The organism is Saccharopolyspora sp. NPDC050642 (assembly GCF_040654735.1).
GTDB classification, from domain to species: domain Bacteria; phylum Actinomycetota; class Actinomycetes; order Mycobacteriales; family Pseudonocardiaceae; genus Saccharopolyspora; species Saccharopolyspora elongata.
Genome location: NZ_JBFAIN010000001.1, coordinates 1 through 56,697 on the forward strand (window position 1 = coordinate 1; position 56,697 = coordinate 56,697).

Annotated in this window: 53 protein-coding genes (1 of these 53 only partly in view); 21 read left to right on the plus strand and 32 right to left on the minus strand. The window is 71.6% G+C overall.

The window, feature by feature from the left end:
- Window positions 1–352 precede the first annotated feature (352 nt).
- The 4 genes from AB0H93_RS00005 to AB0H93_RS00020 all read right to left on the minus strand — a co-directional run bounded on the left by AB0H93_RS00005 (window position 353) and on the right by AB0H93_RS00020 (window position 5,163).
- Complete coding sequence (locus AB0H93_RS00005; RefSeq protein ID WP_358564859.1) at window positions 353–1,567, minus strand: ROK family protein; 1,215 nt, start codon at window positions 1,565–1,567, stop codon at window positions 353–355.
- Window positions 1,568–1,621: 54 nt separating this feature from the next.
- Window positions 1,622–3,052, minus strand: a complete 1,431-nt coding sequence (locus AB0H93_RS00010) for an ABC transporter permease (protein WP_358564862.1) — start codon at window positions 3,050–3,052, stop codon at window positions 1,622–1,624.
- 10 nt (window positions 3,053–3,062) lie between these two features.
- Window positions 3,063–3,830 carry an ATP-binding cassette domain-containing protein gene (locus tag AB0H93_RS00015; RefSeq protein ID WP_358564865.1) on the minus strand — a complete coding sequence of 256 codons (768 nt, stop codon included), beginning with the start codon at window positions 3,828–3,830 and terminating at the stop codon, window positions 3,063–3,065.
- 217 nt (window positions 3,831–4,047) lie between these two features.
- The gene (locus tag AB0H93_RS00020; RefSeq protein ID WP_358564867.1) at window positions 4,048–5,163 is read right to left on the minus strand and encodes a substrate-binding domain-containing protein; all 1,116 of its coding nucleotides are present in this window, start codon (window positions 5,161–5,163) and stop codon (window positions 4,048–4,050) included.
- Window positions 5,164–5,452: 289 nt separating this feature from the next.
- Here AB0H93_RS00020 and AB0H93_RS00025 point away from each other — a divergent pair, with 289 nt between their 5' ends.
- Window positions 5,453–7,288: a glycoside hydrolase family 3 protein gene (locus tag AB0H93_RS00025; RefSeq protein ID WP_358564870.1), complete on the plus strand. Its 1,836-nt coding sequence runs from the start codon at window positions 5,453–5,455 to the stop codon at window positions 7,286–7,288.
- A gap of 123 nt (window positions 7,289–7,411) precedes the next feature.
- Here AB0H93_RS00025 and fahA read toward each other — a convergent pair whose 3' ends face one another.
- The 4 genes from fahA to AB0H93_RS00045 form a co-directional block, all read right to left on the minus strand.
- Window positions 7,412–8,587 (minus strand): fumarylacetoacetase, encoded by a 1,176-nt coding sequence (gene fahA, locus AB0H93_RS00030; RefSeq protein WP_358564873.1) that lies wholly within the window; start codon window positions 8,585–8,587, stop codon window positions 7,412–7,414.
- Window positions 8,584–9,450 (minus strand): hypothetical protein, encoded by an 867-nt coding sequence (locus AB0H93_RS00035; RefSeq protein WP_358564876.1) that lies wholly within the window; start codon window positions 9,448–9,450, stop codon window positions 8,584–8,586. Before AB0H93_RS00035 ends, fahA begins: the two co-directional genes overlap by 4 nt.
- Window positions 9,447–10,646, minus strand: coding sequence for a cupin domain-containing protein (locus AB0H93_RS00040; protein ID WP_358564878.1), 1,200 nt, complete (start codon window positions 10,644–10,646; stop codon window positions 9,447–9,449). Before AB0H93_RS00040 ends, AB0H93_RS00035 begins: the two co-directional genes overlap by 4 nt.
- Window positions 10,647–10,743: 97 nt before the next feature.
- On the minus strand, window positions 10,744–11,268 hold the full coding sequence (locus AB0H93_RS00045) for a MarR family transcriptional regulator (protein ID WP_358564881.1): 525 nt from the start codon (window positions 11,266–11,268) through the stop codon (window positions 10,744–10,746).
- Between the two features lie 158 nt (window positions 11,269–11,426).
- On the opposite strand from AB0H93_RS00045, the gene AB0H93_RS00050 reads away from it, so the two are divergent.
- The 3 genes from AB0H93_RS00050 to AB0H93_RS00060 are packed head-to-tail and all read left to right on the plus strand — an operon-like array spanning window position 11,427 to window position 14,289.
- The gene (locus AB0H93_RS00050; protein WP_358564884.1) at window positions 11,427–12,476 is read left to right on the plus strand and encodes an outer membrane lipoprotein carrier protein LolA; all 1,050 of its coding nucleotides are present in this window, start codon (window positions 11,427–11,429) and stop codon (window positions 12,474–12,476) included.
- A complete protein-coding gene (locus AB0H93_RS00055; RefSeq protein WP_358564886.1) occupies window positions 12,476–13,441 on the plus strand; it encodes an ABC transporter ATP-binding protein in 966 nt (321 codons plus the stop codon). The genes AB0H93_RS00050 and AB0H93_RS00055 overlap by 1 nt, the downstream gene beginning before the upstream one ends.
- A complete protein-coding gene (locus AB0H93_RS00060; protein WP_358564889.1) occupies window positions 13,438–14,289 on the plus strand; it encodes an ABC transporter permease subunit in 852 nt (283 codons plus the stop codon). The genes AB0H93_RS00055 and AB0H93_RS00060 overlap by 4 nt, the downstream gene beginning before the upstream one ends.
- 35 nt (window positions 14,290–14,324) lie before the next feature.
- On the opposite strand, the gene AB0H93_RS00065 is transcribed toward AB0H93_RS00060, so the two are convergent.
- Complete coding sequence (locus AB0H93_RS00065) at window positions 14,325–14,453, minus strand: hypothetical protein (RefSeq protein ID WP_358564892.1); 129 nt, start codon at window positions 14,451–14,453, stop codon at window positions 14,325–14,327.
- A gap of 235 nt (window positions 14,454–14,688) precedes the next feature.
- Here AB0H93_RS00065 and AB0H93_RS00070 point away from each other — a divergent pair, with 235 nt between their 5' ends.
- Complete coding sequence (locus AB0H93_RS00070) at window positions 14,689–15,693, plus strand: aldo/keto reductase family protein (protein ID WP_358564895.1); 1,005 nt, start codon at window positions 14,689–14,691, stop codon at window positions 15,691–15,693.
- 1 nt (window position 15,694) lies between these two features.
- Here the strand turns inward: AB0H93_RS00070 and AB0H93_RS00075 are convergent, their stop codons facing one another.
- Window positions 15,695–16,120: a hypothetical protein gene (locus AB0H93_RS00075; protein WP_358564898.1), complete on the minus strand. Its 426-nt coding sequence runs from the start codon at window positions 16,118–16,120 to the stop codon at window positions 15,695–15,697.
- Between the two features lie 216 nt (window positions 16,121–16,336).
- Between AB0H93_RS00075 and AB0H93_RS00080 the strand changes: the two genes are divergently transcribed.
- The gene (locus AB0H93_RS00080) at window positions 16,337–17,938 is read left to right on the plus strand and encodes an NAD(P)/FAD-dependent oxidoreductase (protein ID WP_358564901.1); all 1,602 of its coding nucleotides are present in this window, start codon (window positions 16,337–16,339) and stop codon (window positions 17,936–17,938) included.
- Window positions 17,939–17,942: 4 nt separating this feature from the next.
- Here AB0H93_RS00080 and AB0H93_RS00085 read toward each other — a convergent pair whose 3' ends face one another.
- On the minus strand, window positions 17,943–18,509 hold the full coding sequence (locus AB0H93_RS00085) for a helix-turn-helix domain-containing protein (RefSeq protein ID WP_132493742.1): 567 nt from the start codon (window positions 18,507–18,509) through the stop codon (window positions 17,943–17,945).
- A gap of 137 nt (window positions 18,510–18,646) precedes the next feature.
- Between AB0H93_RS00085 and AB0H93_RS00090 the strand changes: the two genes are divergently transcribed.
- Window positions 18,647–19,363 (plus strand): flavodoxin family protein, encoded by a 717-nt coding sequence (locus AB0H93_RS00090; protein ID WP_358564904.1) that lies wholly within the window; start codon window positions 18,647–18,649, stop codon window positions 19,361–19,363.
- A 75-nt stretch (window positions 19,364–19,438) separates the two neighbouring features.
- Window positions 19,439–20,173 carry a methyltransferase domain-containing protein gene (locus tag AB0H93_RS00095; RefSeq protein ID WP_358564907.1) on the plus strand — a complete coding sequence of 245 codons (735 nt, stop codon included), beginning with the start codon at window positions 19,439–19,441 and terminating at the stop codon, window positions 20,171–20,173.
- Window positions 20,174–20,186: 13 nt separating this feature from the next.
- On the opposite strand, the gene AB0H93_RS00100 is transcribed toward AB0H93_RS00095, so the two are convergent.
- Window positions 20,187–20,558 carry a MerR family transcriptional regulator gene (locus AB0H93_RS00100; protein WP_358564910.1) on the minus strand — a complete coding sequence of 124 codons (372 nt, stop codon included), beginning with the start codon at window positions 20,556–20,558 and terminating at the stop codon, window positions 20,187–20,189.
- A gap of 88 nt (window positions 20,559–20,646) precedes the next feature.
- Here AB0H93_RS00100 and AB0H93_RS00105 point away from each other — a divergent pair, with 88 nt between their 5' ends.
- Complete coding sequence (locus AB0H93_RS00105; protein WP_358564913.1) at window positions 20,647–21,843, plus strand: MFS transporter; 1,197 nt, start codon at window positions 20,647–20,649, stop codon at window positions 21,841–21,843.
- Here AB0H93_RS00105 and AB0H93_RS00110 read toward each other — a convergent pair.
- The 3 genes from AB0H93_RS00110 to AB0H93_RS00120 are packed head-to-tail and all read right to left on the minus strand — an operon-like array spanning window position 21,809 to window position 23,426.
- On the minus strand, window positions 21,809–22,657 hold the full coding sequence (locus AB0H93_RS00110; RefSeq protein ID WP_358564916.1) for a helix-turn-helix transcriptional regulator: 849 nt from the start codon (window positions 22,655–22,657) through the stop codon (window positions 21,809–21,811). The genes AB0H93_RS00105 and AB0H93_RS00110 overlap by 35 nt on opposite strands.
- On the minus strand, window positions 22,654–23,193 hold the full coding sequence (locus tag AB0H93_RS00115; RefSeq protein ID WP_358564919.1) for a DUF6879 family protein: 540 nt from the start codon (window positions 23,191–23,193) through the stop codon (window positions 22,654–22,656). Before AB0H93_RS00115 ends, AB0H93_RS00110 begins: the two co-directional genes overlap by 4 nt.
- The gene (locus AB0H93_RS00120; protein WP_093269954.1) at window positions 23,190–23,426 is read right to left on the minus strand and encodes a hypothetical protein; all 237 of its coding nucleotides are present in this window, start codon (window positions 23,424–23,426) and stop codon (window positions 23,190–23,192) included. The genes AB0H93_RS00115 and AB0H93_RS00120 overlap by 4 nt, the downstream gene beginning before the upstream one ends.
- Before the next feature lie 460 nt (window positions 23,427–23,886).
- On the opposite strand from AB0H93_RS00120, the gene AB0H93_RS00125 reads away from it, so the two are divergent.
- A complete protein-coding gene (locus tag AB0H93_RS00125) occupies window positions 23,887–25,011 on the plus strand; it encodes a glutamate--cysteine ligase (RefSeq protein WP_358564922.1) in 1,125 nt (374 codons plus the stop codon).
- Window positions 25,012–25,142: 131 nt separating this feature from the next.
- Complete coding sequence (locus AB0H93_RS00130) at window positions 25,143–25,880, plus strand: haloacid dehalogenase type II (protein ID WP_358564925.1); 738 nt, start codon at window positions 25,143–25,145, stop codon at window positions 25,878–25,880.
- A gap of 1 nt (window position 25,881) precedes the next feature.
- Here the strand turns inward: AB0H93_RS00130 and AB0H93_RS00135 are convergent, their stop codons facing one another.
- From AB0H93_RS00135 to AB0H93_RS00185, 11 genes are all read right to left on the minus strand, one after another.
- Complete coding sequence (locus tag AB0H93_RS00135) at window positions 25,882–26,538, minus strand: TetR/AcrR family transcriptional regulator (protein ID WP_358564928.1); 657 nt, start codon at window positions 26,536–26,538, stop codon at window positions 25,882–25,884.
- Entirely contained in the window at window positions 26,535–28,136 is a 1,602-nt protein-coding gene (locus tag AB0H93_RS00140; RefSeq protein ID WP_358566844.1) for an ABC transporter ATP-binding protein, read from the minus strand. The genes AB0H93_RS00135 and AB0H93_RS00140 overlap by 4 nt, the downstream gene beginning before the upstream one ends.
- A gap of 5 nt (window positions 28,137–28,141) precedes the next feature.
- A complete protein-coding gene (locus AB0H93_RS00145; protein ID WP_358564930.1) occupies window positions 28,142–28,936 on the minus strand; it encodes an ABC transporter permease subunit in 795 nt (264 codons plus the stop codon).
- Complete coding sequence (locus AB0H93_RS00150) at window positions 28,933–29,874, minus strand: ABC transporter permease (protein ID WP_358564933.1); 942 nt, start codon at window positions 29,872–29,874, stop codon at window positions 28,933–28,935. Before AB0H93_RS00150 ends, AB0H93_RS00145 begins: the two co-directional genes overlap by 4 nt.
- The gene (locus tag AB0H93_RS00155; protein WP_358564936.1) at window positions 29,871–31,430 is read right to left on the minus strand and encodes an ABC transporter substrate-binding protein; all 1,560 of its coding nucleotides are present in this window, start codon (window positions 31,428–31,430) and stop codon (window positions 29,871–29,873) included. The genes AB0H93_RS00150 and AB0H93_RS00155 overlap by 4 nt, the downstream gene beginning before the upstream one ends.
- A gap of 88 nt (window positions 31,431–31,518) precedes the next feature.
- On the minus strand, window positions 31,519–32,316 hold the full coding sequence (locus tag AB0H93_RS00160; RefSeq protein WP_358564939.1) for a class I SAM-dependent methyltransferase: 798 nt from the start codon (window positions 32,314–32,316) through the stop codon (window positions 31,519–31,521).
- The gene (locus AB0H93_RS00165) at window positions 32,283–33,572 is read right to left on the minus strand and encodes an MFS transporter (RefSeq protein WP_358564942.1); all 1,290 of its coding nucleotides are present in this window, start codon (window positions 33,570–33,572) and stop codon (window positions 32,283–32,285) included. The genes AB0H93_RS00160 and AB0H93_RS00165 overlap by 34 nt, the downstream gene beginning before the upstream one ends.
- Window positions 33,569–34,588, minus strand: coding sequence for a dipeptide epimerase (locus AB0H93_RS00170; protein ID WP_358564945.1), 1,020 nt, complete (start codon window positions 34,586–34,588; stop codon window positions 33,569–33,571). Before AB0H93_RS00170 ends, AB0H93_RS00165 begins: the two co-directional genes overlap by 4 nt.
- Window positions 34,585–35,640 (minus strand): PLP-dependent cysteine synthase family protein, encoded by a 1,056-nt coding sequence (locus tag AB0H93_RS00175; protein ID WP_358564948.1) that lies wholly within the window; start codon window positions 35,638–35,640, stop codon window positions 34,585–34,587. The genes AB0H93_RS00170 and AB0H93_RS00175 overlap by 4 nt, the downstream gene beginning before the upstream one ends.
- The gene (locus AB0H93_RS00180; protein WP_358564951.1) at window positions 35,640–36,434 is read right to left on the minus strand and encodes a DUF364 domain-containing protein; all 795 of its coding nucleotides are present in this window, start codon (window positions 36,432–36,434) and stop codon (window positions 35,640–35,642) included. Before AB0H93_RS00180 ends, AB0H93_RS00175 begins: the two co-directional genes overlap by 1 nt.
- On the minus strand, window positions 36,431–37,693 hold the full coding sequence (locus AB0H93_RS00185) for an ATP-grasp domain-containing protein (RefSeq protein ID WP_358564954.1): 1,263 nt from the start codon (window positions 37,691–37,693) through the stop codon (window positions 36,431–36,433). Before AB0H93_RS00185 ends, AB0H93_RS00180 begins: the two co-directional genes overlap by 4 nt.
- 620 nt (window positions 37,694–38,313) lie before the next feature.
- On the opposite strand from AB0H93_RS00185, the gene AB0H93_RS00190 reads away from it, so the two are divergent.
- Together AB0H93_RS00190 and AB0H93_RS00195 are read left to right on the plus strand one after the other, a co-directional pair.
- Window positions 38,314–39,663, plus strand: coding sequence for a DUF222 domain-containing protein (locus tag AB0H93_RS00190; protein WP_358564957.1), 1,350 nt, complete (start codon window positions 38,314–38,316; stop codon window positions 39,661–39,663).
- Between the two features lie 337 nt (window positions 39,664–40,000).
- Window positions 40,001–40,681 carry a class I SAM-dependent methyltransferase gene (locus AB0H93_RS00195; protein WP_358564960.1) on the plus strand — a complete coding sequence of 227 codons (681 nt, stop codon included), beginning with the start codon at window positions 40,001–40,003 and terminating at the stop codon, window positions 40,679–40,681.
- Window positions 40,682–40,689: 8 nt separating this feature from the next.
- On the opposite strand, the gene AB0H93_RS00200 is transcribed toward AB0H93_RS00195, so the two are convergent.
- Window positions 40,690–41,463, minus strand: coding sequence for a phosphotransferase (locus tag AB0H93_RS00200; RefSeq protein ID WP_358564963.1), 774 nt, complete (start codon window positions 41,461–41,463; stop codon window positions 40,690–40,692).
- 176 nt (window positions 41,464–41,639) lie between these two features.
- On the opposite strand from AB0H93_RS00200, the gene AB0H93_RS00205 reads away from it, so the two are divergent.
- Window positions 41,640–43,133 carry an MFS transporter gene (locus AB0H93_RS00205; protein WP_358564966.1) on the plus strand — a complete coding sequence of 498 codons (1,494 nt, stop codon included), beginning with the start codon at window positions 41,640–41,642 and terminating at the stop codon, window positions 43,131–43,133.
- Window positions 43,134–43,140: 7 nt separating this feature from the next.
- Here the strand turns inward: AB0H93_RS00205 and AB0H93_RS00210 are convergent, their stop codons facing one another.
- Together AB0H93_RS00210 and AB0H93_RS00215 are read right to left on the minus strand one after the other, a co-directional pair.
- A complete protein-coding gene (locus AB0H93_RS00210; RefSeq protein WP_358564969.1) occupies window positions 43,141–43,896 on the minus strand; it encodes a lipoate--protein ligase family protein in 756 nt (251 codons plus the stop codon).
- Between the two features lie 35 nt (window positions 43,897–43,931).
- Window positions 43,932–45,044, minus strand: a complete 1,113-nt coding sequence (locus AB0H93_RS00215; RefSeq protein WP_358564972.1) for an FAD-dependent oxidoreductase — start codon at window positions 45,042–45,044, stop codon at window positions 43,932–43,934.
- Window positions 45,045–45,429: 385 nt separating this feature from the next.
- Between AB0H93_RS00215 and pqqC the strand changes: the two genes are divergently transcribed.
- From pqqC to AB0H93_RS00235, 4 genes are read left to right on the plus strand one after another with little or no spacing between them, the layout of a single operon-like run.
- Complete coding sequence (gene pqqC / locus AB0H93_RS00220; protein ID WP_358564975.1) at window positions 45,430–46,125, plus strand: pyrroloquinoline-quinone synthase PqqC; 696 nt, start codon at window positions 45,430–45,432, stop codon at window positions 46,123–46,125.
- Window positions 46,116–47,480, plus strand: coding sequence for a pyrroloquinoline quinone biosynthesis protein PqqE (gene pqqE, locus AB0H93_RS00225; protein WP_358564978.1), 1,365 nt, complete (start codon window positions 46,116–46,118; stop codon window positions 47,478–47,480). The genes pqqC and pqqE overlap by 10 nt, the downstream gene beginning before the upstream one ends.
- Complete coding sequence (gene pqqB / locus AB0H93_RS00230) at window positions 47,480–48,349, plus strand: pyrroloquinoline quinone biosynthesis protein PqqB (protein WP_358564981.1); 870 nt, start codon at window positions 47,480–47,482, stop codon at window positions 48,347–48,349. The genes pqqE and pqqB overlap by 1 nt, the downstream gene beginning before the upstream one ends.
- A 46-nt stretch (window positions 48,350–48,395) precedes the next feature.
- Window positions 48,396–49,985, plus strand: a complete 1,590-nt coding sequence (locus AB0H93_RS00235; protein WP_358564984.1) for a DNA polymerase ligase N-terminal domain-containing protein — start codon at window positions 48,396–48,398, stop codon at window positions 49,983–49,985.
- Here the strand turns inward: AB0H93_RS00235 and AB0H93_RS00240 are convergent.
- Window positions 49,982–51,196 (minus strand): MFS transporter, encoded by a 1,215-nt coding sequence (locus AB0H93_RS00240; protein WP_358564987.1) that lies wholly within the window; start codon window positions 51,194–51,196, stop codon window positions 49,982–49,984. The genes AB0H93_RS00235 and AB0H93_RS00240 overlap by 4 nt on opposite strands.
- A 3-nt stretch (window positions 51,197–51,199) precedes the next feature.
- Between AB0H93_RS00240 and AB0H93_RS00245 the strand changes: the two genes are divergently transcribed.
- Entirely contained in the window at window positions 51,200–51,943 is a 744-nt protein-coding gene (locus tag AB0H93_RS00245) for a helix-turn-helix transcriptional regulator (protein ID WP_358564990.1), read from the plus strand.
- A gap of 1 nt (window position 51,944) precedes the next feature.
- Here AB0H93_RS00245 and AB0H93_RS00250 read toward each other — a convergent pair whose 3' ends face one another.
- Both AB0H93_RS00250 and AB0H93_RS00255 read right to left on the minus strand, forming a co-directional pair.
- Window positions 51,945–53,189 (minus strand): FAD-dependent oxidoreductase, encoded by a 1,245-nt coding sequence (locus AB0H93_RS00250; RefSeq protein WP_358564993.1) that lies wholly within the window; start codon window positions 53,187–53,189, stop codon window positions 51,945–51,947.
- A gap of 19 nt (window positions 53,190–53,208) precedes the next feature.
- On the minus strand, window positions 53,209–54,456 hold the full coding sequence (locus AB0H93_RS00255) for an MFS transporter (protein ID WP_358564996.1): 1,248 nt from the start codon (window positions 54,454–54,456) through the stop codon (window positions 53,209–53,211).
- A gap of 213 nt (window positions 54,457–54,669) precedes the next feature.
- Between AB0H93_RS00255 and AB0H93_RS00260 the strand changes: the two genes are divergently transcribed.
- Both AB0H93_RS00260 and AB0H93_RS00265 read left to right on the plus strand, forming a co-directional pair.
- Window positions 54,670–55,554: a LysR family transcriptional regulator gene (locus tag AB0H93_RS00260; RefSeq protein ID WP_358564999.1), complete on the plus strand. Its 885-nt coding sequence runs from the start codon at window positions 54,670–54,672 to the stop codon at window positions 55,552–55,554.
- 42 nt (window positions 55,555–55,596) lie between these two features.
- Window positions 55,597–56,697 carry the 5' portion of an esterase-like activity of phytase family protein gene (locus AB0H93_RS00265; protein WP_358565002.1) on the plus strand. It continues 84 nt past the right edge of the window, so only the first 1,101 of its 1,185 coding nucleotides appear in the window; its start codon is at window positions 55,597–55,599; its stop codon lies beyond the right edge, outside the window.

The following is a 56,697-nucleotide window of genomic DNA, read 5'->3' on the forward strand; positions in this document are numbered from 1 at the left end:
TCCAAACTGGTGGAAACCGCACGCCGCGCCAGATACCCGATACCCAGCACGAAAACGAAGTACAACGCCAGCAACGCGAAATCCACCGCGTTGGCATCCAGCAGCTGACCCTGGGCCAGCACCTGGGTGCCGGCCCATCTCCCAGTGAACAAAGTGGTCCCTCTTTTCGCAGGAGCGTCGGCGTGGTACGCCGAGAACGCAGGACGCGAAGGTGTCCCCGGCCGGCTCGAGGTCGATCCGGTCAATATGTTGTCCGCTGCAACTTATCACCGGGAGATGTCGGTACCGCCGGGCGTAACCGCATCGCAATCTGCGCGTTTCCCAACCGGGGCAACGGTTTCCGCCGATCGGCTCAGCGGCTGGCCAGCACCTGCTCGAAGGCCAGCTCGGCGGCGCCGAGCAGCTTGCCGTCCGCGCCGAGCGAGGACGTGACCAGCTTGGTGCCGCCCATCGCGCGGCTGACCAGGCTGCGCTCGGTGACCAGCTTGCCGACGTGGTCGATCAGCGTGCGCGGCAGCGAGGTGAACAGATCCCCGAGCACCACCAGCTGCGGGCACAGCAGGTTGACCACATTGCACAGTCCGATGGCCAGCCACTCGCCGAACTCGCCGAGCCGCTGCAACACCTCGTCCGGTTGCTGCGCCAAGGCGTGCAGCTCGGCGACGACCACGCCGCGCGGCGAGTCCTCCGGCAGGCCCAGCGCCCGGCTCAGGGCCCGCTCCCCCACCTCGGTCTCCCAGCATCCCCTGCTGCCGCAATAGCATTCGTGCCCGTCCGGCCGCACCACCATGTGCCCGAGTTCGCCGACGTAGCCGCCGCTGCCGCGCAACGGCATCCCGCCGGAGATGACCCCGCCGCCGACGCCGACATCCGCCCCGACGAAGACCGCGTCGGTCGCGCCGCGCGCCGCCCCGCGGAGGTGTTCGGCGAGCGCGCTGAGCTCCGCGTCGTTGCCGACCTCCACCCGCCGGCCGTCCAGCGCCTGGGAAAGCCAGTCGCCGAGCGGCACTTCGGTCCAGTGCAGGTTCGGCGCCTCGCGCACCATCCCGTCCGCGCGGCGCACCACGCCGGGCGCCGAGGCGCCGACCGCCACGACGTCGACACCGGCCTCCTCGATGAGCACCGCGCTGTTGTCGACGATCTTGGTGAAGACCTCGCGCGGATTCCGGGTGGTCGGGCGCAGGCTCCAGCTGCACCGGTTGAGGATCTCGCCGCCGAGCCCGATCAGCGCCATCGCCACCTGCTCGACCCGGATGTCCACCGCCAGCGTCACCGCCGCGTGCGGCTGCGGCAGCACCAGCAGCGACGGCCGGCCCGCGCCGCTGCGCTGGGCGGGCACCCGCTCCACCACGAGCCCGTCCCCGACCAGCTCGTCGACCAGCGCCTTGATGGTGCTGCGGTTGAGCCCCATCTCGGTCGCCAGCGCGGCCCTGGTGCAGGGCCCACCGGTGTGCAGCCGACGCAGCAGCACCGCCCGATTGTGCTGGCGCACCTCGTCGGGCCGCGCTCCCGCGGTTGGTGTCGTGGTCAACTCGGCCGCTTCCTCCGCCTGCTTCGGGCTTCCCATCCGGGACAAGCTGTAGCACAGCGGACGCTTGCGCTGCGCACCATGCTCCCCGGCTCAGCCTTCATGCTGCGCCGTCGAACGCCGCCGGGACAACGCGTCCACGCCGGCGGCGGCCACCAGGACCAGGCCGGTGATGATGTTCACCGGCGCGGCGGCGAAGCCCAGCAGGTTCAGGCCGTTCTGGACGGTCGCGAGCACCGCGCCGCCGAGGACCGCGTCCTGCAGCCGGCCCTTCCCGCCGAACAGCGACGTACCGCCGATGACGGCCGCGCCGACCGCGAACAGCACCAGGTTGCCGTTGCCCGCGCTGCCGTCGACCGAGCCGACCTTCGAGGTGTAGACGATGGCGCCCAGCGCCGCGACCGAGGAGCAGATGATGAACGCGCTCATCCGGATCTTGGCGACGTTCACCCCGGCCCGGTGCGCGGCGTCCCGGTTGTTGCCGACGGCGCGCAGGTGCCGGCCGAAGCGGGTGCGGTCCAGCACGTACGTGCCCGCGATCAGCAGCACCAGGATGATCGGCACCACGTAGGGCACGCCGCGGATCGACGCCAGCTCCGGGTGCGGCGAGCGGTTGAGCGTCAGCAGGTACGTCGCGACGCCGCCGCAGCCGAGCACGGCGCCGACCTTGGCCACCACCAGCACGGTCGGCTGCGCGACGAGCCCGTGCCGGAGCCTGGTCAGGTGCCGGCGGGCCACCACGGCGGCGTATCCGGCGCCGGTCACCAGGAACAGCAGCCAGCTGCCCGCCACGCCGAGGCTGCCGTTGGCGACGGCGAACAGCTCCGGGCTCTGCCGGACCGAGATCGTGCCGCCCGGCCCGACCAGCTGGAGCACGACGCCGGACCAGGTGATGAACAGCCCCAGCGTCACGACGAACGACGGGATGCGGACCTTCGAGACCGCGAACCCGGTGACGCACCCGATCGCCGCGCCGACGCACACCGCCAGCAGCATCTCCAGCCACGGGTTCGCGCCGACCCCGGCGACCACGAGCGCCAGCGCCAGCGCGGAAAGCCCGGCACCGAGCCAGATCCGCAGCAGCAGCGCCAGCAGCGCCGCGGCCGCGAGCCCCAGCACGAAGGCGTAGAACACCGAGCCGCCCATCGCCCCGAGCAGGTTCCCGTCGTGCTGGAAGTGCAGTGCGAGCAACGACGCCGCCACACCGGAGGCCGTTCCGGCGGACAGGTCGATCTCGCCGATCAGCAGCACGTAGACGATGCCCATCGCGATGATCGCCTGCCCTGCGCCCTGGTGCAGCAGGTTGGCCAGGTTGTTGAGGGTCAGGAAGTCCTCGGACAGGGCGGCGAACAGCACCAGCAGCACGGCCAGCATCACCAGTGCGGGCAGCGCGCCGAGATCACCGCGGCGGATCTTGCCGACGTAGTCGCGCAGGGCCTCGCCGGTGGCGCGAGAGGTCGTGTCGATGCCGAAGTCGGCGATGCGCAGCGCCGGTTCGGCCGCGCCGGTCGGGCTGTTCGTCATTGGCGGCCTTTCACACTGCTGTCGGGCGGGCGATGCCGAGATCGCCGGAGCGGCCGGCGGTCATCAGCTCGACGACCTGGCCGTGGGTCAGGTCCCTGGCGGGCAGTTCGGCGGCCATGCGTCCCAGGTAGAGGGTGGCGATCCGGTCGGCGACCTCGAACACGTCGGACATGTTGTGGCTGATCAGCACCACGCCGAGGCCCTGGTCGGCCAGGCGGCGGATGAGGTCGAGGACCTGCCGGGTCTGCGCGACGCCGAGCGCCGCGGTGGGTTCGTCGAGGATCACCACCTTGCTGTTCCACAGCACGGCCTTGGCGATGGCGACGGTCTGCCGCTGACCGCCGGAGAGCGAGCCGACCCTCGCGCGCACGGAACCGACGGTGCGCACCGACAGGGAGCGGAGGGTGCGCCTCGCGGCCAGCTCCATCTCGGTGTCGTCGAGCAGCATCGCCGGGCCCCGCTCGCGGCCGAGGAACATGTTCTGCACGACATCGAGGTCGTCGCACAGCGCGAGGTCCTGGTAGACCACCTCGATACCCAGCGCGGCGGCGTCGCCGGGCCGCTGGATCGGCACGGGGCGGCCTTCGAAGAGCACCTCGCCGCCGTCGATGCGGTGCATGCCCGCGATGCATTTGACCAATGTGGACTTACCGGCGCCGTTGTCGCCGATCAGCGCGGTGACCTCGCCGGCGCGCACGGTGAAGTCCACCTCCCGCAGCGCGCGGACCGGGCCGAAGCTCTTGTTGACCCGGCGCAGCGCCAGGATCGGCTCGTGCACTCGCCCTCCCTCGAACTGGTTTCCTTCAAATGCGGCGTCAGCCGCATGCGGTGAGGGCCTCAGCTCGCACCGCCGCGGGTTCTCAGACGTCGTCTGGCGAGGACAGCCCCGACGCCGCGTATTGGTCATACATAAGTCGGGGCTCCCACAGTCCAGGCGGCGTCTGAGGTTCCGCCACCCGCACCGCCACGCAAGCCCATTGAAGAAGTCACCTCCATCAGGCGATGCCGAGCTGGCGGCAGGATTCCGCCAGCTCGCCGCCGCAGATCTCCTCGGCCCGGACGCCCGCCGGGCCGAGCACCGACTTGATGTTGTCGCGCGTGATCAGCTGCGGCGGCAGCAGGACCGACTTCACCTCGCGCCCGCCGACCGGATCGGGCGTTCGCTGGTGGGCCAGCGCGTCGGCGGCCGCGGTGTCGCCGCGGGCGAGCGCGGCCGCCAGCTCCGCCGTCACCGACGCCTCGTCGCGGATCGGTTTGAACACCGTGGACGACTGGTAGCCCTGCAGGATCGCGCGCAGGCCGTCGACGGTCATGTCCTGCCCGGTGACCGGGACCGCGCCCGCCAGGCCGTACTTCTGCAGCACGGTGATCACCGCCGAGGCCAGCCCGTCGTTGGCCGCGAGGACGCCGTCCACCCGCCCACCGTTGGCGGTCAGCAGCTGTTCGAAGACCCGGCCGCCGGCCTGGTTGTCCCAGCCGTCGACGAACCGGCTGCTCGCCAGCCTCAGCTCGCCCGCCGCGTAGCGGGGGCCGAGTTCCGCGGACTGGCCGTGGTGCACCAGCGTCGCGTTGTGGTCGGTCGTGGCGCCGCCGATCTCGATGACCTGGCCGCCGGGCTTGTCGCGCATCGCCGTCGCGAGCGCCCGGGCCTGCAGTTCGCCGACCTCCTCGTGGTCGAAGCTGACGTAGTAGTCGGCGCTGCCGCCGACGTTGAGCCGGTCGTAGTCGATCACCGGCACGCCGAGCCGTTCGGCCTTCTGCTCGACGGTGGCCCCGGCGTCGCCGCTGGGCGCGGCGATGATCAGCACCTGCACCCGCTGGCTGAGCATGCCGTCGGCGATCTGGGCGAACTTCTGCGCGTCGCCCTGCGCGTTCTGCACGATCGGCGTGAGGCCTTCCCGGCGCAGCGCCGCCTGCAGCATCGGCTGGTCGAAGTGCGCCCAACGCGCGGAGGTCGCGGTGTCCGGGAGGATCACGCCGACCCGCGGACCGCCGGTGCCCGGCGCGGCCGCGTCGGCGTCCGGCTCGGGCAGCCTGTTGTTCCCGCACGCCACCAGCAACAGCCCGATGCTGCAGGCCATCGCGATCAGCGCCGCGGGCGTTCTCGCCATCGAGAAGCCTTCCCCACTCCCGAACGGAATCGTGCAGAACCAAACGTTGCGACAAACAACTTATGACACAACACCACGAGCGGAGAAGTTGACCTGATCGATGCAGTACCGAGACTTGATCGATGGAGTACGCATTCCCGAGGCGGCATCCGATGGTATGTTGCCGCCTGCAACATATTCCTCGCGGCCCTTCACCGCCCAACGGGAGAGCGCACCCGCGCCCCGCGCAGGCCGCCGGCTTCGCAGTTCCACCCCGCACGGATGACCTCCGAACGCAGAGGAGAACGGCATGACCCGTTGGTTAGGCACGACCCGCTCGCGGCTCGCGCTGGCGCTCACCGCGGTGGCCTGCACCGCCGCGGTCACCCCCGCCGTGGCCGCGGCACCGCCCGCCTACCGCGACGCGACGCGCCCGGTCGCCGACCGGGTGGACGACCTGATGGCGCGAATGTCGTTGCAGGACAAGATAGGCCAGATGACGCAGGCCGAGCGGCTGGCCGCCGACCCGGGCGCCGCGGCGGCCGCCGGGATCGGCTCGATCCTCAGCGGCGGCGGATCCGCGCCGACGCCGAACACCGCGGAAGCCTGGGCGGACATGTACGACGCCTACCAGCGGGCGGCGATCGCCACCCCGCTGGGCATTCCGATCATCTACGGCGTCGACGCGGTGCACGGGCACAACAACGTGCACGGCGCGACGATCTTCCCGCACAACATCGGGCTCGGCGCCACCAACGACCCGGACCTGGTCGAGCGCATCGGCCGGGCGACCGCCGAGGAGGTCGCCGGCACCGGCATCGACTGGGACTTCGCGCCGTGCCTGTGCGTGGCGCGCAACGACCGCTGGGGACGCACCTACGAGTCATTCGGCGAGACCCCGGAGCGGCCCGCGGCGATGGCCTCCGCCGTGACCGGCCTGCAGGGGTCCACTCTGGACGGTCCGGCGTCCGTGCTGGCCACGGCGAAGCACTACGTCGGCGACGGCGGCACGACCGGCGGCGACGACCAGGGCAACACCGAGATCGACGAGGCCGAGCTGCGTGCGGTGCACCTGCCGCCGTTCCAGGCCGCGATCGAGCGCGGCGTCGGCTCGGTGATGATCTCCTACAGCAGCTGGAACGGCGTCAAGATGCACACCGGCGACTACCTGATCAACGACGTGCTCAAGGGCGAGCTGGGCTTCACCGGTTTCGTCGTGTCGGACTGGCAGGCCATCGACAAGATCGACGGCCAGGAGGGCTTCACCGCCGACGAGGTGCGCGATTCGGTCAACGCCGGACTGGACATGATCATGGTGCCGAACGAGTACCAGAAGTTCATGGACCTGCTGCGCGCCGAGGTCGAGGCCGGCCGGGTGCCGATGGAGCGCATCGACGACGCCAACCGCCGCATCCTGACCAAGAAGTTCGAGCTCGGCCTGTTCGAGCGGCCGTTCACCGACCGCAGCCTCACCGGAACCGTCGGCAGCGCGGAGCACCGGGAACTCGCCCGCGAGGCGGTCCGTGAATCGCAGGTGCTGCTGAAGAACGACGGGAACGTGCTGCCGCTGGCCAAGGACGGCGGCAAGATCTTCGTCGCGGGCAAGAACGCCGACGACATCGGCAACCAGAGCGGCGGCTGGACGATCAGCTGGCAGGGCGGCAGTGGCCCGATCACGCCGGGGACCACGATCCTGCAGGGAATCCGGCAGGCCGTCTCCTCCGGCACCGAGGTGGCCTACGACCGTGACGGCAACGGCATCGACGGCAGCTACCGGGCGGCGATCGCGGTGGTCGGCGAAACCCCCTACGCCGAAGGCGAAGGCGATCGCCCGGAGGGCATGGGCCTGGACGAGGAGGACCGGGCGACGCTGGCCCGGCTCCAGGAATCCGGGGTGCCGGTGATCGTGGTGACCGTGTCGGGCCGCCCGCTGGACGTCGCGGCGGACCTGCCGAACTGGGACGCGCTCCTGGCGGCCTGGCTGCCCGGCACCGAAGGCGCCGGCGTGGCCGACGTCCTCTTCGGCGACCACGCCCCGACCGGAACCCTGCCGATGACCTGGATGGCCGGCGCGGACCAGCAGCCGATCAACGACGGGGACGGCCAGCATCCCCTGTTCCCCTACGGCTACGGCCTGACCTACTGAGATGAAGCGGGCGCTTTCGGCTCTGTTGAGCCGAAAGCGCCCGTTCGTCGTGAGATCTCAGGCGGTCAGCCCGGATTGCGCGCCTAGGACACCCCCGGATACCCGTACAACGTATATTCCGGATCACCCGCTCGCGGGCAGGATCCGGCCCGCCACCTCGCCGAAGCCGATCCGGGAGCCGTTCGGGCCCGGGGCCGTCGCCGTGATGGTGACCTCGTCCCCGTCCTGGAGGAACGTGCGTTCCTCCGCGCCGACCTTGACGGGTTCCTTGCCGCCCCAGGTGAGTTCGATGAACGCGCCGCGCTGGTCCTTCTCCGGGCCCGAGATCGTGCCGGACGCGTACAGGTCGCCGGTGCGGCTGGTCGCCCCGTTGACCGTCAGGTGCGCCAGCATCTGGGCCGGGGACCAGTACATCTCCCTGTACGGCGGGCGGGAGACCTCGTGCCCGTTCCAGGACACCGCGAGGTCGATGTCCAGGCCCCACGGCTCGGTTTCCCGCAGGTACGGCAGGGGTTTCGGCTCCTGGTCCGGTACCGGGACGCGCGCGGCCTCCAGCGCGAGCAGCGGAACCACCCACGCCGAGATCGACGTGGCGAAGCTCTTGCCGAGGAACGGGCCCAGCGGCACGTACTCCCACGCCTGGATGTCGCGGGCCGACCAGTCGTTGACCAGCACGACGCCGAACACGCGGGTGGCGAAGTCTCCCGCGGGCACGGTGCTGCCCAGATCGGAGCCGGTGCCGACGATGAAGCCGAGCTCCGCCTCGATGTCCAGGCGGCGGCACGGGCCGAACGTCGGGGCGTCCTCGTCCGGCGCCTTGCGCTGGCCGCTGGGGCGGACGATGTCGGTGCCCGACACCACGACCGTTCCACTACGCCCGTGGTAGCCGACCGGCAGGTGCTTCCAGTTCGGCATCAGCGGTTCGGCGTTCGGCCGGAACAGCCGGCCGAGGTTGGCCGCGTGGTGCTCGGAGGCGTAGAAGTCGACGTAGTCGGCGACCTCGATCGGCAGGTGCGTGGTGACGTCGGCGACCGGGTGCACGGCCGCATCCGGCACGTCCCCCGACACCAGCTCGGTGATCTGCCGCCGCACCTGCACCCACCGCTCGTGGCCCTGCGCCATGAACGCGTTCAGGCTCGGCCGCGCGAAGACCTCGTCGCCCAGTGCCACCGCGAGGTCCACAACGGACTCCCCGACGCGGACGCCGACCCGCGGCTCGGTGCCGGCGGTGGAGAACACGCCGTAGGGCAGGTTGTCGAGCCCGAACGGCGAACCGGCGGGGATGTCGATCACGGTCACGAGGCGACTCCTTCTGCGCTGAGCACCGCCGCGGGCACCAGGCCCAGGTCCACCAGCTCGGTCAAGGGCTCGATGATGCTGCACGTGCCGAAGGACAGGAACCGCTCGCGGGCGGCCCCGACCCGCGCGTCGTCCAGGTTCGCGACGCGCTCGGCGACCTTGCGCGCATCGCGTTCGGCGAGGATCTCGGCGATCTCGGACTCATCGGCGAAGTCCACCGCCGCGTCGGTCGCCAGCAGCAGGTTCAGGTAGCCGTGCTGCTCGAAACCGGTTTCGGGATCGGTGTTGCGGATCGCGTGGTGCAACCCGGCGGTGGCCTTGAACGGCACCCGCGCGTCGACGACCGCCCGGATCGCGGCGGCCAGTTCCGCCTCGTCCGGGTACAGCTCGGCCTTCACCCCGCCGGTGCGGAACTTGGCCTGGTACCGGGCGGCGGCGCAGGCGGCGATGACCTCAGGGCGCCGCTGGTCGCGGGGCACCTCGACGAAGACGGCCACGTCCTCGGCCGCCACGCAGGCCCGGTCGAGCTCGGTGAAGAACTCTGCGGGAGCCTGCCCGGCGGGCACCGCGACCTCCAGGGCGCGCAACCGGACCGGCAACGATCCGGTTGCGTCGAACACGGCCCGGAGCTGCCCCGGCCCCGCGGGCGCGGTGACCGAGAGGTCGAGCCGGTCGCCGGATTCGAGCAGGTCGGCGAGCTCCGCCAGCGCCGGTGCCGCGAGCACCAGCGGCCCGACGAGCTCGGCGTACGGCGCGTCGGTGTGCCGGGCGTGCGCGGCGACGGCGTCCGGCAGCGGCGCCAGTCCGGGCGGGAACACCGCGGCGTCATCGCACAGCGATTTCGCGAAATCCGGGATGGTCACTGCTTCGGCCCCCGTCCCGCCCAGGTCCAGGCGTAGCCGGGATCTTCGGCCGCGCGGCCGCCCTCGCCGAGCTCCAGCGGGCGGAACGTGTCGACCATGACCGCGAGCTCGTCGAAGAACTCCACCCCGATGCTGCGCTCGTAGGCCCCCGGCTGCGGGCCGTGCGAGTGCCCGCCCGGGTGCAGGGAGATCGAGCCCTGCCCGATCCCGGAGCCCTTGCGCGCCTCGTAGTCCCCGCCGCAGTAGAACATCACCTCGTCGGAGTCCACATTGGAGTGGTAGTACGGCACCGGGATGGACAGCGGGTGGTAGTCCACCTTGCGCGGCACGAAGTTGCACACCACGAAGTTGTCGCCCTCGAAGACCTGGTGCACCGGCGGCGGCTGGTGCACGCGGCCGGTGATCGGCTCGAAGTCGGACACGTTGAAGGTGTACGGGTACAGGCAGCCGTCCCAGCCGACCACGTCGAACGGGTGCTCCGGGTAGACGAACCGGGTGCCGACGATGCCGGTGCTGCCGCGGTGCTTGACCAGCACCTCGACGTCGGTGCCGTCGGCCAGGACCGGCTCGGTGGGGCCGTGCAGGTCGCGTTCGCAGTACGGCGAGTGCTCCAGCAGCTGGCCGAACTTCGACAGGTACCGGCGCGGCGGCGTGATGTGCGAGTTGGCCTCGATGCAGTACGCGCGCACCGGCTCGTCGCCCTGCGGCAGCCAGCGGTGCGTGGTCGCCCGCGGCAGGATCACGTAGTCGCCCGGCCGGAACGGCAGCGCGCCGAACACCGTCTCGACGACGCCCTCGCCGGACTCGATGTACACGCATTCGTCGCCGATCCCGTTGCGGTACAGCGGAGAAGCCTCGCCCGCGACGACGTAGGAGATGCGCACGTCGGCGTTGCCCAGGACCAGCCGGCGGCCGGTCACCACGTCGTGGCGCTTCCACTCCTGGCCGCCGAAGAGCTCGTGCAGCTTCAGGTGCCGCGGCCGCAGCGGGTGGTTCGGCTCGGTGCCCAGGTCGGGCAGTTCCCACACCGTCGAATCGACCAGCGCGGACGGGAGGTTGCGGTGGTAGAGCAGCGACGAGTCGCTGGAGAAGCCCTCCTCCCCCATCAGCTCCTCGTAGTACAGGCCGCCGTCGGGCCTGCGGTGCTGGGTGTGCCGCTTCGGCGGCACCTCACCGACCTGCCGGTAGTACGCCATCGCCCTCGCCTCCTTGCAACGGCCCAGGAACCCTTCGGCCCCGGCGCATTTAATCAATGTATTTACTACTTGCCGCGCGGCGCAACAGCCGAAGGGATCAGTTCCGGCCGCGGATGTCGAACTGGTCGCGGTTGGTGATGAGCTTGTCCAGCAGCATGATCAGGACGCGCTGCTCGGCCTCGGTGAGCACGCTCGCCCACTCGTGTTCCCGCTCGTTCTGCGCCCGGAACACCTCGACCATCTCCCGCTGCCCGTCCTCGGTCAGCGACAGCAGCACGGAGCGGCCGTCGCGCTCGCCCGGCGCCCGGTCCAGCAGCCCGTCCGCGACCAGCGTCTTCGTCAGGTTCGACACCGCGGCCCGGCTCATCCCGGTCAGCTCGGCGGCCTTCTTGGCCTCCAGCGGCCCGGCCAGCCAGGTGACGAACAGCAGCCGGAAGCCCGACCAGGACCGGCCGCGCGGCCGGTGCACCGCCGCCTCCAGGTCGTAGGTGACGATGTTGGACGCCCGGTTGAGCGTCAGCAGCACCTCGGTGGCCAGCTGGTGCCGGAATCCGTACTCGGTGGCCAGCCGGTGGTTCGCCAGCTCGACGAAGGACCAGAAATCCAGCTCGCCCGCGGCCATCGCATCCTCCGTCGCCAAACTGATCAATGCATGAACTATCTCAGCTCGGCCCGCGAACCACCACCCGGCTGAGCCGGTTCTCAGCCTGCGGGCCGCTCTCAGCGTTATCTCAGCGACCTTCAGCCACGCTTGCCCCAGGACCCGACAGGAGGAGTCTCATGAAACGGAAGAACGTGGCTTATGCGGCGACCGCCGGTGCCGCGGTGGGCGTGCTCGGCCTGACCGCGCTCGCGCTGCCCGCCGGCGCCGGCGCCGCCCCGGCGTTACCCCCGGTGGCGCCGGAGCAGCTGGTGGAGTCGGTGATGCGGGCGAACCCGCCGGCGCTGACCGGCACCGTCGAGGTGGACAACGCGCTCGGCCTGCCCGCGATCCCGGGCGCGGGCCAGGCCTCCGAGCTCCTTTCCGACGGCACCAGCAAGTTCCAGGTGTGGGCCGACGGCCAGGGCCGCCACCGCGTCTCGGTGCCCTCGCACAACGGTGAGATGACCGTCGTCGACGACGGCTCGACGGTGTGGAAGTGGGATTCGGCCGAGCAGAAGGTGGTCCGCTCGGCGGGACACGCGCCGGAATCCGCCGAGCACCAGGGCCCGGCCGATCCCGCCGCGGCGGCCCGCCAGATCATCGACAAGCTCCGGCAGACCAGCGACGTGAAGGTGGACGGCACGGCCAGCGTCGCCGGCCGCGACGCCTACGAGCTGGTGCTCACGCCGAAGCCAACCGAGCGCACCCTGCTGCGCGAGGTGCGGGTCGCGGTGGACGCGGAGAAGCGCATCCCGCTGGAGCTCTCGGTGCTCACCAACGGTTCGAACGACCCGGCGTTCCAGGTCGGCTTCAGCGACATCGACCTCAGCGCCCCGGACCCGGCCCTGTTCCGGTTCACCCCGCCCGCCGGCGCGGAGGTGACGGACGGCAAGGCCGAACACGCGCCGCAGCAGCGCCCGGAGCACCCGCAGGGCGAGCACGAGGTCGTCGGCGACGGCTGGGACCTGGTCGTGGTGGCCCAGCTGCCGCAGCAGCAGGAGAAGCAGCAGGGCGGCCAGGACCTGCGCCAGGTCGCCGAGCAGGTCGGCAAGCCGGTCAGCGGGCCGTGGGGCAACGGCTGGATCATCGGCACGGCGGCGGGCAACGCCCTGCTCACCTCCGACGGCCGCGTCGCGGCCGGTGCGGTGCCGGAGCAGGTGCTCACCGCCGCACTCGGCGGGGCGTGATGGCGAACGCAGTCGAAGCGGTGGGGGCGGCGACGGCCGCCCCCACCGCGGGCGATCTCGCGGCGCGCACCGCCGGCCTGCGCAAGACCTACGGCCGGACCGTCGCGGTGGCGGGCGTCGACCTCGCGGTCCCGCGCGGCGGGGTGGTCGGCGTGCTCGGCCCCAACGGTTCGGGCAAGACCACCACGATCCGGATGCTGCTGGGCCTCACCGCCCCCACCTCCGGCACGGTCGAGCTGCTGGGCAACCGGTTGCCGGAGCACAGCGGCCGGGTGCTGCCGCGGGTCGGCGCGCTGGTCGAAGGCCCGGGCTTCCACCCGTTCCTGTCCGGCCGGGAGAACCTGCTGCGCTGCGCGGCGATGGAACCGGCGCTGCGCGGCCCGGAGATCCGCGGAGTGGTCGAGCAGGCGCTGGAACGCGTCGGCTTGGGCGCGGCCGCGGGCCGCCGGTACCGGGGCTACTCGCTGGGCATGAAGCAGCGGCTGGGCCTGGCGGCGGCGTTGCTGGTGCCGCGCGAGCTGGTCGTGCTCGACGAGCCGACCAACGGCCTGGACCCAGCGGGCACCCGCGAGATCCGCCGGATCATCGCGGAGCTGCACGCGGCGGGCACGACGGTGCTGGTGTCCTCGCACCTGCTCGCCGAGATCGAGGCGACCTGCACGCACGTCGCGGTGCTGCACCGCGGTTCGCTGGTCGCGCAGGGCGAACTCGCCGCCATGCTGGAGGCCGGCGCGCCGCACCTCGTGGTGTCCACATCGGACGCTTCCGGTGCGGTGGCGACGCTGACCGGCAAGGGCGTGCAGGCCCGGGAGGAGGCCGGGGCGGTCCGCGCCGATCTGTCCGATGTGGACTCCGCGGAGGCCGTCGCGATGCTCGTCCACGCCGGTGTTCCGGTGCACGAAGCGCGGCTGGCCCGGACCGGCCTGGAGGACCTTTTCGCCCGGCTGACCGAGGAGGAGCTGTGACAGCGATCGACGCAACCGCGACGGCGGGGCGGACGTCCGCGCCGTTGGGGCGCGTCCTGCTGGCCGAGCTGCGGTGGGTGCTGCGCAGGCCGCGCAACCTGCTCGCGCTCGTCCTGCTGGCGGGCCTCCCGGTGCTCCTCGGCACCGCGATCGCCGTCACCGGCGGTCCGGGCGGCCGCGGCGGCGGTTCCCTCCTGGCCGCAGTGGCCGGAAACGGGTTGGTGCTGCCGGTCGCGGCCCTGGTGCTCGCGCAGACACTGCTGCTGCCGCTGGTCGTGGCGATGGTCGCGGCCGACGCGCTGGCCGGCGAGTCGGCGCACGGCACGCTGCGCGGTCTGCTGCTCGCGCCCGTGGGGCGGGTGCGGCTGGTCGGCGTCAAGGCCGCCGGCGTGCTGGTGATGGCGGTGCTCGCGGTGGCCGTCATCGCCGTCAGCGGCGTCCTCACCGGGCTGGTCATCGTCGGCGGCGACGGCATGGTCACCCTGTCCGGGACCACGTTGCCGATCGGCTCGGCGCTGGGCCGGGTGGCGCTGGCCGCCGGGTGGTCCGCGGTGCAGATGGCCGCGGTCGGAGCAGTCGCGCTGGCGATCTCGTCGCTCACCGAGCACCCGCTGGTGGTCATGGCCGCCACCATGGGCGGCCTGATCGTGTTCGGCGTGCTCGGCACGATCCCGGCCCTGGACTGGCTGCAACCGCTGCTGATCACCACCGACTGGTCGGCGGTGATGGACGTGCTGCGCGACCCGATCAGCGGCGACACGCTGGTCACCGGCCTGCTCCGCGCGGGTTGCTACCTGCTCATCGGCCTTTCGGCGGCCATCGCGCGCGTGGTCACCAAGGACGCCTGACGGTGCGGGGGCGGCGACGCCTCCGCACCCCGGCATCAGCGCAGCAGCATCGCGTACAGCTCCAGCCACGCGGCCCGCAGCAGCAGGCGCGTCGTTCCGCCTCGGTCCCAGCCGATCGTCGTCCGGTCGCTTCGAACTGATCTCTGCTGCCGGTGGTGGCGCAATTCGAACCCTTCGATCCCGCCGGACCGGCCGCCCGCGGCGCCCGCTCCGAATCCCCGACGCCTGGCAAGACTCCGTTGTCCCGCCAGGCCGCACCTCGTCCGGGGCGCTGCCCCGTCCAGAACGTGCGTCGGACACATTGCTCGTTACTCGCCAGTTGCGCAAGGAAAATTTCACCGCGCGCCGCCGGGGCGGGCCGGTAGGTTCGAGTCCGTCGTCCGCCTCCGGAGGGGTGCCATGGAGTTCCGCCATCTCGGCCGCAGCGGCCTGGTCATCAGCGAGATCGCCTACGGCAACTGGATCACCCACGGGTCCCAGGTCGCCGAGGACGCCGCGACGGCGTGCATCCGCGCCGCGCTGGACGCAGGCATCACCACCTTCGACACCGCCGACGTCTACGCCGAGGGCCGCGCCGAGGCCGTCCTGGGCCGCGCGCTGCGGGGCGAGCGGCGCGAGGGGCTGGAGATCTTCACCAAGGTCTACTTCCCCACCGGGCCGGGCCGCAACGACCGGGGGCTCAGCCGCAAGCACATCATGGAGTCCATCGACGCCTCGCTGCGCCGCCTGCAGACCGACCACGTCGACCTCTACCAGGCGCACCGCTACGACCCGGAAACCCCGCTGGAGGAGACCATCGAGGCCCTCGCCGACGTGGTCCTGGCCGGCAAGGCGCACTACATCGGCGTTTCGGAATGGACCGCCGAGCAGATCCGCGCCGGTCACGCGCTGGCCCGCGAGCTGCACGTGCCGCTGGTGTCCAACCAGCCGCAGTACTCGGCGCTGTGGCGGGTGATCGAGGACGAGGTGGTGCCGGCCTCGGCGGAGCTGGGCATCGGCCAGATCGTCTGGTCGCCCATCGCGCAGGGCGTGCTCACCGGCAAGTACCTGCCCGGGTCCGCGCCGCCGGCGGGTTCCCGCGCCACCGACTCCAACGGCGGCGCGAACTTCGTCGCCCGCTTCCTCCGGGACGACGTGCTGGAGCGCGTGCAGAAGCTCGAGCCGCTGGCCGCCGAGGCGGGCCTGTCGCCGGCGCAGCTGGCGGTGGCCTGGGTGCTGCAGAACCCGAACGTCTCGGCGGCCATCATCGGCGCCTCCCGGCCCGAGCAGATCGCCGAGAACGTCGCGGCGTCCGGCGTCCGGCTCGAAGCCAGGCTGCTGCGGCGAATGGAGGAAATCCTCGCCCCGGTCGCGGAGCGCAACCCGGCGAAGACCGCCGAGAACGCCCCGAAGGCCCGGAAGTGAGCTAGTGGCTGAGCTTCTCCCACAGCGGCGATGAACCTTGGCGCGGCGCCGGCACGAACGGCGCGTCCGCCAGCGTCGCGTGGCGGCGCCTCGCCCGGGAGACCGCGCCCGCGACCAGCCCGACCGCGCAGGCGCAGACGAGCACGCCGAGCCCGACCGCGGCCGCCTGGTCGAAGGTCAGGTCGCCGCGCACTCCGATGGCGAACGTGTCGTAGAAACCCCAGCACACAGCCGTTGTCGCGGCGGCGGCCGGCACGGTGGTGACCGCCGATACGACCGCGACCAGGATCGCCAACCCGATCGCCGCGGCCGCGGGACGCGCCGCATCCCCGACGGGGATGCACGCCGCGGTCACGACGAACCCGCTGGCGAACCCGAGCGGATATCCGAAACCCCCTGGCAAGACCTGCGAATGCGGATGCCTCATGCCCCCATTAGACACCCCGGGGCTCGCGGCACCCCGACGTCGCGGCCGGATTGACATCCCGCGTACGCCATTCTGACGAATCCCGGACGACGGCACCCGGCCGAATCCGGCCTTGCCTTCGCCGGGTTCGGCGTTGCAAGCTCGACTGAGCGATCGATCAGTTGCCGAGCGGCCACCCGCCCAGCCAGCCCCCGCGAAGAGGGAGTGTGCAGCCGGATGAACGAGCACGACCCGCGGTACGACGCGATCATCATCGGCGCCGGTTTCGCCGGCATGTACATGCTCAAGACGTTGCGCGACAAGGGATTCCGCGCGCACGTCTACGAGCGCGGCACGGACGTCGGCGGAACCTGGTACTGGAACCGGTATCCGGGCGCCCGCTGCGACATCGAAAGCCTCTACTACTGCTACTCCTTCTCCGAGGAGCTGCAGCAGGAATGGCAGTGGACCGAGCGATACCCGTCGCAGCCGGAGATCCTGCGCTACGCCCGGCACGTGGCCGACCGCTTCGACCTGCGGCGCGACATCTCCTTCGAGACCAACGTCCGGGCCGCCGCCTTCGACGAGCAGACCGGCCGGTGGACCGTGCGAACCGACGACGCCGAGATCACCGCGCGGTTCCTGATCACCGCGGTCGGCTGCCTGTCGGCCACCCAGACCCCCGACTTCCCCGGCATCGGCACGTTCCGCGGCGAGTCGTACCACACCGGCCGCTGGCCGCACGAGGAAGTGGACTTCACCGGCAAGCGGGTCGGGGTGATCGGCACCGGCTCGTCGGCGATCCAGGCGATCCCGGTCATCGCCGGGCAGGCCGCGCAGGTCACCGTGTTCCAGCGGACCGCGCAGTTCAGCATCCCGGCCCAGAACCACCCGTTGAGCCCGGCGGAACAGCGCCGCGTGAAGGCCGACTACGCGAGGCTGCGCGCCGAGGCGCGGATGACGCAGAGCGGGATCCTCGCCGAGCGGTTGCAGCGCAACGCCACCGAGGTGCCCGCCGCCGAGTTCAAGGCCGAACTCGACCGGCGCTGGGGCATCGGCGGAACCACGTTCACCGCGACGTATCCCGACACCCTGCGCGACCCGGCGGCCAACGAGCTCTCGGCGGACTACGTGCGGGACAAGATCCGGGAGATCGTCGACGATCCCGCTACCGCCGAGCTGCTCTGCCCGCACGACCACCCCATCGGCACCAAGCGGATCTGCGTCGACACGGACTACTACGCCACCTACAACCGCGACAACGTGTCCCTGGTCGACATCCGGCGCACGCCGATCTCGGCGATCACGCCCGGCGGGCTGCGGGTCGGCGACCGGGACTTCGAGTTCGACGTCATCGTGTTCGCCACCGGTTACGACGCGATGACCGGGCCGCTGAACCGCATCGACATCCGGGGTCCCGGCGGCCTGCGCCTGCGGGAGAAGTGGGCCGAAGGGCCGCGGACCTACCTGGGGCTGGCCAGCGCGGGCTTCCCGAACCTGTTCACCATCACCGGGCCCGGCAGCCCTTCGGTGCTCAGCAACATGATCGTGTCCATCGAGCAGCACGTGGAGTGGATCGGCGAGCACCTGGAGCACTTGCGCGACAACGGGTTCACGCGCAGCGAGGCCGCCGCCGACGCCGAGCGGACCTGGGGCGAGCACGTGAACGCGGTCGCCGCCGAAACCCTCTACCCGCGCGCGGCGTCCTGGTACATGGGGGCGAACGTGCCGGGCAAGCCGAGGGTCTTCATGCCCTACATCGGCGGCGTCGGCACCTACCGGGAGCACTGCCGGGAGGTCGCCGCCGGCGGCTACCGCGGCTTCCACCTCACCGCGTGAGGGGCTAGGCCGGTCCGGAGTGGACGATCAGCACCAGGGCCGGTTCCGGGCCGGTGCGGCGGTGGCGGTGCCCGGTGTGGCCGGGGTAGGCGATGCTGTCGCGCGGGCCGAGCGCGTGCAGGGTCGGCTTCTCCGGCTCCTCCAGGAGTTCCACCTCCAGCGAGCCCGAGACCACGTAGACGAATTCGCGGCGGGCGTGGCTGAAGTACTCCTCGAACTCCTCGGTGCTGACCACCATCTCGGTCACGTCGGCGCCCTGCTCGAAGTGGTCGAGCAGCCGTACCGAGTCCACCACCTGCCCGGCGCCGCGCTCCAACCGGACGCCGCCCGCCGAGGGGGCGGCCTCCGCCAGCAGCGCCTGCTGCGTCGTGCGCAGCGATTCGGCGATCAGGAACAGCGAGCGCATCGACGGCCGCGCCCGCCCGCGCTCGACCTGGCTCAGGAACGGGTGCGAGAGCCCGGTGTCCGCGGCGACCTGGACCAGGGTGCGCCCGAGCTCCTTGCGGCGGGACCGGATCGCCGCGCCGAGGCGGATGTCCGCGTCCTGCACACCGCGCCGCCTGTCCCCCACCGCTGCCCCTTCCCCGGGTCGCCGCCGTCCCACCCGATGTTACCGCCGTCAACATTCCGCGCGGCCACCGGAGTTGCCCGGCCCCGTGGTCGGTGCTGCACTGGCCGCGCGGAGACGTTGCCGGGGGGCGAGGGGCGATGACCGAGGCCGAACCAGTTTTCGACAACCTGCGGGCGCTGTTCATCAACTGCACGCTCAAGCGCTCGCCGGAACGCAGCAACACCGAAGGCCTGCTGGAGCTCAGCGCGGGCATCATGCGCCGCCACGGCGTCGAGGTCGACAACATCCGGGCGATCGACCACGACATCGCCGTCGGCGTCTGGCCGGACATGACCGAGCACGGCTGGGCCACCGACGAATGGCCGCAGCTCTACCAGCGCGTGCTGGCCGCCAACATCCTGGTGCTGGCCGGGCCGATCTGGCTCGGCGACAACAGTTCCGTGATGAAGCACGTGATCGAACGGCTCTACGGCTGCTCGTCGCTGCTCAACGACGCCGGCCAGTACGCGTACTACGGCCGCACCGGCGGCTGCCTGATCACCGGCAACGAGGACGGCGTCAAGCACTGCGCGATGGACGTCCTCTACAGCCTCCAGCACCTCGGCTACACCATCCCGCCGCAGGCCGACGCGGGCTGGATCGGCTCGATCGGCCCCGGACCGTCCTATTTGGACCCCGACTCCGGCGGGCCGGGCAACGACTTCACCAACCGCAACACCACGTTCATGACCTACAACCTCATGCACGTGGCGGCGATGCTCGACCGGGCGGGCGGATTCCCCGCCTACGGCAACCAGCGCACGGAGTGGGACGCGGGCTGCCGGCCCCACTTCGAGAACCCCGAACACCGCTGACCTCCGCCGTTCGGGCACTGGTCACCGGCGCCGCCGCGACCCTACGCTGGGCGTGCCGACCAGTGAGAGGTGCGCATGACCGACCAGACCACGCCCGCGGTGTTCGAGCGGGTGCTGCCGTTGTTGTCGCCCGCGCCCGAACACCCGGACTTCGACGGCGGATACCTGGACCTGCTCGGCGGGCAGGCGGCGGAACCGTCCGGCCCGATCCAGTCGTTCTGGGAGTCCGGCGCGGGATCCGCCTGCTACGACCACCTGCAGTCGTTCACCCGCCGGGTGCTGCCGATGTGGTATCGGCTGCCCACCCAGGCGCGCCCGCCGTCCGGCGGGCTGGTGCTCGACGTCGGCTGCGGGCCGGGCAACGTCACTTCGCAGCTGGGCCGCGCCGTCGGGCCCGCCGGGCTCGCGATCGGCGTCGACGTCTCCCGCCCGATGCTCGCGCGGGCCGCCCGCACCGAAACCGCCGACAACGTCGGTTTCCTCCGCGCCGACGCGCGCGAGCTGCCGTTCCCCGACGGCACGTTCGACCTGGTCACCAGCCTCGCGGCGCTGCAGCTGATCCCCGAGCCGCACGAGGTACTCGGCGGCATGGCGCGGGTGCTCGCGCCCGGCGGCTGGCTCGCGGTCATGGTGCCGACGCCGCGCGGCGGCCTGCTGCACCAGGCGGCGAAGCTGACCGGCGGCCGGTCCGGCCTGAAGTTCTTCGACGCCGAGCAGGTCGCGGAATCGCTGCGGGCCGCCGGGATGGACGTCGTGCACACCCACCGCACCGGACCGGTGCTGTGGATCAGCGCGCGGCGGGCCGCCTGACTTCCACAGTGGACTACTCGGAGCGGACCCGCGGCCGGGCCTGGGTCAGGTAGTCGTCGATCGCGTCGCGGTTCGCGGTCAGCGACTCGATCCGCCGCTGGATGTTCGCCCGCTCCCGCTCCAGGTTCGCGAGCATCTCCGGGGCGACGATGCGCATGTGGATGGCGCCGGGCTTGTCCAGGCAGGGCAGGATGTCGCGGATGATCCGGGTCGGGATCCCGGATTCCAGCAGGCCGCGGATCTTCAGCACCCGGTCCACCGAGCCCTCGCCGTAGGCGCGGTGCCCGAGCTCGTCCCGGGCCGGCCGGATGAGGTCCTGCTCCTCGTAGTAGCGCAACAGCCGCACCGACACCCCGGTCCGCTCCGCCAGCTCACCGATCCGCATGCGGCCATTATCCCCGGCATCCGGTGTGCGCCACGTCACCGGCGGATCGCTTGCCCTCACACTTGTGTGAGGTCTTCAGGGTGGGGCCATGACTTCGGACGTGGAGGCCCGCGCGGCGGGTTCGAGCGCGAAACTGCCGATCGGCGCCCTGTCGGCGTTCGCCACCGTGGTGCTCATCGGCTGCCTGACCGAGACGCTGCCCGCCGGGGTGCTGCTCCCGATCAGCGCCGATCTGCGGGTCTCGGAGTCGCAGGCCGGACAGCTGGTGTCGGTGTACGCGATCAGCACGGCGGCCACCTCGGTGCCGCTGACGGCGCTGACCCGGCGGCTGCCGCGCCGCGCGCTGCTGCTCGGCCTGATCCTCGGGTTCGCCGTGGTCAACGGCGTCACCGCGATTTCGCCGTGGTACCCGTTGACGCTGGTGGCGCGGGTGCTGGCGGGCGCGGTCTCCGGGGTGATGTGGGCGATGATCGCCGGCTACGCGATGCGGATCGTGCCGGCGGAACGCGCCGGCCGGGCGCTGGCGATCGCGATGGTGGGCACGCCGATCGGGTTCGCCATCGGGGTCCCGGCCGGGACGGTGCTCGGGGAGCTGATCGGGTGGCGGTACGCCTTCGGCGCCATGGCGGTCATCACCGCGGCGCTGGTCGGCTGGGTGCTCTGGCAGGTCCCGCCGCTGCCCGGACAACCGGCGCAGCAGCGCGCGAACCCCCTGGAAGTCCTTGCCACCCGCGGTTTCCCGGCCGTGCTGGCCACCACGTTCGCGCTGGTCCTCGGGCACAACGTCCTCTACACCTACATCGGCCCGGTGCTCGCCGCCGCCGGGCGGGTGGAGCTGCTCAGCGCCGTCCTGCTCGTCTTCGGCGTCGCTTCGGTGCTGGGCATCTGGATCGTCGGCGCGCTGATCGACCGCCGCCTGCGCCTGCTGATCCTCTCCGCGGCGTTGTTGATCGGCATCGCGGTGGCGCTGATCGGAATGGCCGCGGCACTGCCGGTGGTGCTGTTCGCCTCGGTCGCGTTGTGGGGCTTGGCTTTCGGCGGCGCGCCGACGATGTTCCCGGCCGCCGCGGCCAGGGTCGCGGGGCGGGACGCCGACGTGGCCCAGTCGCTGACCATCACCGTCTGGAACGTCGCCATCGCGGCGGGCGCCTACCTGGGCGGAGCGGCGCTCGACCTGGCGGGCGACGCCACCCCGCTGCCGTGGATCGCGGCGGCTCTCGCCCTGCTGTCCCTGCTGATCTACTCGGTGCTCACGGCTGATCGGCCGCCGCGTAGTGCGCGATGAGCCGCTGCAGCAAGGCACGGGCCTCGGCGCCCTCCAGCGCAGCGGACAGCAGGCCGTCGAAGACGCGGTGGAACCGCGCCAGGTCGTCGGGGTCGGCGATGGTCATCTCCGTGTTGACCGTCTCCACCAGCACGAGGCCGTCGATGATGACGAAGCCGTGCAGCGGAACGACGGTCAGCTGCGCGTCCAGCGGCACGATCGCCAGCCGCGTCGTGGACATGCCCGCCAGGGCCAGCAATCGGTCGAGCTGGCCGACCATCACCTGCGGTGGGGCGATGGGATGCCGCAGCGCGGCTTCGGAGCAGAGGACCTCCACGGACGTGCGCGGGTTGAACAGGACGCTCTGGCGGGCCATCCGCTGCTCGACCGACTCGGCGATGTCCCGCGAGCTCTGGTGCAGGTCCGCGACGACCTCGAAGACGTGCCGGGCGTACTCGGCGGTCTGCACCAGGCCGGGAACCAGCGCGATCTCGAACAGCCGGATGCGTTCGGCACCGTCCTCCAGCTGCCGGCCGTACTCCTGCCGGGCGCGATTCCCGGTGCGCAGCTGGCGCTTCCAGCTCGCCGCCTCGATGCGGATCTCGCGCAGCTCCTGCCGCAGCTCGGCCGCCGCATCGTCGGCAGCACCGGTCAGCCGGCAGTAGGCGACCACGTCCGCGTCGGAGACGGACTGCTTCGCCGTCTCCACCCGCGAGACCTTGGACGGCGTCCACCCGGCTAGTTCGGCGAGCTGTTTCCCGGACAGCCCGGCCGCCAGGCGCAGCCGACGCAATGCGTCGCCGAACGCCAGGCGGCGTGTGTCGAAATCCGTCACCGGCTCCTCTGGGGCAGGTCGTGCAGGTAAACCATCAATGGAATCGCATGATCGCATGCGATCTCCCGCCAGGCCCGGTAGCGGTCCACCTCCCGCGGGCTGGCGATGATCTCGGTGCCAGCGAATCGCTGGTCCTCGTAGTGCATCAACGCGACCCTGGTCTCGTCGAAGAGCCAGAAGTCGCTGGTCGGCAGGCCCAGCTCGGCCGCTTCGGCCTGGGTCAGCACCCGGATGTCCTCGCCGGCGGCGATGTTGGCCGGGCCGACGTCGAGCTGCCAGCGCTGGTACTCGGTGGGCGGTTCCCCGAAGACGCGCACCCGGGAGACGAGCCGGCCCGCGCGGGTCGCCGCCGCGACCTGGTCCAGCCAGGGCCGCAGCCAGCGCAGGTCGTCCGGCTCGCCCGCCCGCCAGCGGCGCCAGGGTTCGGCTTCGTCGGGCTGGCGGTAGGTGCCCTGGCATTCCCACCGCCACGCCCGGCGCTCGAACGAGCGCAGGAGTTCGTCGAACTCCGCGCCGGGTAACACCCAGGAACTCACGGTGCCGCCTTCGGCACGAAGTCGAGCAACGCGGCCGGGACCTCCACCGCGGTCTCGTGGTCGGGGAGCCCGCGCTCGCGGAGCGCGGCGAGTGCTTCGGGGTCGGTGACCTTGTAGCCCTGGACGACGTAGGTTCCCTGGTCGGTGCTGTACAGCGTGGGGCAGGTACCGGCGTGCGACGTCGTTCCCTGGAAGGTCAACTTCACGTGCTCCTCCTCGTCGAGAAGATTCATGCATCGTCTGTGCAATACAAGCATTCGGTCAAGCGTCGGCCCGCCGCGCAACTCAAACAGCCGAACCGGGTGATGCACCGACGTGATCAACTGGGCCGTTCGGGTTGGAATTCCGGGGAATTGCTTGAATTGCTTGAAATGCGCGCGGCCGGTTCCCCATACTTCGATCATCGACGGGCCACGGGGAGATCGACTGGCGGGCGAGCTCTCCCCGGACCTCCAGAAGTCCCCGGCCCGGTGCTGAACCCCGACTCGCACCGGGCCGGCCTGGAACCATCCACAATGGACCGCCGTGACCTGCTGCAGCGCCGCGCGGTCACGGCGGAAACCACCTTGATGGCTCGGCGCCGAAGGGGTGAATCCGGGCCGTCGAACGACTTCCGGGCGAGTGACAAACCCAGCCGCGGGCCCGAAACTGGCTCCGGTTCGCGAGGACCACCGAACCGGAAGGGGGCGTTCGATGGATCGCGGCTCGCCACACCCGACGTTCGGGATCGAAGAGGAGTTCCTGGTCCTGGATCCCGGCACCGGCCGACCGACGCCGCGAGCCGCCGACGTCCTCCGCGAGGTACCGGCGACCGGAAGCGATGCCACCAGCGACTTCACGGCGGAGTTCGCCCGCTTCCAGCTGGAGGCCAACACTCCCGTGTGCCGCACCGCGGCCGAGGCGCACGACCACCTGATCTCGGCCCGGCGCAGCCTCGTCGCCGCGGCGGGCCGGCGCAACCTCCGAATGGTCTCCACCGGCTACTCCCCGCTCGGCATGCCCGATCCCGTCCCGATCACCGACAAACCCCGGTACCGGCGCATCGGCGACCGGTTCGGGCTGCTGCTGGACTCGCACGCCACCACCGGTTGCCACGTCCACGTCGGCATGCCCGACCTGGCCACCAGCCTGGCCGTGTCCAACCACCTGCGCCCGCACCTGCCCGCGCTGCTCGCGCTCACCGCGAACTCCCCGTTCTGCGACGGCCGGGACACCGGGCACGCCAGCTGGCGAACGATCGTCTGGTCCCGGCTGCCATCGGCCGGACCACCGCCGGTGCACCGCGACCCGGCGTCCTACCAGCGCGCCGTCGACCTGCTGCTGGCCAGCGGCGCCGCGCTCGACCGCGCCATGGTCTACTGGCTCGTCCGGCCGGCGCCACATCTGTCCACATTGGAGATCCGGGTGGCGGACGCGGCCGGCACGGCGGACGAAGCTCTGCTGCTGGCGCTCCTGGTGCGCGCGCTGGCCACGGTGGCACTGCAGGACGTCGCCGAGGACCGCCCCGCGCCGGAGTTACCCGACGAGCGGCTCCGCCTCGCGCTGTGGCGCGCCGCGCACGACGGCCTGGAGGGCCAGGGGCTCGACGGCACCGGGGAACTCGTGCCCGCGCGCTCGCTGCTGGACGAGCTGGTCAAGACGGCCCTGCCCGCGCTGGACGCCAGCGGCGACACGCAGGTGGTGACCGGCGCCCTCGACCGGCTCCTGCGACGCGGCAGCGGGGCCCACCGCCAGCGCTTGGCGCACGCGCGCCGGCAGGACATCGCCGACGTCATCGACCTGCTCGCCGAGCAAACCGGCACCGCCCCACCCACCTGATGGAACGTCCACATTGGATTTTCGGATTAACCGTGCTGTTGAGCAGATCTCACCGAGTTGATCTACATTTCGCCCCGCCGCCTTGCTAGGCTCGGCCCCCGAAGCGCCACCCGACAAAGGGAGGTCCAGCGATGGCCGCAGCTCCGCAGCGGATCGTGGACGCCGTTCTCTTCGACACCTTCGGCACCGTGGTCGACTGGCGGTCCGGCGTGACCGACGCCGTGGAGGCGATCGCGTTCCGGTGCGGCGTCGAGGTCGACGCCGCCGAGTTCGCGCTCCAGTGGCGGGCGCGCTACCAGCCTTCGATGGCGCCCATCCGCAACGGCACCAGGGAGTTCGTCAACCTCGACGAGCTGCACCGGGAGAACCTGATCGCGACGGCGGAGGAGATGGGCCTGCCCGTCGACCGGATCGAGCCGGCCGACCTGGAGTGGCTCAACCGGGCCTGGCACCGGCTCGACGGCTGGCCCGACAGCGTGCCCGGGCTGACCGAGCTCAAGCGGCACTTCATCATCGGCCCGCTGTCCAACGGGCACCTCGCGCTGCTGACCAACATGGCCAAGCACGCCGGGCTGCCCTGGGACGTCATCATCGGCTCCGACGTGATCCGCGCCTACAAGCCGGACCCGAACGCCTACCTCGGCGCGGCCCGGCTGCTCGACCTGCCGCCGAACCGGGTCATGCTGTGCGCGGCGCACAACTCGGACCTGGCGGCGGCCCGCAGCGTCGGGTTCCGGACGGCGTTCGTGGCGCGGCCGCAGGAGTACGGACCCACCCAGCAGACGGACCTGCACGCCACCGACACCTGGGACGTCATCGCCCGCGACATCCGGGACCTGGCGACGCAACTGCGCGACCACGCGACCTGACCTAGTCCGCTTCCGGCGCGAAGGCCTGCAGGAAGGTGCGGACCGCGGCCGCTGCCACGGCCCGGAGCTCGTCGTCGGGCACCTGGCGGGTGCCCAGGCGGGCCCGCGCTTCCATCGGGCCGGTCAGCAGCGCCGCGAACTGCTCGGCGGCCTCGGCCGGATCGCACGCGCGCAGGCGACCCGCCAGCGCGAGCCGGGCGAGTCGGTCGGCGAGCGCTTCGGTGACGCGGTCCGACGCTCGGCCCCGGACGATGTCGATCAGGTCGGGGAACCTGCCCAGCTCGGCGTAGAGCAACCGGCGCAGCGCCCAGGAGCGGTCGTCGCAGTGGCACTGGAGCAGGCGGAAGCCGACCTCTTCCAGCATCGGCCGCAGGTCGCCCTCGCTGCGCAGCTGGTCGACGACCTCCATGTTCCGCGCGAGGGCCCGGTCCGCGTCGGCGGCGATCGCCTGCCGGAACAGGTTCTCCTTGTCGCCGAAGTGGTTGTACACGGTGGGCTTGGCGACGCCGGCCTCCGCCGCGATCGCGTCCACCCCGGCCTGCGCGTATCCCTCGCGGGCGAAAACCCGCATCGCCGCGTCCAGGATCGCCTGGCGCTTGTCGATGCGACCGCGCGAGGCGCTGCGCCCCGACGCCGCCGTTGTGCCCGCTCCGCTCACGCCGACATGCTACCCCTCGCTGAACTCACGGGTTCACTCGAATGGACACCTCCACCCAGCGGCGCCCGGCTCCGCGACGCCGCGTCGAGGAGTTCCCTCGTGGCCGCGTGCTTCTGGGCTGCGACGACCGCCTCGGTCTCGCCCTGCTCCGCGATCTCCCCCTCGTGCATGATCAGGAGCCGGTCGGCGAGGCTCGTCGCCACCGCCAGGTCGTGGGTGATCACCACCAGGGCCGTGCCCGTGTCCCGGTGCACCCCGTTGAGCAGGTCGAGCAGTTCGGCCTGGGTCAGCGCGTCGAGACCCGAGGTGATCTCGTCGCAGATCAGCAGCTCCGGCCCGCCGAGCAGGGCGCGGACCAGGGCCGCGCGCTGGAGTTCGCCGCCCGACAGGGATCGCGGCAGCCGGGCCGCGCCGGACTCCGGCACGCCGAGGCGGACAAGGCCCTCGACCGCCTCGGCGCGCGCCGCCGAACTCGTTGCGCCGCGCAGCCTTTCGGCGGTCCGGGCGACCTGGTCGAGGACCGGGACGAACTCGTTGAACGACGCCCGCGCGTCCTGGAACACGTACTGGATCCGGGCGAGCTGGTCCCGGGTGCGCCTGCGCAGCCGCGGCGACAGCAGATCGCCGTCCAAGCGGATCTCGCCGAGGCGGTGCGGGTGCAGGCCAGCGATGCAGCGCGCGAGCGTGGTCTTGCCGCTGCCCGAGCGCCCCACCACCGCCAGCTTGTCGCCCGCGCGGATGTCCAGCGTCACCTCGCGCAGCGTGTCCACCCGGCCGTGGCCCGCGGTCACCGCGCGCACCGTCACCAGCGGTCGCCCTCCTCCGACACGGCCGGGCTCGGCGGTGCGGCCGGGTTGCGCGGCGATCAGGCGCTTCGTGTAGTCGTGCCGGGGAGAATCGAGGACCTCCCGGCGCGGGCCGGATTCGACGATGCCGCCGCCGTTCATGACCAGCACCCGGTGCGCCAGCTCGCGCACCAGGTCCAGGTCGTGGGTCAGCAGCAGGACCGCGATGCCCTGCGCCGCAACGGCTCTCAGCTCCCCGACCAGCCGGGCGCGGGTCACCGCGTCCTGGCCGGTGGTCGGTTCGTCGGCGACCACGACGCGCGGGCGGCCGACGAGCTCGTGCGCCAGCACGACGCGTTGCTGCTGCCCGCCGGAAAGCTGGTGCGGGTATCGCCGCAGCAGCTCCTCGCCGTCCGGCAGTTGCGCCTGGCGGAGCGCTTCGAGCACCCGCGCCCGCACCAGCCGCCTGCGCTCCGCGCGGGTGCCGGCGCGGACGTGCAGGCGCGCGATCTCGTGCAGCACCGAACCGATGCGGCGAACCGGGTTCAGCGCAGCCGAAGGATGCTGCGGGATGTAGCCGACGAGGCCGGGTTCCGGCGGGTGGCCGGCATCCACCGCGACACCGGCGACTTCCACCGAGCCCGTGACGCTCGCACCGGCGGGCCGTTCGCCGAGCAGCGCCAGGGCCGTGGTGGTCTTCCCGCTGCCGGACTCGCCGACCAGCGCGGTCACCTCGCCCGCCGCCAGGGCGAACGACACCCCGGAGACGATCTCGCGGCCGCCGGCGGCGACGGTGAGGTTGCGGACTTCCACGACGGTCAACGCGCCTCCAGAGCGGTCGAACGAGCGCGCAGCCACCGGTCGAACGCCAGGTTCACGCCCACCGACAGCAGCACGATCAGCAGTGCGGGCAGCGCCACCGCCCACGGCTGGATGAACAGGCCGGTCCGGTTGCGGTCGACCATCGCCGCCCAGTCGCTGGCGCCCGGCGAGATCCCGACGCCCAGGAAGCTCGCCGACGCGACCAGGTAGATCGCCCCGGTGAAGCGGGTGCCCAGGTCCGCGGCGAGCGTCCGGCGCATCGCGCGGGCCACGTAGCCGACGCCGATGCGCAGCCGGCTCTCCCCCTGCAGGCGCATCGCCTCCACCGCCGGCCCGCTGGCCAGCGAAAGCGCCGACGCGCGGCTGATCCGCACCACGTCCGGCAGGTTGATCAGCGCGACGATCCCGATCAGCACCCACGGGGCGTCGGGGGCGATCGAGGCGAGCAGCAACAGCATCAGCATCGACGGGATCGCCAGCACCAGGTCCAGCGGCCTCATCAGCGCCTCGTCGAGCAGGCGGCTCTTCGTCATGCCCGCCGCCAGTCCCAGCGGGACCGCCAGCAGGTAGGTGCAGGCCGTCGCGGTCGCGGCGGTCAGCACCAGCGACCGGCCGCCCAGCAGCACCTCGTTCCACACGTCCCGGCCGACGAAGTCGGTCCCGAACCAATGACCGCCGCCGAGCGCGAAGGCCACGTCCTTGGCCGTGTCGCCGGTGGCGAACAGCGGCCCGAACAGCGCCAGCAGGACCGGCACGCCCACCAGCGCCGCGGGCAGCAAGTACTTGTTCACCGGCCCACCTCCGACGCCGGCGCCAGGCCGCGGGCCGCGATGTCCGCCGCCAGGTTGACCAGCACCGTGGTGCCGGCGAGCACCACCGCCAGGCCCTGGATCACCGGCAGGTCCCGCGCCGAGACCGCCTCGACCAGCGTCGTGCCCAGACCGGGGATGACGAAGATCGCCTCGATCACGATCACGCCGCCGATCAGCCAGTCCGCGGTCCGGGCCAGCTGCTGCACCGCGGGAGCGATGGCGTTGGGCAGCGCGTGCGCGAAGCGGGTGCGGGCCGGCGAGATGCCGAGCCTGCGGACGTGGCGGACGTACTCGGCCCGCTGCGCGTCGATCATGCCCGCGCGCACCAGCCTGCTCAGCGAGCAGATCGGGCGCAGCAGCAGCACGAAGACCGGCAGGACCAGCACCGCCGGATCGCCCAGCAGCGAGCCGGATCCGACCGCAGTGGGCGGGAACCAGCCCAGTTGCACCGCGAACACGGTCACTACCAGCACGCCCATCGCGAACTCCGGCGCCGAGTACAGGCCGAGCGTGCCGCTGGTGACGACCCGGTCGATCCGGCCGCCTTCGCGGTGCGCGGCGAGCATGCCCAGCGCCACCGACAGCGGCACGAGCAGCACGAGGGTCAGCCCGGCGAGCAGCAGCGTCGGCCCCAGCGCCGCGCCGATGATGTCGGCCACGGCCCGCGGCCCGACCAGCGACTGGCCGAAATCGCCGTGCAGCGCGCCGAGCAGCCAGCCGCCGAGGCGCTGCCACGCGGGCTCGTTCAGGCCGAGCTGTTCGCGCAGCAGCGCGATGATCGCCGGGTCCGGGTTGTCCCCGGCGATCGTGACGGCCGCGTCGCCAGGCAGGGCCTCGGTCAGGAAGAACACCGCGGCCATCACCAGGACGACCTGCACCACGCCCAGCAGCACCCGCCGGAGGACGTAACGGGTCACGCCAGCCACACCTTGTCGTAGCGGGCCCAGTCCAGCGTGTTGGCCGGGGCCCGGTCGTCGATGCCGCCCACGTTCGGCGCCGACGCGACGATCCAGTCCGACACGCCCCACCACAGGAAACCGCCCTCGCGGTGCAGCCGGTCCTGCATCTGGAAGTACAGCTGCTCGCGGCGGGCATCGTCCGCAGTGGACTGCGCCTCGTGGTAGAGCGCGTCGAAGTCCGGGCGCTGCCACTTGGTGTTGTTGGTCGTCGAGGTCGTCAGCAGGCGCTGCGAGATGTGCGATTCGAGCGGCATCGCGCCGGACCGGTAGCTGGCGAGCACCCCGTTCTTGGCGATGTCGGACCAGTAGGTGTCCTTGTTGCCCAGCCGGACGTTGAGGTTCAGCCCGGCCTGCCTGGCCTGGTCGGCGATGGCCAGCGCCGCCTCCTTCAGCCCGGTCGAGGCGTCGGAGGTGTCGAAGTCGATCGCGAGGCCCTCCGCGCCGGCCTGCTTGATCAGGGCGCGGGCCCGGTCGAGGTCCTGGGCGCGCTGCGGCAGCGAGTCGGCGTAGTACCGGTAGCCCTTGCCGTAGAGGTCGTTGCAGAGCTGCCCGGAGCCCTGCAGCACCGACCTGACCAGCTCGTCCCGGTTCACCAGGTGGAACATCGCCTGGCGCAGCTCGGGCCGGTCGAACGGCGGACGGTCGGTCTTCATGACCAGCCCGTGGAAGTTGCTCAGCGGCAGCCGGTGCACCCGCACCCGGCCGGTGTTCTCGTGCGTGCGGGCGCTGGTCGGTGTCAGGTCGTGGGCGTACTCGACCTGCCCGCCCAGCAGCGCGTTGACCCGCGCCGCCTCGTCGTTGGTCACGACGATCTCCAGCTCGTCCAGGTGCGGCGCGCCGTCCCAGTAGTCGGGGTTGCGGGCCGCGACGAAGTTGCGGCCGGGCTGGAAGGAGACGAAGCGGAACGGCCCGGAACCCACCGGCCGGTCGAAGTCCCGCGTGCCCTCCGGGACGATGTAGGCGCCCAGCGTGGCGAGCGCGTTGGGGAACTCCGCGTAGGGCCGCTTGAGGCGGAACTCGATGGTGCGGTCGTCGAGCTCGCGGCTGCCAGGCAGGTCGATCACCTGCAGGCTGGCCTTCGCCCGACGGCTGCTGCCCGGCTCCACGATCCGCGCGAAGCTGGCCAGCACGTCGGCCGGGCGCACCGGCCGCCCGTCGTGGAAGGCCGCCCGCCGCAAGGTGATCCGCCAGGTGAGCAGGTCCTGGCTGGGCTCCCAGCGCTCCGCCAGCCGGGGCTGCGGGGACATGTCCGAGCCGTAGTCGGCGAGCTTGTCGAACAGCGCCTTGGCGCGGGCGATCTCGATGTACAGGTCGGTTTTGTGCGGGTCGAGCACCTCGGCCGCGCCGCCGCCGGAGAACGCCGCGCGTAACCGCCCGCCGGGGCGGGGCGGCCCGACCGCGGTGGCGCCGGTCCCACCGGCGCAGCCGGACAGCGCCGCGGCGGCGCCCGCCGCCGTCAGGCCCAGGAAGCCGCGCCGGCTCAGCCCGCGAACGAGCCTGGATTCGTGTTGCATGCTGGGGTTTTCTCCATTCGAAGGCGTCCCGAACCAAGACCAACGACAACGATAATGATTTTCATCTATCCTGCCAATGGGGCGCACCTCACTCGTCGCGGCGCAGCACCACGTGCAGCCGGTCGCCGCTGAGCCGGGTGGACAGCGCCGCATCGCGCCGCCACGGCGTCTCGGCGCGCGGACCGGGCTCGTCGAACAGCGCGACGACCGAAAACCCGTGCCGTGCCGCGAAATACCGGATTTCCTGCGGGAACAGCAGCCGCCACGCCGAGCGCTGGATCAACGGCTCGGCGCGCCCCGGCCAGTCCCAGTGGCGTTCCCGGCGCAGGAGCTGCTCCGCGTGGTCGATCCACAGCCGCGTGCGCGACCGGTACTCCACCCCTTCCCAGGCGACCACCTGCTCCCGCACCCCGTCGAGCAGCTCGGTGTTGCCCAGGAAGAACGCGCCGTTGCGCATCTCGGCGATCAGCAGACCGCCCGGCCGCAGGTGCTCGTGGCAGCGCCGCAGGAAGGCATCGACGTCGTCGTTGCCGTGGCAGTACAGGAAAGCGCTGTCCAGGCAGGTGATGACGTCGAAATCCGCCGGCAGGGGCCCGAACGACCGCATGTCGGCGACCACGAAGTCCGCCTCCGGGCAGTGCTCCTGCGCGTGCGCCACCATCTGCGGCGAGCAGTCCAGGCCCGTGACTCGGTAGCCGAGCGCGGTCCAGCAGCGGGCGTCGCGGCCGGTGCCGCAGCCCACGTCCAGCAGCCGCCGACCCGATCCGAAGCGGTGCACCACGTCGTCGACGAAGCGGGCCGCGAGGTGCTCGGGATCCGGGAACCGCTGCTCGTAGATGGCCGGGTTGTCGGTCAGGAAGTTGGCGCTGACGATGTTGGGGCGCACTGCGATTCTCCCGTTCTCTGGTCTGGTCCGATGCCGCAGCGGCGATCCAGCGCGAGCACCGCGAGCGCCGAGCACCCTCCGATGAGGACGCACAGCGCCGGGGGCAGCCACGCCCACTCGTGGCCGGAGAGGTCGGTCAGCCAGCCGATCAGCGCGTTGCCCGCGGCCGCCGCGACACCGGAAATCAGGTAGAAGACGCCGAAGTAGGTGCCGGCGAGCTCCCGTCCGCCGAACGACGGGATCAGCTCGTAGACGAACGGCTGCGCGAGCATCACGCCGACCGCCAGGAACAACGCCGTGATCAGCACCGGCGCGAGCCGGGCGAACGTCTCCCCCGCGCCCGCCGGGGGTGTTGCTGGGACCGCGGTCGCGGCGATCGCGGTGGCGACGAAGCCCGCGCCCATCAGCCCCAGCCCGATCCCGATGGCCCGGCCGCGGCTCCACCGGCGCTGGGCCAGCTCGGTGATCCGCACCTGCAACGCCAGCGTCACCGCCGTGGAGACCAGGAAGATCACCGCCACCGCGGCCGCGGACCCGGTGAGCCGCTCGGCCTGCATCGGCAGCACCAGGTAGAGCTGGTTCTGCAGCGCGAACATCCCGGTCAGCGCCCCGGTGAAGGCCAGGAACCGGCGATCGGTCAACACGCCCCGCCAGTCCGCCAGCACCGACGTCGCGGGCCGCTCGACGCGGCGGACCGGCAGGACCGCGACCTGCGCGACGGTCAGCAGCGCGAAGACCACCGCGGCGACCACCGCGGACAGCCGGAAGCCGACCACCATCAGCACGCTTCCCAGCAGCGGCCCCAGCAGGGCCCCGGCGTTGGCGAAGATGTTGAACAGCGAGAAGGCCTCGGCGCCCCGGTCGCCCGCCTCCCGCGAGAGGTAGGCGCGCACGGCCGGGTTGAACAGCGCCCCGGCCAGCCCGCTGAGCACGGATGCCAGCAGCAGCACCGAGAACGACGTGCCGAGGGCGAACAGGCCGAAGCCCACCGCTCGTAGCGCGCATCCGGCGACGATGACGCCCCGCGCACCCAGCCGGTCCGCTGCCGAACCGCCCAGCAGGAACAGGCCCTGCTGGCTGAGGTTGCGCACGCCGAGGACGACCCCGACCAGCACGGCCGACATGCCCAGGTCGTGGGCGAGGTATCCCGCCAGGTACGGGACCAGCAGGTAGAAACCGGCGTTGACGCCGAGCTGGTTGACCAGCAGCACCTGCACGGCCGGCGGGAAACCCCGGATCAGCCGCCACGTCTTCATAACGACACCACGGGGCGCACCCCCAATCCGCGATCGCCGGCGATCCGCAGCACCCCGTCGTCGCCGCCGATCCCGGTCCACGGGTCGTGCGCCAGCAGCAGGTGGCCGTCCAGATCGACCCAGCGGGCGAAGCCGGTGAGGTGCACGGCCGGGGCGATGCCGAGCGAACTCGACACCAAGCACCCCAGCATCACGTCCACGCCGTTGTCCTGGGCGAGGCCGACGATCTCCCGAGCGGCCCGGATTCCGCCGCACTTCGGCAGTTTCACGTTGACCCCGTGCACCCGCGAGCCCAGGGCCCGCACATCGGCCGCGGTGGCGGCGTCCTCGTCGGCGATGACCGGCACCGGCGACCGCGCGGCCACCTCGGCGAGCAGGTCCGGCGTGCCCGGCTTGATCGGCTGCTCGACCGCGTCGATCCCGAACTCCGCGACCGCCTTGAGCAGCCGGACCGCCTGCTCCGGCTCCCACGCGCCGTTGGGGTCCAGCAGCAGGCGGGCGCCCGGCGCGGCCTCGCGAATCGCCGCCAGGCGCGCGAGTTCCTGCCACTCGTCCCCCGCCCCGAGCTTCACCTTGAGCACCGTGAAGCCCCGGCCGGTGAGCTCGCGCGCCGTCCGCACGGCGCGCTCCACGGGCATGATGCCGATCGTGTAAGCCGTCGGGACGGGCTGCCAGTGCGCCGTGCCCAGCAGCTCGAAGACCGGCACGCCGCGGAGCGTCGCGACGAGGTCGTGCACGGCCGAATCCAATGCCGCCGACACGCCGGGCGACGCGCTGAACGCCGGGATCCGGCCAGGATCGCGCACCCCCGCCAGCGCTTCCCGGGCGGCCGCCAGCTCCGTCTCGATGCGCTCGACCGTCAAGCCGTAGTACGTGCTGGTGACGACCTCGCCACGGCCGACGGCGCCGTCGTGCTCGATCTCCACCACGACCGCATCCCGCTCGGACATCACCGATCGCGAGATGCGGAACGGCTCGCGCAGTGCGAGGCTCCGCACCGCCCAGCTCAGCCTCATGCCGGAACCTCCATCGCCAGCAGCGGATCCGACACGAGCCGGCACCTCGTCCACCCCGTCGCCTCCACCGCGGGGTGCGCGATCTCCACCGGCCGGGACGCCGTCGGCCCGGCCAGCAGGCCCCGCGCGCGGCAGTAGTCGTCGTCGAAGATCGTGCCGAGGTAGCGGTGCGGCCCGTCCGGGAACACGGTCACCACCTGCGCGCTCGGCTCGACCCGCGCCGCCCACGCCGACACCAGCGCCACCGCCCCGGTGCTCCAGCCGCCGGTGATGAACGCGTGCCGGGCCAGCGTGCGGCAGGCCTGCACCGCCTCGCCGGGCCCCACCCAGTGCACCTCGTCGAACTGTCCATATGCGACGTTGCGCGGGTGGATGCTGCTGCCCAGCCCGCGCATCACGCGGGGCCGGGCCGGCTGTCCGAAGATCGTCGAGCCGACGGTGTCCACGCCGATCAACCGCACGTGCGGCCACCGGCGCCGGATCGCGCGGATCGTGCCGGCGCTGTGCCCGCCGGTGCCCACGCTGCACACCAGCACGTCCACGTGGTCGATCTGGCGGGCGATCTCCTCCCCCAGCGCCTCGTAGCCGGCCGGGTTGTCCGGGTTGTTGTACTGATCGGGCCAGAACGCATCCGGTCGCTCGCGGAGGACCTGCTGCACCCGGTCCAGCCGGGCCTGCTGCCAACCACCGGCGGGATGCGGCCGGTCGACCACTTCGAGGCACGCGCCGTGCGCCCGGAGCAGCGCCCGCATGGCCGGTTCGAGCTCGCTGTCCACGACCAGCACCACCGGATGCCCCAACGCCTGCCCGGCGAAGGCCAGGCCCACGCCGAGCGTCCCGCTGGTCGACTCGACCACCGCCGCGCCCGGTCGCAGCTCGCCGCGGCGCCGGGCCCCGGTGAGCATCGAGACCGCCGCGCGGGCCTTCATCCCGCCCGCGCTCAGGCATTCCAGCTTCGCCCAGAACCCCGGCTGCCGATGCGGCAGCGGCGCGCTGACCCGCGCCAGCGGGGTGTCCCGGAGCAGACCGAGCAGATCGGGATTTCCCCACATCAGCGCACCTCCGTGCGGTAGCGGTAGAGGGTGCTGGGACCGCCGTCGAGCCAGAAGAACGGATAGGGCTCCGCCGAGACTGCGGTGACCCCGCCGCCCAGGAAGCACGGCAGGATGCCGCTCGCGGACTGGGCGAACATGACCAGCGGCTTGCCCGTGGCCCTGGCGTGGTCGAGCAGCGCCTGGAACGTGCCGTTGCCGACGACCATGCCGGACGCCAGCACGGCATCGCAGCCGTCCAGCGCCGCCACGGCATCGGTCGCGATCGGCTCGCCCCACTCTGTCTCGCCGCCCTTGAGATCGCACGCGACGTAGCCGGTCCCGCGCTCGCGGAGGTGGTGCAGCAGCGAGTTGACGACGCCGACGACCAGCACCCGCCGGCTCCGGGGCAGCAGGTCCACCACGGATTCGGCGCGGTGCAACGACTTCTGCAGCGAGTTGCCCCGCCCGACGGCGACTTCCTCTGCGTGGTCGTGGTGCGGGCGCAGCCACTGCAGGTAGGCGTCCAGTGCCGCGATGCGCACCGCGGGCAGCGGGCTCCGCAGCAGGTCGCGGACGGGCGCCCCGACGCAGCCGAGGACGACCTCTTCGGACACCTCCCCCGGTTCCACCGCGCAGGAGCCCACCGCGTCCTCGACCCGCAGGCTCAGCACGTGGTTCCGGTACGACTGCGCCCGGTCCGCGTGCCGCACGCCCTGCTTGGTCAGGAACCCGACGCTGACCTGGGCTTCGTCCGCGCCGAAACGTCCACTCAGGACCTGCTCGGTCAGGTCCGCGACCGAATGCGGAGTCACTTCCCCGCCTCCGCGTAGCGCACGTCCAGCCCGGCGAGCAACGACTCGGCGCGGGCGCGCGCCGCCCCGCTGTCGGCGCTGGTGACCATCACGTGCCCGAGGTAGTTGTTGTTGCTGGTGGCGGCGCCGGCCCGGTGCCCGGGGTCCTTGACGACCCAGTCGACCACCGCCGGATCGGCCGCCAACTCCGCAACCCCGCCGATCTCGGCGATCGTCCCCTCCCGGGGCGGGAGCAGGAACGAGATCGCCGCGCTCGCCGCGCCGGTGTCGACTCGATGCAGGTCCGGCTTCTCCCCCAGCGCGATCTGGGCGTAGACGGCGGCCAGGTCGATGCCGGTCACCCGCCGGATGAGCTCGGTGATCTGGTTGCCCGCCGGGCGCGGGTTGACCTCCACCACTCGGGGGCCCTGCGGGGTGAGCTTGACCTCGGTGTGCCCGACGACGTTGTCCAGCCCGAGCGCTTCGACGGCGGCGACCGCGGTTTCCGCCACTGCCTCCGCCGTCGCGGCGTCCAGCGCCGCCGGGAACATGTGCCCGGACTCGACGAACCAGGGCTGCCCGGCGACGCTCTTGTCCGTCACCCCGACGACCGTGGTCTCGCCCCGGAACGTCACCGTCTCCACGCTCACCTCGGGGCCCGTGAGCAGCTCTTCCAGCAGCACGACGGGATTGCGCCGCTGACCGCGCGCGTTCACCGGGAACTCCAGCAGCTCGTTGTGCGCCTCGCGCAGCTGGTCGGGCCCGTCGACCCTGCGCACGAACATGCCCGCGCACAGGTCGACCGGCTTGATGACCAGGGGGTATCCCAGTGCTTCCGCGGCTTCCTCCAGGCCGGAGGCCGTCTCCGCGAGGGCGAACGCCGGGCCCGGGACGCCGGCTTCGCGCAGGGCCTTTCGGGTGAGGTCCTTCGAGCAGGCCCGCTCGACGGCGTCCGGTGGTGCGCCCGGGAGTCCCAGCCGTTCGGCGGCTTTCGCGGCCGCCGGCAGGTAGTAGTCGCAGGAGGTCAGCACGCCGTCGAAGCCGAGGACCGGCTGCAGGCGCTCCAAGCGGTCCAGCAGGTTCGGCACGTCGTTGGTCTCGACGGTGAGCAGATTGTCCGCGCCCAGCAGCGGATGCGGCCCGGGGGCCGATCTGGCCCGGAGGTAGTGCTGGAGGTCGCGGGTCACGAAGCTGAACCGGTTGCCGCCCTCCCTGATGCTCCTCGGCAGCAACGTGCTCATCGCACCGACCCAGCTTTCCACCAACAGCAGGTGGCCCACTCCGTCTCCCTTCGGACGCCTTGTCAACGGTCGGTGATGATAATCGTTTTCAGTAGGTTGGGCAATTCGCCCGGGGGTGTGATGTTTGGGGGGTGTCTTGGGTGGGGTGGGGGTGGGGTTGGGACCTTTAGAGGTTTGGCGTGTTTTGGGGCCATCCCCACGATGGGTGGATTGTGGGGGCTGCGTGCCGGAGGTCAAGCCCGGCCTCGCGGCCGCCCCTTCGGGGTTTCAGGCTTGACATCCGACCCGCAGCCCCAGAGCGGCTTTGTATCGCGGGGATGGCCCGGAGTGGGCTGGCGGGTTCGCGGCTTGCGTTGCGGGGTGGCCGTTTTCGGGATGGCCGGGGCTGGTGGGGTTTGGCTGCGGGATGATCCGTCACAGGAGTCGGGTTGCTGTGGGGATGGCTCGACTTCGCGGGAAACCGACCCCTGGCCGCCGGACACGGTGCGCATTGCCGATAGTGGCGCGGGGTCTTGGTGGAGGATGGGGTCGCCTTCGGCGTGTCGTGACCGTTTCCCTTGACATGACTCGGTTTTCGCGACCTGTGGTCGGGTGTTTCACCTGATCAAGCGACCATAAAAACAGTGCGAACACATGTTCTAGCGCGGGACAATAGAGGCATGACACCGCTACTGAACACCCAGGACACGACCGTGCAGGCCGTGCCCGCACCGTCGGCGGTGTCCTGCACCGATGCCGAACTCACGGCCCGCATCCAAGAACTAGAAGCCAAGATGCGGGTGCTGATGCGGGAGCAGCTGCAGTACATCGCCGAAGCCGACCACCGAGCCATTCACGCCGAGACCACCGCCCGATCACTCCAAGTCTGGCTGCAAGGACTGCTCAACATCGACCCGCGCGACGCGAAAACCCGCATCACAGTCGCCCGCAACGTCGAAGACCGAAGGAGCTTGTACGGCGAGACGATGCCACCCGACCTACCCGACACCGCCGCCGCCCTGTCGGAGGGTGCGATCGGGCTAGAGCACGCGCGCGTCATCGTCAACGGAATCCGACGCCTACCCGAGTACGCCCGCTGCCACCAGGTCAGCGACGTTGAGGCGACGCTTGCGGGGTATGCGCGGACGATGTCGCCGAGGGAGCTGGAGAAACTCGCCGAACGAATCCGCTACCTCCTCGACCAGGACGGCGCCTACCGCGATGAGGAAACCCAGCACGAGGCACGGGAGTTGTACTACGGCACCACCCGGGATGGGATGACTGTCATCAAGGCGAGGCTGGACCGGGAGACGGGGGCGAAGTTCGCCGCGTTGATCGAGCCCCTTGCCACGCCCCGCCCTGAGGTTGATGGGGAGAAGGATCCCCGGACTGTGGGGCAGCGGAACGCCGACGGCTTCGCTGCGCTGTTGGACCTGGCGCTGGACCACGACGGAATGCCGCGCACCGGCGGGCAACGGCCGCAGATGACCATCGCCATCGACTTCGACGACCTCAAGCGGGGCTTGGAGGTCATCGGCGAGGACGGCATGCCCGGCACGCTCAACACCGAACGCGCCATCACCGCCCACAACGCACGCCGCATCGCCTGCGACGCCGAAATCCTGCCCATCGTCCTCGACGGCGACAGCATGCCGCTGGATGTCGGCCGGGCGAAACGAACCGCACCCACACACATCCGCGCCGCGCTACTCCGCCGCGATGGCGTGTGTGCCTTCCCCGGGTGCGACCGACCGCCGGGAACTTCCGAAGCGCACCACGTCCAGCACTGGGCCGACGGCGGTGCCACCGACCTGAACAACATGGTCATGCTCTGCGCACACCACCACCGCACACTCCACAACCAACGCTGGGACATCACCATGCACGACGGGCGGCCCCAATTCATCCCACCGCCCACAGTGGACCCCAGACGAACACCCAGACCAGGCGGCAGAGCACTGCCCGCCCAGCATCGCGAGTACCTCCGGGAGCTCATCCCCGCACCACGGGGCCCGGCGGGCGAATCGTGACGCCCGGATGCGATTCAGGCGGACGGTGGCACGACGCAGTCCGCTTTGCTCGCAGATTCTTGTCGGAGCACCACTCCCCTTGCTGACCAACCGCGCCGCTACCGCGCGCCTCGTCCGATGCCTTCGGACGCAGCGTCGCCCGTGGCACAATTGATCGGTTTGCCGGGAGTCGTCTCAGCTTCGGTGCTCACGATGCGAAAACTCCCGGACCTCGTCGCGACCGTCCACGGGAAGCCGCACCGGCGCGCGCGAGGAATGACCTGATCCGCGAACGGCAGCTGTCGAAAGGATGCTCATGTAGTGGACGAATGACGCGGCGATCCGCAAATGGGCCGCGATGCCCGAAGCTGTACTGGACCAGATGGAGCCGGAAGGCGACTTCTGCCGCCGCCATTTGCTGAACGCGTCTTTGCTGCGGTTGCTGGGGCCGCTCGATGGCGTTCGGGTGCTCGACGCCGAATGTGGTCACGGGTATCTCAGCCGGATGCTGGCCGATCGCGGCGCCGAGGTGGTCGGTGTCGAGCCCGCCCAGGCGCTCTACGACTACGCCGTCAAGAAGGAGGCGGCGCAGCCGCGCGGCATCCGGTACGTGCAGGCCGACCTGTGCGGTCTGCCGGATCTCGGTGGGCCTTTCGATGCGGTGGTTTCCAACATGGTGCTGGCCGCCATTCCCGACTGGTCGACCGCGATGCGGGCCTGCGTCGAATCGCTCGCGCCTGGCGGAGTTTTGGTCTTCTCCATCAACCATCCGTGCTTCGAGCAGTTGGCGCCGACCTGGCGGCAGCACGGCGAGTACCGCATCCGGGAGTACCTGCGCGAGTACCCGATCGAGCAGGCCCACGCACCCGACTTCCACCGCACGCTGTCGACCTACCTCAACGAGCTGACGAGACTCGGCTGCCGACTGCGCGAACTGGACGAGCCGGGGCTCGACCCGACCGTTGCGTCACCCTCCGACGGCACCGAGGCGTACGTAGAGCTGCCGAACTTCCTCCTGGTCGCGGCGGAACGCCGCTGACGGCCCGGTCAGTCGAGAAGCCTGCGAACGACGCCGTCCAATCCTGACCGGACGGTGTCCGGCAGGGCGTTGTCCAGACCGTGGGCGACTTCGTGCCAGGGGCCGAGCCGGTGCCACAGCAGTGCTCGGTCGTGGAGTCGCCGGGTCACCCCGTACTCCTCCGCAAGCGCGGCGGCGAACTCCGGCGGTGTTGCGTGCAGGGCCCATGCCAGGTCGATCGCGCCATCGCCGACGTGCGCGTCCGAGAAGTCGATGACCCCGGACAGGCCGGCTTCCACAGACAGCACGTGTTCTGGGCCGAGGTCGCCGTGGACCACGGTGTCGGCGGGCAGCGTTTCGAAGGCGTCCAGCAAGGACCGGGCCGTGCCGTGTTGTTCGGCGGGGACCAGTGGCAGTACGTCGGCCCGGAACCTCTCCACGATTTCGGCGAGCTCGCGAACTGCCGGTTCTGGGCCCTGCACACCATGACGGGCTGCCTCGGCCGGGTCTACGGCGTGCAGCGCTCGTAGAAAGGCTCCCAGCTGGCGGCCGTGCTCGGCGGTGGGCTCGGAAAGGGGCTCACCTACCACCAATTCGTGCCGGACCACCAGCGGTTCCGTCGCCACGACATGCGGCTCGGGCACGTCGAGCGGCAGCTGCGGCGCGAGCCACGGCATCAACTCGGTTTCCATGCGCAGGCGATCGGCTACTTCCGGTCGCCGCGGCCGGCGCTCGATCCAGCGGCCTTCGACCAACGTCGCCGCACTGTCCCAACCACCGTCGATGTTCACCGGTTCCGCCACACCACTTTCCACCTTTTCAGTAGAGCACGGGCATCCACCGATTAAATCCCGTTGCGGCCGGCGTCAATACTCACGACGACAGCGGGACGGCACCGCGGGAGCGGTCGCCGGAGGAAAGGGCTTCGAGCGTGGATACGACACCGAGGGCAGGACGTCGTGAGTGGATCGGGCTTGCGGTGCTCGCCTTTCCGACCCTCCTGCTGTCGTTGGACATGAGCGTGCTGCACCTCGCCGTGCCGCACCTCGCCGCCGACCTGCAGCCCACCAGCACCGAGCTGCTGTGGATCATCGACAGCTACGGCTTCATGATCGCCGGTCTGCTGGTCACCATGGGCACCCTCGGCGACCGGATCGGGCGCCGGAAGCTGCTGATGATCGGCGGCGCCGGGTTCGGCATCGCGTCGATCGCCGCGGCCTTCGCGCCCAGCCCCGCGATGCTGATCGCCGCGCGGGTGCTGCTGGGCGTCGCCGGGGCCACCCTGATGCCCTCGACGTTGGCGCTGATCAGCAACATGTTCCAGGACACCCGGCAGCGCAGCACCGCCATCGCGGTCTGGATGAGCTGTTTCATGGGCGGCATGGTGATCGGGCCGGTCGTCGGCGGAGTGCTGTTGGAGAACTTCTGGTGGGGCTCGGTCTTCCTGATGGGCGTGCCGGTCATGATCCTGCTGCTGGTGACCGCCCCCGCGCTGCTGCCGGAATACCGCGATGAGAACGCGGGCAAGCTGGACCTCGTCAGCGTGGGGTTGTCGCTGGGCACGATCCTGCCGATCGTCTACGCGCTCAAGGAACTCGCCAAGTACGGGCCGCAGGTGCCGAACATGCTGGCGCTGGTCGCCGGGCTCGCTCTCGGCGTGGTCTTCGTGCGGCGGCAGCGGCGGATCGCCGATCCCATGCTGGACCTGCGGTTGTTCCGGGTTCGCACCTTCAGCGCCGCGCTGGGCATCGTGCTCGTCGGCGCGATCACCATGGGCGGCATCTTCATGCTGGTCAGCCAGTACTTCCAGCTGGTCGCCGGGTTGTCGGCGCTGGAGGCCGGTGTCCTGATGGTGCCGCAGGCCGGCGCCGTGGTGGTCGGGTCGCTGATCGCGCCGCGGCTGGCCAAGCGGTTCCGGCCGGAGTTCGTGCTCGGTTTCGGCATGCTCGTCGCGGCCGCCGGGCTTCTGCTGTTCGTGCTGGTCGACGCCGGGAACGGCACTGCGCTGGTGACCATCGGCATCGCGTGCGCGAGCTTCGGCATGGGCCCGCAAGGCGTGCTCTGCACCGAGATGGTGGTGGGCTCGGTGCCGCCGCAGAAGGCGGGCGCGGCGTCGGCGATGTCGGAGACCAGCGGCGAGTTCGGCATCGCGATGGGCATCGCGGTGTTCGGCAGCCTCGCCACCGCCGTCTACCGCGGCGTGGTCGTGCTCCCGCCGGACCTGCCACCCGGCATCGCGGCCGAAGCCGCGGACGGGATGGCCGGCGCGGTGACCGCGGCGGGACGGCTGGCCGATCCCGAAAGCGTCCTCGGACCGGCCCGGGACGCCTTCACCAGCGGTTTCCAGGTCGTTTCCATCGTCAGCGCGGCCGTCGTCGCGCTGTTCGCGGTCATCGGCATGGCTCTACTGCGCAAGCGCTCCGGCGCGCAGGCGGAACCGAAGACCAGCGCGCCGGAAGCCGCTGCGGTGTGAGGCGAGCTCAGCGGTCCACGACGCGGTGGTCCGCCACCAAGTCGCGGGCCCTGCCGATCAGATCGTCCGTCAAGTGCGCCGGGACGAGGCCGTACCGCTCGTCGTAGGCCGCGACGACATCGGCTTCGAACTCGTCCAGGGACGCCCCGGGCGACTCGGCGACCACCGAACCCACCGAGTCGTCGTCGAAGGGCAGCTCCAGATGCCGGTAGACGTCGGTCAGCAGCGGCCGCAGCAGCTCGTCGTCGCCGAAGATCGCCACCGCGCTGAACAACCAGGCACCGCGCACCATCCGCTGCGCGGTGCCGACCAGCTTCACCCGGCCTCGCGCGTTCACGCTGTGCGCGCCCGGGCAGTACTCCCCCGGCACCGCACCGACCTGCGCGCCGACGCCGTGCTTGCGCAGCACGTCTGCCCACAGCTCGGCGTAACCCACGAACCGCTCGTCCATGCCCGCCAGGTAGCCGGGGTCCGGGCCGACGTGGTCGACCACCAGCGAGCGCTCCGTGTAGGCCACCGCGCGACCGCCGGGGGCGCGCAGGACCGGCGTGAACCCGGCGTCCCGGACGGCGCGGACTGCGGCGGGGAAACCCGGTAGCAGGGTGTCCCGCCTGCCGAAGGCGACGACGCGGGTGTCCGGCCGGTACACGCGCACGGCCGGCCCCGCCTCGCCGCCGCTGACGCGGCGCAGCATCGCATGCGCGACCGCGACCTCCAGTGCCTGGTCCGAACCGACGCCGAGCGCGCCGCGAAAGAGCTCCACACGCCGATTCTACTGGCCGGAAATCGCCGGTCCGGCTACAGCGAGGTCGGGATGACCGGGTACCGCTCGAAGAGGATCGTGCCGCGCACGATGGCTTCCTTGTACAGCGCGGCCTTCCGGCCGGTCAGCACCGCTTCGCGCGGGCTGTCGTCGGCGTGCACGAACTGGACCAGCGCGTCTCGCCTGCCGAGGCTGATGCACTGGTTGAGGTAGCGGAAGCGGATCGGCCTCGGCGCCCGCCCGGCCAGCCGATCGGCGATCGCCCGGGCGGCGTGCTGAGCCGACGGAAGCCCCGTCGCGCACGCCATCCGCAGCTTCTGCCCGCTCCGCAGGCGCACCGCCGCCGCGTCGCCGATCCCGGTCACCTCCGGGTGCGAGACCGAACGCAGCATCTCGTCCACGACCAGCCTGCCCTGCTCGTCGACGGCGAGACCGGCCTCGCGGGCGAGCTCCGGCACCGTGAAACCGGTCGCCCACACCACGGTGTCGGCGCCGATGTGCTCACCGTCGGCCAGCACAAGCCCGTCCTCTCGCACTTCGGAAACCCTCGCGTGTTCGAGCACTTCGACGCCGAGCCGGTCGAAGGTGCGCCGCAGGTAGTCGCGTCCGCGCCGGGAGAGCCCGGCGCCGAGGTCGCTCCCGTTCACGAGCCGGACCTTCAGGGCGGGATGCGCCTCGGCCAGCTCGGCGGCGGCTTCGATGCCGGTCAGCCCGCCGCCGACCACCGCGACGACGGCGCTGTCGTCGATGCGTTCCCGCAATCGCACGGCCTCGTCGGCGGTGGCCACGGTGTAGGCGTGCTCCGCGACGCCGGGCACCGAATCCATGTCCGCCGCACTGCCCAGTGCGTAGATCAGCACGTCGTACCGCACGGCACGGGCCGAGTTCGCCAGCCGCACGGCCTTCTCCTCCGCGTCGATCCCGGTCACCCGGTCGACGACCAGGTGCACGCCGGTGCCCGCGATCAGGTCCGCCAGCGGCAGGTCCCGCAGCTGCTGCCCGGCGGCGAGCTGGTGCAACCGGACCCGCTCGACGAACCGGTCCTCGGCGTTGATCAACGTCACCGCGGCATCGGTCCACCGAGCCACGAGCTTCGCGGCGGCCAACCCGGCGTAACCAGCCCCGACAACCACAACCCGAATAGCCATGATCCCGTCCTCCCAAGGTCTGCGCTGCCACGCGCGAAGGAGGAACGGAACATCGGACCGAAGTGTGACATCATGTGACCCAGATCACCCATGCGGACAATGGCCGGATTGTTTCATTCCCCGGATTCGCCGATGCGAGACGCAATTCCGGCGTTCGGCGTATTGGTTGCGGCGGTCGTGTTGTCCGGGTGCCGAAATCTTGATCTCGGCCGCGCGCCACTTGTACGGTTCGGGTTCGCTTGTTCTCCTTGCGAATTGGAGGTCTCGTGATGGCCGCTCCTTCCGAATCCGCCCCCGCTCCCGCGCCGCCGAGCTGGACTCCGCCGCTGGTCGAGCAGTACGAGACCCGTCCCGAGGTCACCGCTTACGCGCACGACGGCAATCGGTGACGCAGCCGCTGGCCGAATCCGAATTCCGGGAATCGCTGCAGCGGTTGGCTAATCGCTACTGGGCGCACCATCCCTTTCACCTGCGGCTGCACGATGGCCGCTGCAGCGCCGCGGAAGTTCGGCTCTGGGTGGCCAACAGGTGGTACTACCAGCGGCATTTGCCGCAGAAGAACGCGGCCATCGTGGCGAACTGCCCGCTGCCCGAGGTGCGGCGGATCTGGGGCGAGCGGATCGCCTTCCAGGACGGGGCCGGCGATGCCGACGGCGGCCTGCACGACTGGCTGGTGCTCGGCGAGGCCGTCGGCCTGCAGCGGGACGAGGTGGTCGACGAGCGACACGTGCTGCCCGGTGTTAGGTTCGCCGTCGACGCGTACCTGGACTTCTGCCGCCGGAAACCGTGGATCGAGGGCGTGGCCGCGGCGCTGACGGAGATGTTCTCACCCGGGCACATGGCCGACCGGATGGCGGCCTGGAAGCGCCACTACGACTGGATCGAACCCGGCGGCCTTGCCTACTTCGAGCGCCGCATCCCGGCCGCCCGCGCGGACAGCTCCGTCACGCTCGGGGTCGTGCTGAAGCACTGCGTGACGCGCGAGCAGCAGGACGCCGCGGTGCGAGCGCTTTCGTTCAAGTGCGATGTGCTCTGGGCGATGTTGGACGCCATCGACTACAAAGGACAGTCATGGGCGTGACCGTCGACAGCCGCCCCGGGTTGCGGCGCGGGGTCCGGTTCGTCCGCGACCGGGTCCGCGGCAAGCACGCCTTGCTGTACCCGGAAGGCGTGCTGCTGCTCAACGACACGGCGGCCGACATCGTGCGCCGGTGCGACGCCAGGCGCACGGTCACCGACATCGCCGCTGAGCTCGCCGCCGCGTACCGGGGCGCGACCGCCGAATCCGTGCTCGAACTGCTCTCGGACCTGGACCGGCGCCGCGTGCTGGGTGCCGAGCCGGTCGGCGTCGCGGAGTCCGGGCAGCAGCCGGGAGCGGCGCGGGCCGGTTTGCCCCTGGGGCTGCTGGCCGAGCTGACCTACCGGTGCCCGTTGCAGTGCACGTACTGCTCGAACCCCTTGAACCTGGCCGACTACCGGGACGAGCTGGACACCGGGACCTGGTTGCGCGTCATCGAGCAGGCCCGGTCCATCGGCGTCCTGCAACTGCACCTCTCCGGCGGCGAGCCGGCGTTGCGCCGCGACCTGGTCGACCTCGTCGCGGCCGCCCGCGAGCACGGCATGTACACGAACCTGGTCACCAGCGGTTTCTCCCTGCCGCTGCGACGGTTGCGCGAGCTCGCCGCCGCAGGCCTCGATCACGTCCAGCTGTCGGTGCAGGACTCCGCCGCGACGTCCGCGGACGTCATCGCCGGGCGCCGGGCGCACGACCGCAAGCTGGACGTCGCGCGCAGCATCGTGGCGGCCGGGCTGCCGATGACCGTCAACGCCGTGCTGCACCGCGGCAACATCGGGCGGCTGCTCGACATCGTCGAACTCGCGGTGGGCTTCGGCGCCGAACGCGTGGAGCTGGCCAACACCCAGTTCTACGGCTGGGCCTTGCGCAACCGCGCCGCGCTGATGCCCAGCCGCGAACAGGTGCAGCGGGCCGACGCCGACGCGGCGGTGGCCCGCGAGCGCTACGGCGACCGGCTGGAGATCGTGTACGTGGCCGCGGACTACTTCAGCCCGCGCCCCAAGCCGTGCAACTACGGCTGGGGCAACCGGCAGCTCGCGGTGGCGCCCAACGGCGACGTGCTCCCCTGTCCCTCCGCCGCCCAGCTGCCCGAGCTGGACGCGCCGTCGGTGCGCGATTCGGCGCTGGATTCGATCTGGTTCGATTCGGCGGCGTTCAACCGCTTCCGCGGCACCGGGTGGATGCCGGATCCCTGCCGCAGCTGCGCGCTCAAGGACGTCGACTTCGGCGGCTGCCGCTGCCAGGCCTACCAGCTGGTGGGCGATGCGGCCGCGACCGATCCGGCCTGCTCGCTGTCCGAGCACCACGACCTGGTCCGCGCCGAGTTCGAGCCGCGGCCCGCCGTCCCGAGGCGGATGTGATGCGGGTCCGCATCCTCGGCACCGCCGCGGGCGGCGGCCTTCCACAGTGGAACTGCGGGTGCCGGAGCTGCAGCCGGGCCGCGGAACTCGGCGTGGCGCGCAGCCAGGACTGCCTGGCGATCAGCGGCGACGGAACCTCCTGGTACCTGGTGAACGCCTCGCCCGACCTGCGCACCCAGCTGCTGGCCAGCCCCGAACTCCGGCCCGCGCCGGGCACCCGGCGCACGCCCCTCGAAGGCGTCCTGCTCACCAGCGCCGAGCTGGACCACACCCTCGGCCTGCTCACCCTGCGCGAAGCCGCCCGGCTGCCGATCTACGCCACCGCGACCGTTCACCGGGCTCTTCGGCAGGCCTTTCCGATCGCGGACGTCATCGGCAACTACACCGAGGTGCGGCAGGAGATCATCGCCGACCGCCGGCTGCTGTCCGGCGGTCTCGCGGTCGAGGCCGTCGGCGTCAGCGACAAGCGCCCCCGCTACGCCCGCGAGCTGCCCGGAACCGGCTGGGCCGTCGCCTACCGGTTCACCGGCTCCGGCCGCAGCCTGGTGTACGCGCCGTGCCTGCCCGCCTGGAACGACGCGTTCGAGCGGATCATCGACGGCGCCGACGTCGTGCTGCTGGACGGCACCTTCCACACCGAGGACGAGCTGACGCACGCGTCCGGCAGCGATCGCCCCGCGCGCAGCATGGGGCACCTGCCGATCCGGGCCGCCCTGCCGGAGATCGCCCGCCACCCGGCGACGCGCTTCTTGTTCACCCACCTCAACAACACCAACCCGCTGGCCCACCCCGACGCGCCGGAGCTCGCCGACGTGCACGGGGCCGGCGCGGAGATCGCCGCCGAAGGCCAGGTCCTGGTGCTGGACTGACCGTCCCCGATTTTTGCTCGCGCCCGATATCGGGTATGTGGGAGACGTGACCGACGAGCGGCTGGCGAAGTACCGGGAGATGCGCGACTTCACCCGCACCGCCGAACCGAGCGGCGACGGCGAGGTGCGCGCGACCGGTGACCGGTTCGTCGTGCAACGGCACCGGGCCCGCCGCCGGCACTACGACCTGCGGCTGGAGCTGGACGGCGTGCTCGTGAGCTGGGCCGTGCCCAAGGGGCCGACGCTGGACCCGGCGGCGCGGCGCATGGCGGTGCAGGTCGAGGACCACCCGCTGGAGTACGCCGATTTCGAGGGCACCATCCCGGCCGGCGAGTACGGCGGTGGCGACGTCATCGTCTGGGATCGGGGCACCTGGGATTCCGTGGACGAGGATCCGGCCGCCGCGATCGAGGCCGGGACGCTGCACTTCGACCTGCACGGCGAGAAGCTGGCGGGCCGGTTCGTGCTGGTGCGGCGCGGCGAGAAGCAGTGGCTGTTGCTGCACAAGAAGGACGAGCACGCCGAACCCGGCTGGGATCCGGAGGACCACCCGCGGTCGGTGAAGAGCGGGCGCACCAACGAGGAGGTCGCCGTCGCACCGGAGGCGATGTGGCGCAGCGACCTCCCGCCATCGGAGGCCGAAATTCCCTTGGGCACCAACAAGTCCCGCGCGGCGGCTGAGCGGTGGGAGCCGCCCACCGCGGGCGAGCTGGCGGCGCTCGACGAGCTCGGCGCCAAGGGCCGCTGGCGGCTGGCCGGGCGGGATCTCGCGCTGACCAACCTCGACAAGGTGCTGTTCCCGGGCCACGGCGGCGAGGCCCCGGTGACCAAGCGCGACCTGATCCGCTACCACGCGCTGATCGCCCCGGTGATGCTGCCGTACCTCGTCGACCGGCCGCTGAATTCGCACCGCTTCCCCAACGGCGTGGACCAACCGGGCTTCTGGCACAAGGAAGTCCCGAGCCACGCGCCCGGCTGGCTCCGCCGCTGGCGCTACGAGGACGCCGAGCCGGGCGACACGCAGTGGTACCTCGTGCCGGACAGCGTTCCCGCGCTCGCCTGGCTGGCCAACTACGCGGCGCTGGAGCTGCACGCGTGGACCTCGCTCGCCGCCGACGTCCACCACCCGACCTGGGCGCTGTTCGACATCGACCCGGGCAGCCGGACGACGTTCGACGAGGTGCTCGTCCTCGCCCGCCTGCACCGGACCGCGATGGAGCACCTCGGCCTCGAGGCCCGCCCGAAGGTGACCGGGCAGCGCGGCATCCAGATCTGGGTGCCGGTCGAGCCGCGCTACACCTACGCGGAGACCCGGGCCTGGGTGGAGAAGGTGTCCAAGGCCGTCGGCGGCATCGTCCCCGAGCTGGTCAGCTGGGCGTGGACGAAGCAGGACCGCCGCGGCCTGGCCCGGCTGGACTACACCCAGAACGTCATCAACAAGACGCTCGTCGCCCCCTACAGCGCCCGCCCGCGGCCGGGCGCGCCGGTGTCCGTACCGCTGGAGTGGGACGAGCTCGACGACCCGGACCTGGCCCCGGACCGGTGGACGATCCGCACCGTCCTGGACCGGATCGCGGCGGTCGGCGACCCGTTCTCCGCGCTCCTCGGCGTCGAACAGCGGCTGCCGCCGGTCTAGCGGGCCGCCGCGACCTCCAGGGCGGCCGGCTCGTGCAGGGTTCGCCCGAGCAGCCAGGCGACGACCGGGAACACCAGCAGCGTCGTCAGCGCCGTTTGCAGCGACGTCGCCTCGGCGATCGCGCCGAGCACCGGCGTGGCGACGCCTCCGACGCTCACCGCCAGGCCGAGCGTCACGCCGCTGGCGGTGCCGACCCGGTTCGGCAGGTAGTCCTGGCCCAGCGTGACGTGCAGCGAGAACGGGATGTACAGCAGGACCGCGGCGAGCGCCACGAAGACGTACACGGAGACACCGGGAGCGTAGACCACACCGGCGACTGCGGGGATGGACGCCGCGTACGACAGCCGCAGAGCGCGGATGCGGCCCCACACCGTGGCCAGCTTGCCGCCGAGCACGGTGCCCGCCGCTCCGCCGGCGAACAGCACGAACAACGCCGCCGCGCCGGCGGTCTCGCCGCCGCCCACGCGTTGCTGCACCCACAGCGCGACGAACGCGCTCAGTCCGATGTAGACGATCGACCGGGCGATGACGATTCCCGTCAGGCGGATGAAGACCGGCCAGTCGTCGCGGCCCCGATCGGCCTTGGCGCCGCCGGTCGCCGCGGAACCGGCGATCAGCGAGCGGAGCACGGCGGTGGTCACCAGCCCGCCGAGCAGGGCCGGGATGATCAGCCACGGCGAGGCCGACAGGCCGCCCGCGGCGAGGATCGGGGTCACCACGATCGGCGCGAGCGCGAAACCGATGTTGCCGCCGAGGGAGAACCAGCTCATCGCCAGGTGGTTGCCGCCGGAGGCGGCGCGCGCGAGCCGGGCCGACTCCGGGTGGTAGGCCGCCACGCCCAGCCCGGACAGCGCGACCGCCAGCCACGTGAGGACGTAGGAGTCGCCGACCCCGCACAGCGCCACGCCCAGCCCCGCGGTCACCATGCTCACCGGGATCAGCCACGGCATCCGCACCCGGTCGGTGAGCGCCCCGAACACCGGCTGCACGACGGACGACAGCAACGTCGCCGCCAGCACGATGCCGGACACCGCGACGTAGCCGTACTGCCGCTCCAGCACCAGGAACGGGACGACGGCAGGCACCGCTCCCTGGTAGATGTCCACGCCTGCGTGCCCGACGGCCAGCAGACCAACAGATCGAGTTCTTCCTTGCGTCACGGTGCGATCGTCCGGCAGGCGGCGGTTGTCCCGCTTCCGATAAACTGCCATGTTGTGTCGAGAATCCGCCACACGCCGCGGGCGCCCACCACGCTGCGGTTCCTGCCGCCCGGCTCCGAAGTGGATGCGCACCGGCACGACGACAACCAGATCGTCTACGCCGGGCGCGGCGTCCTGTCGGTGACGACGGACGCGGGAAGCTGGATCGCCCCCGGCACCCGCGCGGTGTGGGTTCCGGCGGGGACGGTGCACGAACACCGCGCCTACGGCGAAACCGACCTCCACACCGTCGGCCTGCCCACCACCGACAACCCGCTGGGGCTTACCTCGCCCGCGGTGCTGGCCGTCGGCCCGCTGCTGCGCGAGCTGATCCTGGCCTACACCAGGGAGAACGACTACGACGCGGCCGAGCGGGATCGCATGCGCTCGGTGCTGCTCGACCAGCTGCGCCGGGCTCCGCAGCAGCCGGTGCGCCTGCCGACCGCGCGCGACCCGAGGCTCGCCGCGGTGTGCGCGATCCTCGCCGGGGATCCGGCCGATCAGCGCACGCTTGCCGCGCTGGGCGCGCAGGTCGGGGCCAGCGAGCGCACGCTCAGCCGCCTGTTCCGGGCCGAGATGCGGATGACCTTCCCGCAGTGGCGGACGCAGTTGCGGCTCCACCACGGGCTGCGACTGCTGGCCGAAGGTGAGGCCGTCACCACGGTGGCGCACCGGACGGGCTGGGCGTCCACGAGCGCCTTCATCGAGGTGTTCCGCCGCACCTTCGGCCACACGCCGGGCGATCGGCGCAACCGCTGAGTCATTCGGGCAGCCGGGCGCCCTGGCGGTTGAGCTCGGCCCGCACCGCCTCGGTGCCGGCGTCGCCGCCGGCTGCGGTGAAGGCGGCCGCGACACCGGCCGCGTGCCCGGTGGCGAACGCCGTGCCCATGGCGCGCAGCGACGCGCCCGCGCCGCGGTCGCCGTCGACGGTGCGCCCGGCGGCGAAGAGGTTCGGCGTGTCCCGGCTGTGCAGGACGTCCAGCGGAATCCCGTAGAAACCGGGGTCGCCGATGAACTTCCACTCCGACGGGATGCCCGGGCCCGGGTGGTACTCGATCGGCCAGGCGCCGATCGCGACCGCGTCGTCGACCGGGCCGGGCTGGAGCACCTCCTTCTCCGTGAACCGGTACCGGCCGACGAGGTGCCGGGACTCGCGCGTGCCCATCTCCGGCCCGGTGCTGACGATGTACGCCCCGCCGCAGCCGGGCAACGAGCGGACCACCTGCAGGTACGCCTGCGCCTGCCGCCGGGCGCCGATCTCGGCGCGGGTGGTGTCCGCCGCGCTGCGCGCGTCGTAGCCCTCGTCGGCCAGGTAGGTGATGAGGTCGCCGGAGATCGGCATCCGCGCGATGAGCCCGCTTTCCGCGGTCAGATCGGGCGCGCCGGCCTTCTTCGCCGCGCGCACCGCGGCGCCGATGGCCTCCCTGGTGACCTCGGCATCCGCGGGGATGCCGCCGAAGCGCACCCCGAGCGTGCCGTTCTGCACCCAGCCGTCGTTGCCGTAGCGGACCTCCGCCCCTGCGTGGTGGGCCAGGTCGGCCTCGCCGGTGGCGTCCACGAAGGCCTTCGCGGTGAACTCGTGGATCCCCGAGTGGTCGGCGACGCGCACCGCGGTGACCCGGTCGCCTTCGCGGTCGGCGCCCAGCACGTGGGTGTGCAGCAGGACGTCGACCCCGGCCTGCGCGCACAGCTCGTCGGAGACGCGCTTGACGCTCTCGGGATCGAAAACCGCCGCCACCGCGGTGAACCTGGTCGGCTCGCTGATCGCGCCCATCTCGCGCAGCGCGGTGATCACCTCGCCGGCGACGCCGAAGACGGCCTGCTGCTTGTCGTCGCGCGTGTAGAGGCCGCAGTAGGTCACCACGTTGCGGAGGGTCGCCGCGCCGCCGAGGCACGGCCCGCGCTCGATCAGCAGGGTCCGGGCACCGGCGCGGCTGGCCCCGATCGCGGCGGCCACCCCGCCGGATCCGCCGCCGGCCACGATCACGTCGTAGTGCTGGGTCACGTTCGCTCCACTTTCCTCGTCAAGCAACAGCTTTGGCGGTGTCGCCGGTCTTGTCGTCGGCCGGCGGGGCGGCGCCGTGCTCCCGCACCCCGAGCATCAGCACCATGCCGAGCAGCGGCCCGGCGGCGAGCGTGGCGAAGGCCAGGAAGAACGATCCGGTGGCCTGGAAGACGACGCCGAGCACCACCGGCACGATCGTGCTGCCGAGCTGCCAGAACGCGTTGGTGGCGCCGGCCGCCGAACCGGCCAGCCGCACCCCGGAGAGGTTCGGGATGAGCGCGACCATCAGCGGGCTGTAGACGTAGGCGGCGATGCCGAGGAACGGCGCGATCCACATGAACGCGGTCAGGTTGGTCGCCGTGCCGAACAGCAGGAGGGTGACCACGAAGGCGCCGAGCACGATGATGGTCAGGACCTTGCGCTTGCCGCCGAACACGTCGCTGATCACGCCGATGAGCGGCTTGGCCACCACCGCCGCGATGCCGAAGATCGCGACGACCACGCCGGCCTGCACCGGGGAGACGTGACTGCCCTTGATCATCAGGGCGTTGGACCAGGTGATGAAGCCGTAGGTGCCCCAGAGCCCGCCGAACCCGGCCAGCCCGAGCAGGAAGAGATCCCGGTTGCGCAGCAGCGAGCCCAGCTTCGGCACCTCCCGCGCCGAGGATTCGGCGCTCTCGGATCCGTTGCGCAGCAAGAAGAAGCACAGCACCGCGACGACCATCGAGGCCGCGCCGAACACGTGGTACGAGGTCTGCCAGCCGGAGGACTCGATGAGGCTCGGCACGATCGCGTTGGCGATCACCGTGCCCAGCGAGGTGGCGGTCATGAAGATGCCCATCGCCAGCCCGCGGTCCTTGGCCGGGAACCACTGCGAGATCAGCTTCACGCCGGCCGAGTAGTCGCACCCGGCGAACACGCCGATGCAGGCCTGGAACGCGATGCCCATCGCCACCGATGTGGTCTCACCGAACAGGATCATGAACCCGCCGGCCACGAACAGGGTGGAGGCGATGACCATCCGCCCGCCGAGCCAGTCGGTCAGGAAGCCGCCGCCCGCGTTGGAGATGACGTAGCCCACGTAGTAACCGGTGGCGAAGACGCCGAGCCCGGCCAGCGAGACCCCCAGGTGCTCGCCGACCGCGACAGACGCAGGTCCCCACGTGGAACGGTCCACCGCGGTCATGGTGAACGCCGCCCAGGACAACAGGAGTACGACCCACCGGTACGGGTGGCGCACTCCGCTGGCGGTCGGGATGGGACTCATCGTTGAGCGCTCGCTTTCTGCGATCCGGTTGCGACGTCCTGCTCATCAGGCAGAGGTTCGGCGCGCCGAGACTGGTGCGCCGCCCTGCCACCGACGAGGATTCCAGATAGGACGTGCGACTTCGGGAAGTACACCTTCTTGACAGCGCGACGTCCAATACCACCTAATCAGATAGGCCATGCTTCGCAGGCATGGCTACTGCATGGAGGTGAAATGGAACTGCGCCATCTGCGGTACTTCGTCGCCGTCGCGAGCGAGCGCTCGATGTCCCGTGCCGCGGAACGCCTGCACCTGACGCAGCCATCGCTGAGCAGGCAACTCCGCCAGCTCGAGCGGGACGTGGGCGTCACGTTGTTCGAGCGCACGCCGACCGGCACGACCCTGACCCCGGCGGGCATCGCCCTGCACCAGCACGCGCTGCTCCTGCTGCGCCTGGCCGACGCGAGCCGCGACGCGGCGCATTCGGCGAGCGAGCACACCCGCGAGGTCGTCGACATCGGCATCCCGCCGGGGCTGGCCGCCGACTGGGTCCTGGAGACGCTGGCGGCGCTGCGCGCCGAGATCCCGCACGCGTCGGTGACGCTGACCGAGGCGAGCAGTACCGACCAGCTGCGCATGGTCCGGGAGGGACGGCTCGATCTGGGGCTGGTGCACGAGCGACCGCTGGCGCTGCGCGGCACCCGGCTCTTCGACCAGGCCTTCGGGATCGCGGTGCGGGCCGGGCACCGGCTGGCGGGGCGCAGCGCCTGCCGCGTCCGGGATCTCGACAACCTGCGGCTCCTGGCGCACGGCCGCGAGCAGGTGCCGGTCGCGCACGACCGGCTGATCGTCGCGGCGCACGACGCGGGCGCCGTTCCACTGTGGCGGTTCGCGCAGTTCTCCGAGCACGCGCTGGCCTGCGCCGAGGCGACCGAGGCCGAGGCGGTGCTGCTCACCGAGCACTCCGCCCGGCGGCTGCTGCCCGGCTGGCCGTGGGTGCCGCTGGTCGACCCGCCGCTGGAACTGACCACCTGGGTGGTGTGGCAGGCGAGCACCCGGCCGGTCGTCGAGCAGGTGGCGGAGTTGATCTCGCGCCGCGCGGTTCGCCCGGTGGAGTGATCGAGCTGGCGCTGCCGAGGGGCGCCCGGTTGGCTGCTGATCATGCGAACCCGAACCCCATCGGCGGTGCTCGCCGCTGCCGCCGCGCTGTGCCTCGTCCCCGCCGCATTCCCCGCCGCGGCAGCGGAATCCGACTCGGCCCGGCTGCTGGGCACCTACGTGGTGCCGCACGACCTGCAGGTGGACGGCACCCCGGTCGGCGGCCTGTCCTCCGTGGACTACGACCGCCGCAGCGGGGACTTCGTCTTCGTCAGCGATGACTGGTCGGACTACGCCCCGGCCCGCTACTACCGCGCCACCGTCTCGGTGACCGAGGACGGCGTCGGCGACGTGACGTTCACCGGCGCCCGGATCTTCCGCCGCCCGGGCGGCACGACCTACCCGACGATCGACACCTGGCGCGAGGAGCAGCATCGGACGCCGCGCGCCCTGCGGAACGTCATGGGCACCGTGGATCCGGAGGAACTGCGGGTCGATCCGCTCTCCGGCGACGTCGCCTGGACCAACGAGGGGCAGCGCAACGTCCCGGCCGACGGCTCGGCCCGCGGCACGGTGCTGCTCGACCCGGCGCTGCGGATCTCGCACCGCGACGGCTGGTACGTGCGGGACCTGCCGACCGCGCCGAACGAGAAGATGACGATGGGTGAAACGGGCCCGCGCGTCAACGAGACCTTCGAGGGCCTCGCCTACACCGCCGACGGCATGCGGATCGTCTCCGCGCTGGAAGGCCCGCTGGAGCAGGACGGGCCGCCGGCCAACGCCGACCACGGCGCCTTCAGCCGGATCACGGTGCACGACCGGGCGGGCCGCCCGATCGCCCAGTACGCGTACCCGGTGGAGCCGCTGTTCGCGCAGCCGCAGCCGCCGAACGACTGGAACACCAACGGGATCTCGTCGCTGCTCGCCGACGAGCAGCCGGGCCGCTTCCTCGCGCTGGAGCGCGGCTATGCCGCCGGCGTCGGCACCAAGGGCCGCATCTTCGAGTTCAGCACCGACGGCGCCGACGACGTGATCGACCGGCACTCGCTGGCCGACGGCGGGTTCCGCCCCGTGCAGAAGGAGCTGCTGGTCGACCTCGACGAGATCGGGCTGCCCTACACCGACAACGTGGAGGGCATCAGCTGGGGACCGCGCCTGCCCACC

Coding starts and splice junctions, on each gene's coding strand:
- AB0H93_RS00005 (WP_358564859.1), bottom strand. CDS start 1,567: ATGGGAAGCCCGAAGCAGGCGGAGGAAGCGGCCGAGTTGACCACGACA.
- AB0H93_RS00010 (WP_358564862.1), bottom strand. CDS start 3,052: ATGACGAACAGCCCGACCGGCGCGGCCGAACCGGCGCTGCGCATCGCC.
- AB0H93_RS00020 (WP_358564867.1), bottom strand. CDS start 5,163: ATGGCGAGAACGCCCGCGGCGCTGATCGCGATGGCCTGCAGCATCGGG.
- AB0H93_RS00025 (WP_358564870.1), top strand. CDS start 5,453: ATGACCCGTTGGTTAGGCACGACCCGCTCGCGGCTCGCGCTGGCGCTC.
- AB0H93_RS00040 (WP_358564878.1), bottom strand. CDS start 10,646: ATGGCGTACTACCGGCAGGTCGGTGAGGTGCCGCCGAAGCGGCACACC.
- AB0H93_RS00045 (WP_358564881.1), bottom strand. CDS start 11,268: ATGGCCGCGGGCGAGCTGGATTTCTGGTCCTTCGTCGAGCTGGCGAAC.
- AB0H93_RS00050 (WP_358564884.1), top strand. CDS start 11,427: ATGAAACGGAAGAACGTGGCTTATGCGGCGACCGCCGGTGCCGCGGTG.
- AB0H93_RS00055 (WP_358564886.1), top strand. CDS start 12,476: ATGGCGAACGCAGTCGAAGCGGTGGGGGCGGCGACGGCCGCCCCCACC.
- AB0H93_RS00070 (WP_358564895.1), top strand. CDS start 14,689: ATGGAGTTCCGCCATCTCGGCCGCAGCGGCCTGGTCATCAGCGAGATC.
- AB0H93_RS00075 (WP_358564898.1), bottom strand. CDS start 16,120: ATGAGGCATCCGCATTCGCAGGTCTTGCCAGGGGGTTTCGGATATCCG.
- AB0H93_RS00080 (WP_358564901.1), top strand. CDS start 16,337: ATGAACGAGCACGACCCGCGGTACGACGCGATCATCATCGGCGCCGGT.
- AB0H93_RS00090 (WP_358564904.1), top strand. CDS start 18,647: ATGACCGAGGCCGAACCAGTTTTCGACAACCTGCGGGCGCTGTTCATC.
- AB0H93_RS00095 (WP_358564907.1), top strand. CDS start 19,439: ATGACCGACCAGACCACGCCCGCGGTGTTCGAGCGGGTGCTGCCGTTG.
- AB0H93_RS00100 (WP_358564910.1), bottom strand. CDS start 20,558: ATGCGGATCGGTGAGCTGGCGGAGCGGACCGGGGTGTCGGTGCGGCTG.
- AB0H93_RS00105 (WP_358564913.1), top strand. CDS start 20,647: ATGACTTCGGACGTGGAGGCCCGCGCGGCGGGTTCGAGCGCGAAACTG.
- AB0H93_RS00120 (WP_093269954.1), bottom strand. CDS start 23,426: ATGAATCTTCTCGACGAGGAGGAGCACGTGAAGTTGACCTTCCAGGGA.
- AB0H93_RS00125 (WP_358564922.1), top strand. CDS start 23,887: ATGGATCGCGGCTCGCCACACCCGACGTTCGGGATCGAAGAGGAGTTC.
- AB0H93_RS00130 (WP_358564925.1), top strand. CDS start 25,143: ATGGCCGCAGCTCCGCAGCGGATCGTGGACGCCGTTCTCTTCGACACC.
- AB0H93_RS00155 (WP_358564936.1), bottom strand. CDS start 31,430: ATGCAACACGAATCCAGGCTCGTTCGCGGGCTGAGCCGGCGCGGCTTC.
- AB0H93_RS00165 (WP_358564942.1), bottom strand. CDS start 33,572: ATGAAGACGTGGCGGCTGATCCGGGGTTTCCCGCCGGCCGTGCAGGTG.
- AB0H93_RS00170 (WP_358564945.1), bottom strand. CDS start 34,588: ATGAGGCTGAGCTGGGCGGTGCGGAGCCTCGCACTGCGCGAGCCGTTC.
- AB0H93_RS00175 (WP_358564948.1), bottom strand. CDS start 35,640: ATGTGGGGAAATCCCGATCTGCTCGGTCTGCTCCGGGACACCCCGCTG.
- AB0H93_RS00190 (WP_358564957.1), top strand. CDS start 38,314: ATGACACCGCTACTGAACACCCAGGACACGACCGTGCAGGCCGTGCCC.
- AB0H93_RS00195 (WP_358564960.1), top strand. CDS start 40,001: ATGCCCGAAGCTGTACTGGACCAGATGGAGCCGGAAGGCGACTTCTGC.
- AB0H93_RS00215 (WP_358564972.1), bottom strand. CDS start 45,044: ATGGCTATTCGGGTTGTGGTTGTCGGGGCTGGTTACGCCGGGTTGGCC.
- pqqE (WP_358564978.1), top strand. CDS start 46,116: ATGGGCGTGACCGTCGACAGCCGCCCCGGGTTGCGGCGCGGGGTCCGG.
- pqqB (WP_358564981.1), top strand. CDS start 47,480: ATGCGGGTCCGCATCCTCGGCACCGCCGCGGGCGGCGGCCTTCCACAG.
- AB0H93_RS00240 (WP_358564987.1), bottom strand. CDS start 51,196: ATGGCAGTTTATCGGAAGCGGGACAACCGCCGCCTGCCGGACGATCGC.
- AB0H93_RS00255 (WP_358564996.1), bottom strand. CDS start 54,456: ATGAGTCCCATCCCGACCGCCAGCGGAGTGCGCCACCCGTACCGGTGG.
- AB0H93_RS00260 (WP_358564999.1), top strand. CDS start 54,670: ATGGAACTGCGCCATCTGCGGTACTTCGTCGCCGTCGCGAGCGAGCGC.